The sequence below is a fragment of the Tatumella sp. JGM118 genome (genome assembly GCF_018257515.1).
In the GTDB taxonomy this organism is placed as follows: Bacteria; Pseudomonadota; Gammaproteobacteria; order Enterobacterales; family Enterobacteriaceae; genus Tatumella; species Tatumella terrea.
Genome location: NZ_JAERJR010000008.1, coordinates 57,672 through 115,342, shown reverse-complemented (window position 1 = coordinate 115,342; position 57,671 = coordinate 57,672). Strand labels below are relative to the sequence as shown.

The following is a 57,671-nucleotide window of genomic DNA, read 5'->3' as shown; positions in this document are numbered from 1 at the left end:
AGGATTATCCGCTGTCGGCGGACAATATCTTTGCGGCGGTAGAGTCCTTACACAAACAAGTGAGAGGCGCCTATGCCGTCGTTTCCATGATCATCGGTCATGGCATGGTGGCATTCCGCGATCCCAACGGTATTCGTCCGCTGGTGCTGGGTAAACGCGTGCTGCCGGATCAACGTGTTGAGTATATGGTGGCGTCCGAGAGCGTTGCGCTGGATACTTTGGGCTTCGAATTTATTCGCGATGTCGCCCCCGGTGAAGCGGTCTATATCACCGAAAAAGGGCAGCTTTCTACCCGCCAGTGTGCCGAAAATCCGAAGTGTAATCCGTGCCTGTTTGAATATGTTTACTTTGCCCGTCCGGACTCCTTCCTGGACAAAATTTCGGTCTACAGTGCCCGTGTGCGCATGGGAACAAAACTGGGCGAAAAAATTGCCCGGGAATGGGAAGACCTGGATATCGATGTGGTTATTCCTATCCCGGAAACCTCGACCGATGTGGCGCTGGAAATTGCCCGTATCCTTGATAAACCTTACCGCCAGGGGTTTGTAAAAAACCGCTATGTGGGCCGGACATTTATCATGCCAGGACAGCAGATGCGCCGCAGTGCGGTCCGTCGTAAACTGAACGCTAACCGTGCCGAATTCCGTGATAAAAACGTGCTACTGGTCGATGATTCAATTGTACGTGGCACCACCTCAGAGCAGATTATCGAAATGGCTCGTGAAGCCGGGGCGAAGAAAGTGTATCTGGCATCGGCGGCACCTGAGGTGCGCTTCCCGAATGTTTATGGGATTGACATGCCCAGTGTCACTGAGCTGATTGCTCACGGACGTGAAGTGAATGAAATTTGTCAGCTGATTAAAGCGGATGCGCTGATTTTCCAGGACCTTAAAGATCTGGTCGCCGCAGTACGGGAAGAAAACCCGGAAATCACGCAGTTCGACTGTTCGGTGTTTGATGGCATTTATGTGACCAAAGACGTGGATCAGGGCTATCTTGATTATCTGCAGTCGCTGCGTAATGACGATGCGATGGCGATAGCCCGGCAGACGGAAACCGAAAATCTGGAACTGCATAACGAAGGTTAATCACCGGCGTGACCAAAATAAAGCACAGGGCGGATTTCCGCCCTGTGCTTTTTGGGAAATCCATTCGCTCACAGAGTACTCCCGCGGTATCATAGGCGTTTTACCGGAGTGCAGGGCAGGATATGAAGAGGCTGATTGTTGGGTTATCAGGGGCCAGTGGCGTTATCTACGGTATACGTTTACTGGAAGTTTTAAAAAACGTGCCTGAGGTGGAAACCCATTTGGTCATGAGTCAGTCAGCCCGTCAGACGCTGGCACTGGAAAGTGACTATTCTGTGCGGGATGTTCAGTCACTGGCGGATGTGGTTCACGATATCCGTGATATTGGTGCCAGTATTTCTTCGGGATCCTATAAAACGGATGGCATGGCGCTGCTGCCCTGTTCAATGAAGACGCTGTCCGGCATTGTTCACAGCTACAGTGATAATCTGCTGATCCGGGCGGCAGATGTCGTCCTGAAAGAGCGGCGTAAGCTGGTGCTCGGTGTACGTGAAACCCCTCTGCATCTCGGACATCTGCGGATGATGACGACGGCTGCAGAAATGGGCGCGATTATTATGCCTCCGATGCCTGCATTTTATCACCGGCCACAAAATGTCATGGATATCGTCGATCAGACCGTCAACCGGGTGATCGATCAGTTCGATATTACCTTATCTGAAGACCTCTTTGCCCGCTGGCAGGGCAAAAGCTAAGGCCAAATGACCCTTTATAGTGCATTTTTCTTCATGAGCACCGATGCGGTGCTCATGTTTCCCTGTTCCGGTGCATAGATTTCCCTCCGGGCAGCTTGTCTTCTGCTGTATCGCCTCGCACTGTACGAAAAAAATACGATTTCCGTGATTGTCGGCGGTTCCTGCAATAGCCGCGCATTCTGGCATGAAATGTGCAAAACTACCTCTGCACACATGACAGTAATATTTATCACTATAAAAAAATTAACCAGAGGGCAATCTATGAAAAAGCGTGTTTTGGCTCTTTCGCTTGTATTGGCATTTTCCAGTGTTGGCAGCGTATTCGCTGCTATCCCGCAAACACTGCGTATCGGCACTGATCCGACATACCCGCCCTTTGAGTCCAAAAATTCTGACGGACAGATAGTGGGATTTGATATCGACCTGGCGAACAACATTTGTCAGCGTATTCATACCAAATGCGTCTTTGTGGAAGGGGATTTTGACAGTCTGATCCCATCGCTGAAAGCGCAAAAGATCGATGCCATCGTCTCAGCCCTGTCGATTACACCGAAGCGGGAAGAGCAGATTGCATTTTCAGATAAACTTTACGCCGCCAATGCCCGTCTGGTTGCGGTGAAAGGCTCTTCGCTGCAACCTACGGTGGCGTCCCTGAAAGGGAAGAGCATCGGGGTAGAACAGGGGACCACGCAGGAAACTTATGCGAATCAATACTGGCGTCCGAAAGGCGTGAACGTTGTCTCTTACGCCACGCAGGATCAGGCTTATCAGGATCTGAATGCCGGTCGTATCGATGCCGCTTTCCAGGATGAAGTTCAGGCCGGTGAAGGCTTCCTGAAGAGCCCGGTCGGTAAAGGGTATGCCTTTGCCGGTCCGGCGGTGAAAGATGAGAAAATCTTCGGTGTAGGTACCGGGATGGGACTGCCGAAGGGCAATACTGAGCTGAAAACCGCCGTGGATAAAGCCTTTGAGGCGATGCGCAAAGACGGGACTTACGATAAGCTGGCGAAGAAATATTTCGATTTTAATGTGTACGGTGGCTAATGTGTCATCCGCTACCCGCCGCCGGCGGGTAGCAGTTATCTATTTTTTGCAGGAATTTGTTGATGCTCTACGGATATACCGACGTCATTATGAAAGGCGCGCTGGTCACGATTGAACTGGCCTTAAGCTCTGTGGTGCTGGCGGTGATAATAGGGCTGATAGGTGCCGGGGCAAAGTTATCTAAAAATCGCGTGCTGACTACGATTTTTGGCGCCTATACCACCATTATCCGTGGTATCCCGGACCTGGTATTAATGCTGCTGATTTATTATGGCCTGCAGATTGCCCTGAATGAATTTACTGATCTGCTGGGGATGGCGCAGTTTGATATTGATCCTATGATGGCAGGGATCACCACTATCGGGTTTATTTACGGCGCATACTTCACTGAAACCTTTCGCGGGGCTTTCCTGTCTGTGCCTAAGGGCCAGATTGAATCCGCGACGGCTTTTGGCATGACGCCGTCTCAGGTTTTCCGGCGGATACAGTTTCCGCTGATGATGCGTTTTGCGCTACCGGCGATCGGTAATAACTGGCAGGTAATTTTAAAAGCCACGGCGCTGGTTTCCTTACTGGGTCTGGAAGATGTGATTAAGGCCACCTCACTGGCAGGTAAGAGTACCTGGCAGCCTTTCTATTTTTCTCTGGTCGCAGGTGCGATCTATCTGTTTTTTACCACGGTTTCCAATGGCGTGTTGTGGTGGCTGGAACGCCGCTATTCAGTGGGAGTGAAAAAGGCTGAATTATGATTGATATTATTCACGACTACTGGAAGTCTCTGTTATGGACCGACGGATACCATATTACCGGGGTCGCTATTACGTTATGGCTGCTGGTGCTGTCGGTGGCTATCGGCGGTGTGCTGGCCCTGTTCCTGGCTATTGCCAGAGTATCACCTAACCGTTTTATCAGTACGCCGGTCTGGCTGTTCACCTATGTTTTTCGCGGAACACCGCTGTATGTACAGTTACTGGTGTTCTATACCGGGATGTATACGCTGGAAATTGTGAAAGGTAACGAGTTACTGAATGCCTTTTTCCGCAGCGGTATGAACTGTGCGGTGCTGGCGTTTACCCTGAATACCTGTGCGTATACCACCGAACTTTTTGCCGGTGCTATCCGTTCCGTACCTCACGGGGAAATCGAAGCCGCCAGAGCCTACGGGTTTTCCACCTTCAAGCTGTACCGTTGCATTATTCTGCCAGCCGCCTTGCGTATTGCTTTACCGGCTTACAGTAATGAAGTGATCCTGATGCTACACTCCACGTCTCTGGCGTTTACTGCGACCGTGCCGGACGTGCTGAAAATCGCCAGGGATATTAATGCCGCGACCTACGAGCCTTTCACGGCCTTTGGTATTGCCGCGGTGATCTATCTGGTCATCTCTTACTGCCTGATATCGCTGTTCCGCAAAGCGGAGCGCCGCTGGCTGCCCCACGTTAAATCCTGATCCCGCTGAGTATAACTATGTCTGAATTAAAATTAAGTGTGACAGAGCTCCATAAACGTTATGGGGATCATGAAGTCCTGAAGGGTGTTTCATTACAGGCTGCGGCAGGTGATGTTATCAGTATTATCGGTTCTTCAGGCTCAGGAAAAAGTACGTTTCTGCGTTGTATTAATTTTCTGGAAAAACCAAGCGAAGGCTCTATATCGTTGAATAATGAAAATATTCATCTGGTCAGGGATAAAGATGGTCAGCTGAAAGTGGCAGATAAAGAGCAACTGCGTAAATTACGCACCCGCCTGACCATGGTATTTCAGCACTTTAACCTGTGGAGCCATATGACGGTGCTGGATAACGTGATGGAAGCGCCGGTCCAGGTACTGGGTATCAGTAAGCAGGAAGCGCGGACGCGTGCGATTAAATACCTTGATAAAGTCGGTATTGATGCCCGGGCCCGTGATAAATATCCGGTTCATCTTTCGGGGGGGCAGCAGCAGCGTGTCTCAATCGCGCGGGCACTGGCGATGGAGCCGGAAGTGTTGCTGTTTGACGAACCGACTTCGGCGCTGGATCCGGAACTGGTGGCTGAGGTATTACGTATCATGCAGCAGCTGGCAGAAGAAGGAAAAACCATGGTCGTGGTCACCCATGAAATGGAATTTGCCCGCCATGTCTCAAGCCAGGTGATTTTCCTGCATCAGGGGAAAATTGAAGAGCAGGGTTCCCCTGAGAAACTGTTCGGTAACCCGGAGAGTCCGCGCCTGCAGCAATTTTTATCCGGTGCATTGAAGTAAGCTGTACTCCCACCGGGTGCCGGCACCCGGCGGGAGAGAGATTATATTTCTGACCGTTGCCTTTCCGGCACCGTCAATTCACGAAGCCTGTCTTAATAATGTCCGCAGTCGTCTGATAACCGGTGGTTCATCTGCCTGTTCAACAGGGCTAATAACGGATGTCGTCCGCTCAGTCTGTTGCCGGACCGGATAGCTTCATTCACTGCCCTGAGATTGCCCCGGGCTTTATCGTTATCCCGGGGGAGAGAGCCTCGTTGTTTTCAGGGCGAATAACCAGTCGTTGTCACCTCCCGACCGGTACGCCACGGGGTCTTCCCGGGGTTACCTGTGCCGGCCTGTATTCGCAGAACGACGTGAAACCGGTAGTCCGGGCGATGCATCGCGGTGAAAAGTGCCAAAGAAGACGACCCGGGATGACTACCGGTGGCGAATACCGGCCACAGGCCCCGGAACGATGAGTTCGGTGTCTGCCAGAGGACGGGTCAGCCATGCCCCGGGCAGGACAATATGTGCGGTCTCTGTGCGTAATGATCGTGAATTATTGATACTAAAGTTACGGGTAAAGGTCGCCGATAGTCTTCCGGACAGACCGCGAAAGCCGTCGCTGTCACGGTATCCGCAGCCTGTAGTTCAGTATCTGAGAAAAGCACGGCTTCAGAGAAAAAATATAAAGTCATCAATGGGTAACATTTAACAATTTCTTAACTCCCATTATTATCATTGTCTGATAAAATCAGATGTTATGTGAATCTGCGAGAAAAAGGGTTACGGATGGTGGAGCAAATTCCTGAAGATGATATCGAGTGGGTCGATATTGTTGATGAAAATGATGAAGTCATCACGACGGCCAGTCGTGCACAAATGCGGGCCGAATGTCTCCGTCACCGGGCAACCTATATTGTGGTCCATAACGGTATGGGTGAGATACTGGTTCAGCGCCGTACTGAAAATAAAGATTTTATGCCGGGTAAACTCGATGCGACAGCGGGCGGCGTCGTGCAAAGCGGTGAAGACATCCTGGCATCCGCACGGCGTGAAGCCGAAGAGGAACTGGGGATCGCTGCCGTCCCTTTTGCAGAGCACGGAAAATTTTATTTTGAAGACAGTCACTGCCGTGTCTGGGGTGCGCTGTTCAGTTGTGTCTGTCATGGCCCGTTTGCCATGCAGGAAAGTGAGATCGCTGAGATTTTCTGGATGACCCCTGAAGAGATCACGGTACGTTGTGATGAGTTTACTGATGACTCTCTTAAAGCGCTGTCGTTATGGATGAGCCGTAACAGTGAGGGCCGTCGCGCCTCAAACGAGTTACAGTCCTAATCATCCGTGCTAACGCTTCCCGCAGGCAGCGGTTTCAGCCGCCTGCGGGGTCCGGTTAGTGCTGTCCTTCTGCCTGTTCTGACTGAATTGCCGTTAAGGCAATGGTATAGACAATATCGTCCACCAATGCTCCGCGTGACAGGTCGTTGACCGGTTTGCGCATTCCCTGCAACATCGGGCCGATAGAGACCAGATTCGCAGAACGCTGTACGGCTTTATAGGTAGTATTCCCGGTATTCAGATCCGGGAAGATAAACACCGTCGCCCGGCCGGCAACCGCAGAATCCGGTGCTTTAGACTTCGCAACATCTTCCATAATGGCGGCATCATATTGCAGCGGCCCGTCAATGACTAAATCAGGACGTTTTTCCTGCGCCAGACGTGTGGCTTCCCGCACTTTTTCGACATCGCTGCCGGCGCCGGAATTTCCGGTAGAGTAGGAAATCATCGCTACCCGTGGTTCAATCCCAAAGGCTTTTGCTGAATCGGCCGACTGGATAGCAATTTCCGCCAGCTGCTCTGCACTGGGATCCGGGTTAATGGCACAGTCACCGTAGACCAGCACCTGTTCCGGCAATAGCATAAAGAAGACCGAGGAGACCAGCGAGCTGTTCGGTGCTGTCTTAATCAATTGCAGTGGCGGGCGAATGGTATTCGCGGTGGTGTGTACCGCCCCGGAGACCAGTCCATCGACTTCGCCTTTTTCCAGCATCAGTGTGCCCAGCACGACGTTATCTTCCAGTTGCTCTCTGGCAACAATATCGGTCATCCCTTTGTTTTTTCGCAGTTCCACCAGGCGGCTGACATAGTTTTCACGCGCCTGTTGCGGGTCGACGATTTCGATACCCTCGCCCAGAGTCACATCCTGCAGGGCAGCAACGCGGTGTATTTCGTCCGGGTCACCCAGTAATACGCAGCGGGCGATCCCGCGTGCTGCACAGATTGCGGCGGCTTTGATTGTTCTGGGTTCATCGCCTTCAGGTAACACAATCCGCTTAGCGGCCTGACGGGCCAGTTCTGTCAGCTGATAACGGAAAGCCGGAGGAGAGAGCAGACGGTTGCTGACTGCCGCATTACTCAGTGAATCGACCCAGTCCGTGCTGATGTGACTGGCGACGTATTCCTGAATTTTCTCCACCCGCTGTCTGTCATCCACCGGGACTTCCAGATTGAAACTTTGCAGATTCAGCGACGTTTGCCAGGTGTTGGTGTTGACCGTAAAGACCGGCAGCCCGGTCTGCAGCGCCCGTGAGCAAAGTTTACTGATGCCGGGGTCGATTTCATAGCCGCCGGTCAGCAGGATAGCCCCGAGTTCCACCCCGTTCATCGCCGCCAGACATGCCGACACCAGCACATCCGGGCGGTCTGCAGAGGTGACCAGTAATGATCCCGGACGGAAAAGTTCGAGCATATGTGGCAGGCTGCGGGCACAGAAGGTGACCGACTTAATACGCCGCGTGCTGATATCTCCTTCATTGACGATCCGGGCATTCAGATGACGGCACATGTCGATCGCACGGGTCGCAATCAGCTCGAAATTCCAGGGGATCACACCCATTACCGGCAACGGACTCTGTGCCTTCAGTTCATCAATATCGATAGGGGCAATGGTGGCTTCGGTCGAATCTTCAAAAAACTCTGACAGGTCCGGACGTGTGCGGCCCTGTTCATCCAGCGGGGCATGGAGTTTATTAAAGATAACTCCTTTGATTTGCTTATTTTTTTTGCCACCGAAACTGTTCTGAATAAACTCCAGACGTTCTTTCAGTTGTGCCGGAGAATCATTACCGGGCGACATGACAAAAATAATCTCGGCGTTCAGCGTGCGGGCAATTTCAAAGTTCAGTGCGTTGGCAAACTCGTGCTTACGCACAGGGACCAGTCCTTCGACCAGTACCACTTCAGCATCCCGGGTATTGTCATGAAAGCGGGCAATAATTTCTTCCATCAAAACATCCTGCTGGTCCGCTCCCAGCAGATTTTCGACGTAAGACATATTCAGGGGTTCGGCGGCAGGTATGGCGAAGTTATGACGGACAATCGCCGTGGTATGATCTTCTGCATCAGCGTTTGAACGGGGCTGGGCGATGGGTTTAAAAATGCTAAGACGCATTCCTTTACGCTCCATCGCACGAATGACTCCCAGGCTGACACTGGTCAGGCCGACACTGGTGCCGGTCGGAATAAGCATAATTGTGCGGGACACTTGCGGCCTCTCTGCTTTTATCAGATCTGTAAAAAAAAACGCCAGGCTGTGCTGGCGGTAGACGAATTTATTCAGGCGGTAAGCCGTGCGGCATCACGGGCAATGACAAGTTCTTCATTGGTCGGGATGACCAGGACCGGGCGCGTGCCGGGCTTGTTGATAAACCCGGCCTGACCAAAACGCGCCTCCAGGTTACGGTCATGGTCGACCTCGAAGTTAAGCAGCGCCAGTTTTTGCAGGGTCAGTTCACGGACTGTAGCGGCATTTTCACCAATACCGCCGGTAAAGACCACTGCATCCAGACGGCCTTCCATCAGTGAAGTATAAGCACCGATGTATTTTGCCAGTCGATGGCAGAAGACTTCCATCGCGCGTCGGGCGTCTTCCTGATGCTGGTAATTTTCTTCCACATAGCGGAAATCGTTGGTGACCCCGGTCAGTCCCAGTAACCCGGACTCTTTGGTCAGCAGGGTATTGATCTTATCGGTGCTCATTCCCAGGCTGTCATGCAGGAAGAAAATAATCGCGGGGTCGATATCTCCGCTGCGGGTGCCCATGACCAGCCCTTCGAGGGGGGTCAGCCCCATCGATGTATCCACACTCTTTCCGCCGCGGATAGCGGTAACCGAACCGCCATTGCCCAGATGGCAGGTAATGACATTCAGGGATTCCGGCGGAGTTTCCAGCATTTTTGCCGCTTCCAGAGAAACGTAATAATGACTGGTGCCATGGGCACCGTAACGCCTCACCCCGCGCTCTGTATAGAGCTGATAGGGCAGTGCATACAGATAAGAGGATTCGGGCATGGTCTGGTGGAATGCCGTATCGAAGACAGCCACGTTTTTAGTGGCCAGGTGCGGGAAGTTCTTTAACGCTTCGGCGATACCGATAAGGTGGGCCGGATTGTGCAGCGGCGCAAAACAGGACGCATTTTTTATTTCTTCGATGACCTGGTCATCAATTAAAATTGACTGAGTCAGTCGCTCCCCGCCATGAACAATGCGGTGGCCAATTGCCACGATTTGCTCAGAGAGTTCCGGTTGCTGGCTAAGGATGTTTCCGACGATAAAATTCAGCGCTTCACTGTGCGCCGCTCCCACCCCCAGCGCCGCCTCCTGTTTACCGCTTTCCTGTTTCCATTTAATGCGGGCTTCAGGCAGGTTAAAACATTCCGCTAATCCGGAAAGATATTCATCACCATTCTCCGGATTTATGATAGCGAACTTGAGGGAAGAACTGCCGCAGTTGAGAACCAGAACTAACTTACTCGACATGGAAGCACCTATTTGTTTAAAGTGGTGATGAACAACGCGATAAGACGTTAATGTAACCCATGAAAGCTGACATGTTCATGATAAACAGCCTGCTGAATTAAAAAATTGTCCCTACTCAAAAAAATTAGTTATTTTTACTTGTTTTTTTGAGCAGGCGCCGACGCTGCCCGTCATGCTTAAAAGGTTAAAATCTATCACAAGACGTTAATAAGACCCTGTCTTATTGAAAATTATGCTAAATTTTACCCTTAATCTGTTTGGGATTAAAATTTTTTGTACGTTCGACTGCAATCTGAGGTACCGGGATGAATAATACGGGCAATGTTAACTGGTTCGGCGTGCTTAAGCGCGGACAACACTATATGAATACCTGGCCCGATGACAAGCGCCTGAGTCCGGTGTTTCCGGAGCATCGGGTCGGAAAAGCCATTCGTTTTGGCATCCGCTTTATGCCGCCCGTCGCTGTATTCACCCTGTGCTGGCAGATTGCTCTCCATGCACAAACCGGTCCCGCGGTTGCCAGTGCGCTCTTTGCCTGTAGCCTGCCGATTCAGGGGCTATGGTGGATGGGCAAACGTGCGATGAAGCCGCTGCCGCCGACATTGCTGCAATGGTATTATTCCGTACGCACTAAACTTGAGCAGGCCGGACAACCGACCGCGATCCCTGAAGGCGAGCCGACCTATCAGTCGCTGGCCGATTTACTGAAACGGGCGTTTCGTCAGCTGGATAAGACCTTCCTGGACGATCTCTGACCTGTCCGGGCCAGATATCCGGTCATCCTGAGAGTCCGCTCTTATAGGCCCTTCTTTTTGCCGCTGCAACGACATCAATGGGTTGTTCAGGGAATCATCCAATAACAGGGACAGACGCTGATGCGTTAAATGAAGCCCTGTCGATAATGGTGGTCACATTGATATTGTGACAGAGCATCGACGCTCTCTTTTTAAGCAAAAGGCTAAATTGGTCGACCGGCCCGGGGGCATTCGTTCACCGATATATCCGCCGGTTCCTGACGACCCGCCTGCGTGGATCGGTTACTGATAGTGTTCAGAAATTTTATCCAGCGTCGTGGTGCAGCTGGCACAAAATATTTCCATAAAGTCATCCACCTCCGGCATCTCTCTGCGTAATTCGCTGATGCGAGATTCCAGACCTTCTTTGACGTGGATGAATTCATCATTGTGAAAACGAAGCTCATTCAGTGCCTTGATATAGGCCGACAGGATATCAGCCGCTTTGACGATGGCTTTATAACGTGGGTCGACATTCTTCTGAATGATCAGTCCGGAGAAACGCTCGCGTAAATCTTCCGGCAGGGTCTCGATACATTCCTGCTCTGCCAGGGTCTCGAGTTGCTTAAACGCCTGTGTAAACTGCGGGTTATGATATTTCGTCTTCGAATTGATGTCCTGAAGCTTGGTTTCAGAGACTTCATGATACAGGGCAATGACTGCGGCGCGATCAGGATCCAGCGGGTTGTTATAGCGGGTATTGCCGATGACAGTCAGTAAATGGGCGATAACGGCGACCTGATGACTATGTTCGGCCACATTCTCTTTCTGTACGCAGTGCATTAACGCCCAGCGTTTAATCAGTGGCATGCGGGTGATCCAGGCCATAAACGTGCTTTGGAATTTCATTGGTCATATCCTTGGTGCAGGGAAGAGTGGCGGGGCTGGATATCGGGGGCGCTCAGCGTATGAAGTGCGCCACCCGCAGTACGGGGGTGGCCCCCCGTGACTGGCAGAAATTCAAAGGCCGGCAGATTACTGGTGATAATGCTCCAGAAAACGGCCGAACTTACTGATCGCCATTTCCAGGTCATCGACCCGGGGCAGGGTGACAATACGCACATGGTCCGGCCATGGCCAGTTAAATGCGCTGCCTTGTACCAGTAAGACTTTTTCCTGCAATAAGAAATCCAGCACCATTTTCTGATCATCGTGCAGATTAAATTTTTTCGGGTCAATGCGCGGGAACATATAAAGTGCACCCTGTGGTTTGACACAACTGACACCCGGAATTTCATTGATCATTTCCCAGGCACGTTCACGCTGCTGATACAGGCGTCCTTCAGGCACAATAAACTCGCTGATACTCTGATAACCGCCCAGTGCCGTCTGGATGGCATGCTGTGCCGGGACGTTGGCACATAAACGCATGGAAGCCAGCATCTCCAGACCTTCAATGTATCCTTTGGCATGTTTTTTCGGGCCATTCAGTACCATCCAGCCCTGACGGAACCCGGCAACACGATAAGTCTTGGACAGGCCGTTAAAAGTGACCGTCAGAAGATCCGGTGCCAGCGCAGCAATGGAGTGATGCTGTGCTTCATCATAGAGGATCTTGTCGTAGATCTCATCGGCGAAAATGATCAGATTATGCTGACGGGCGATTTCGACGATCTCCAGTAACAGCTCTTTGCTGTAGACGGCACCGGTCGGGTTATTCGGGTTAATAATGACGATGCCGCGGGTTCTTGGTGTGATTTTTGCGCGGATATCATCAAGGTCCGGAAACCAGCCTGCAGATTCATCGCAAAGGTAGTGGACGGCTTTACCACTTGAAAGGGAAACTGAAGCGGTCCAGAGCGGATAATCCGGCGCCGGAACCAGCATTTCGTCACCGGTATTCAGTAACGCCTGCATTGACTGAACGATCAGCTCAGATACGCCGTTACCGATATAAATATCTTCAACGGTTACATCACGCATACCGCGTTCCTGGTAATGCTGCATAATCGCTTTACGGGCAGAATACAGTCCTTTTGAATCGCAATAGCCCTGTGAGGTAGGAAGATGTTTAATCACATCGACCAGAATCTCATCCGGGGCTTCAAAGCCGAACGGGGCAGGGTTGCCGATGTTCAGTTTAAGGACTTTGTTACCTTCTTCTTCGAGGCGACGGGCCTCTTTGAGTACCGGACCGCGAATATCATAACAAACGTTATCAAGTTTAGCGGATTTTTCAATTTTAGTAGTCATTACAATCGCCTTGGACAGCAGAGTCCGTGTATTTGCCCGAGAGTGAAGCCTATAAATGTACGCTTCTGCTCACACTAAAAGAAGGGTTAAGATGAATTTTAGCGACTTTTCAAGTATATCAATAGTTTTAATATGATAATCGGTTGTTGAATGTTGTTTTTGTAGTGCTATTAACTGGCTTATGATGTCTGAATAGTTCTTTATGCTGTTGAAAGCTCGGGGTTTATCCGTGCAAAATTTATTGAATAAAACAAAATCACATGAAAATAATTCGATGCTGTAGAGCAAATAATTCGCAGGAACAGATTAATTATTTAAAACGGTAATCACTTTCATTTTTTGTGAAGTGATAGGAAATTTCTTAAACAGTATTCGGAATCCATCGTTAATTAATATGATTTTGTTAGATATTAATAATTTCTGAATGCCGGTTATTAAAAAATAAGAGAATTACAGTTTAAAAACAACATGATAGGATATTTTCTTATTTTGATGGGGTGTCGTCAGGAGTCACGGGGCTAATTCACCGTAAAGTGAAGTTCTCTGAATATGAAGCAGGTCAAAATTTGTGTACTTTTATCTAAAAAAAATTCCAATTCCCTGCTAAAAATGATTAAGTATAATTAACAAATTAAAAGGCAGGTTGCACCTTCTGAAATACTCCGCAAAGAGGATTTTGGCGGGCCTGCGGACATTTTTAATTTGTTTCCGGAATAACGGCCGTTTTCTGGTGTCTGAGGCCGGAGAGATCTATCAAAGTGAGTCTGTTAAAGCGAAAATATCGCAGGTTTGTCATCGGCACGACGACGAACCGCTCTTTTCGCGCAATAGTAAAAATTTTTATTTATATCCTGTCTGTTGGCAGGTTCTTTGAAGTAACACCAGGGCAGTAGTAATAAAATCCTATAAGTGACTATAAAATATGACAAATACCAATCCTCCAATAATGAATCTTGACCTGGATCTGTTAAGGACCTTTGTTGCTGTAGCGGATCTCAATACTTTTGCGGCCGCAGCTGCAGCGGTCTGTCGTACACAATCTGCAGTCAGTCAGCAAATGCAGCGACTGGAACAACTGGTGGGTAAAGAGCTTTTTGCCCGTCATGGTCGTAATAAATTGCTGACAGAGCACGGGATTCAGTTACTCGGCTATGCCCGAAAAATCCTGCGCTTTAATGATGAGGCCTGTGCATCGCTGATGTATAGCAATGTTCAGGGTATTCTTACCATCGGAGTGACAGAAGACACGGCCGAGACGCTGTTACCTTATGTCCTGAACCGGATCACCACGCTCTATCCTAAACTAACGATCGATATTCGGATCAACCCCACCGCAGAGATCTTTGCCATGCTGGAGCGGGAAGAGGTCGATCTGGTACTGGCAACGAAAGCGGTCGGCGAGGTTGTCAGTCAGGTGCTTCGTACGTCACCGACACTGTGGTTTTGTGCTGCCGATTATGCATTCCGTCACGGCGAAGCATTACCGCTGGTATTACAGGATGAGCCGAATCCGTTCCGTGAGATGGCTATCGAACATCTGGATAAAATCGGTACTCCGTGGCGTATCTCTTATGTCGCGGCATCCCTGTCAGCGGTGAAGGTGGCAGTGAAGTCCGGTCTCGGGGCAACGGCCCGGCCTGCAGAAATGATTGGCCCGGATGTCCGGGTGCTGGGCAGTGCAGAGCAATTACCTCCGTTACCGGATACGCAGTATCTATTATGCCGTAAAGACGCGCCTGAAAACGAATTACTCCAGTCGGTCTTTAATGTTCTCAAACCGTTAGCGGACCCTTCACATCCGCACGCCGGGCTGACTGACGACACGGCGGATATCGCGGAGATTGCTGAAGACATCACCGCAGAGTAAACGCCTCAGCGCTTTGTTTGTTGATGAATATCTGTTGATGCATAAAAGACCCGCCGTGTCAGACGTCGGGTCTTTTTTTTATTTCCCTCCCTCCACCGTGACCGCATCGGTGACATCTCTCCCTGCTTAATTTTTGTCCACTCAGACCGTCAGGCTGTTCCTGATCAAAAAAAAAAATCGCCCGGCACAGGAAAATAATCAAAGACCTGCCAGAATGTAGGTGTTTAGTCTGAAAATTCGCCATCCGGTACTGAATCATCTTCTGGCCAGCCATAACGGGCCGGCAGGACAATTTTCAGATAGACCCGGGTGCACTAATTGTTAATAATATGTTTTGTATGTTTCTTATTATTTAATTTAAATATGCAAAGGTTGACAAAAGGTTTACTAAGAGGGTAAAACCCCTAAAAAGCTATGGATATCAAGCCGGCTGAGCGCTTTTATTACAAGGCTTATCTCCTTTTCCTGGATTTTTGTGTGGATAGCGGGCGTGTCATATCGGGTCCTCTGAAGCACATTTCGTGAGTAAGCAAGAGTATGTCAACAGCTACGGAAGTAATTGCACATCATTGGGCATTCGTTGTGTTTGTCGTCATTGCGATAGGTTTATGCCTTTTCATGCTGGCCGGGGGCTGGTTACTGGGGGGCAGAGCAAAGGCCAGATACAAAGAGACACCTTTCGAATCGGGTATTGCGCCGGTCGGCAACACTCAACTGCGGTTGTCCGCAAAATTCTATCTTGTGGCGATGTTCTTCGTCATTTTCGATGTTGAAGCTCTGTTTCTCTATGCATGGTCTGCCTCCGTGCGGGAAAGCGGTTGGATTGGATTTGCAGAAGCGGCAATTTTTATTCTGGTATTGCTGGCGGGCCTTGTCTATCTGGCACGGATCGGTGCGCTTGACTGGGCACCGGCAAGGCGCCGGATCCCGGTGGTTACGGCCTCCCGCCAGCATCATACCCCCTCAGAAAAGCAGTAACAGCGAGGCATTGAAATGGACTATACGCTGACCCGCATAGACCCCGAAGGTAATGGCGAAAATGATCGCTATCCCCTGCAAAAACAGGAAATCGTGACGGACCCGCTTGAGCAGCATGTCCACCGCAGCGTGTACATGGGGAAACTCGAACATGCTCTGCACGATATGGTGAACTGGGGAAGAAAAAACTCTCTCTGGCCTTATAACTTCGGGCTTTCCTGTTGCTATGTCGAAATGACCACCTCTTTTACCGCCGTGCATGATGTCGCCCGTTTCGGTGCTGAAGTCATGCGTGCTTCACCGCGTCAGGCCGATTTTATGGTGATTGCCGGGACGCCGTTTACCAAAATGGCCCCGGTGATCCAGCGTTTATATGACCAGATGCTGGAGCCAAAATGGGTCATTTCTATGGGGGCCTGTGCCAACTCCGGCGGTATGTACGATATCTATTCCGTCGTTCAGGGGGTCGATAAGTTCCTGCCTGTCGATGTGTATATCCCGGGGTGTCCTCCACGTCCTGAAGCCTACATGCAGGCGCTATTACTGCTGCAGGAGTCTATCGGCAAAGAGCGCCGTCCGCTGTCCTGGGTCGTCGGGGATCAGGGCGTATATCGCGCCAATATGCCTTCCGAGCGGGAAAGAAAACGCGGTGAACGTATTGCTGTGACCAATTTACGAACCCCGGACGAAATCTGAGCCGCGGTTATTTATGGATGAATATGTATGGCGCTTTTAGAGTCATAATCCCGCCGGATACCATCCTGATGTCATCTTATTAGTGCCTGAAACAGGCCGGCCATGGTGAATATCATATGACTGATTTGAACACGCACGACTCCGTTCAGCCCTCATGGCAAACCCGCGATCATCTTGATGATCCCGTTATCGGTGAACTGCGTAATCGTTTTGGCCCGGATGCCTTTACTGTTCAGCCTACGCGGACCGGTATACCGGTGGTGTGGGTTCCCCGTGAACAACTCACGGATGTCGTCACCTTTTTGCGCAAACTCCCTGAGCCCTATGTCATGCTCTATGATCTGCACGGCGTGGATGAGCGTTTACGCACCCACCGTCAGGGGCTTCCGGCCGCAGACTTCTCGGTGTTCTATCATCTGCTATCAATAGGGCGTAACCGTGACATTATGCTGAAGGTTGCTCTTGCGGAAAATGATCTGAATTTACCGACATTGATCCCCGTCTTCCCGAATGCGAACTGGTATGAGCGTGAGACCTGGGAGATGTTCGGGATAACGTTTAACGGACACCCGCATCTGACCCGCATCATGATGCCACAGACCTGGACCGGGCATCCGCTGCGTAAGGATTATCCCGCCCGAGCCACCGAGTTTGATCCTTTTTCACTCAGTAAAGCGAAAGAAGATCTGGAGATGGAGGCACTCACCTTTAAGCCCGAAGAGTGGGGCATGAAGCGGGGAGGCCGGAATGAAGATTTTATGTTCCTGAACCTTGGCCCGAACCATCCTTCAGCGCACGGGGCGTTCCGCATCATTCTGCAGCTTGATGGCGAAGAGATCGTCGATTGCGTTCCGGACATCGGCTATCACCATCGTGGTGCCGAAAAAATGGCCGAGCGTCAATCCTGGCACAGTTATATTCCCTATACCGATCGTATCGAGTATCTGGGCGGCTGCGTTAATGAAATGCCTTATGTGCTGGCTGTCGAAAAACTGGCGGGGATTACGGTCCCGGAAAAGGTCGACGTGATCCGCGTGATGCTCTCTGAGCTGTTCAGGATCAATAGCCATCTGCTGTACATCTCCACCTTTATACAGGATGTCGGTGCGATGACACCGGTGTTCTTTGCCTTCACCGACCGGCAGAAAATTTACGATGTCGTCGAAGCCATTACCGGATTTCGTATGCATCCGGCCTGGTTTCGTATTGGCGGCGTGGCTCATGACCTGCCAAAAGGCTGGGAGCGGTTATTACGTGAATTCCTGGACTGGATGCCAAAACGTCTGAAGGAGTATGACAAAGCCGCACTGCGTAACTCCGTGCTGGTAGGGCGTTCAAAAGGGGTCGCGGCGTATAACCTGCAGGAAGCCCTGGAGTGGGGCACCACCGGTGCCGCATTGCGGGCCACCGGCCTCGATTTTGATGTCCGCAAATGGCGCCCGTATTCCGGGTATGAGAATTTCGATTTTGACATCCCCGTCGGTGATGGCATCAGCGATGCTTACAGCCGTGTCATGCTGAAAATGGAAGAGATGTGGCAGTCACTGAGGATCCTGGAGCAGTGCCTGAATAATATGCCCGCCGGCCCGTTCAAAGCCGACCACCCGCTGACGACGCCTCCGCCGAAAGAGCGCACATTGCAACATATCGAAACGCTGATCACCCATTTTCTGCAGGTTTCCTGGGGGCCGGTCATGCCGGCCAATGAATCTTTCCAGATGATTGAAGCCACCAAAGGGATCAACAGTTATTACCTGACCAGTGATGGCAGCACCATGAGCTACCGCACCCGGGTAAGAACACCGAGCTTCCCGCATTTGCAGCAAATACCGTCGGTGATCCGTGGCAGCCTGGTATCGGATTTGATTGTTTATCTGGGCAGTATTGATTTTGTTATGTCTGACGTGGATCGCTAATGATGAATGAGCACAACATAACCATTAAGACGGTTGAACCTGAACCGCTTTTTTCCCTGAGTGAGGAAGAACGTCAGGCGATAGAACAGGAAAAGCACCATTACGAAGATGCCCGTGCGGCCTCTATCGAAGCGCTGAAAATTGTTCAGAAGCAGCGGGGATGGGTTCCTGACGGGGCTATCGGGGCGATCGCCGATGTGCTGGGGATCCCGGCCAGTGACGTTGAGGGCGTGGCGACGTTTTACAGCCAGATCTACCGGCAACCGGTCGGCCGCCATGTGATCCGTTATTGTGACAGTGTCGTTTGCCATATCACTGGCTATCAGGGGATACAGGCCGCACTGGAGCAGCAACTGAACATAAAACCTGGTCAGACGACCCCCGATGGCCGCTTCACTCTGCTGCCAACCTGTTGCCTGGGGAATTGTGATAAAGGGCCGGTGATGATGGTCGATGAGCAGACCCATGTTCATCTGACGCCGGAAGCGATTGCGACATTACTGGAGCAGTACCCATGAGTGCAAAAACGATCATTCGTACGGCGGAAACACATCCGCTCACCTGGCGTATGCGGGATGACCAGCAACCTGTCTGGTTAGAGGAATACCGTAGCAAAAACGGGTATGCCGGCGCGGAAAAAGCGCTGAAAAGCCTGGCGCCGGAAGAGATCGTCGCACAGGTAAAAGATTCCGGACTGAAAGGGCGCGGGGGTGCCGGGTTCCCGACCGGGCTGAAATGGAGCCTGATGCCGAAAGATGAATCGATGAATATCCGTTATTTGCTCTGTAATGCAGATGAAATGGAGCCGGGCACCTACAAAGACCGCCTGCTGATGGAACAGATGCCTCATCAGCTGGTGGAAGGCATGCTGATCAGTGCTTTTGCGCTGAAAGCGTACCGTGGATATATCTTCCTGCGCGGTGAGTATATCGAAGCGGCAGTGCATCTGCGGCGGGCGATTGAAGAAGCCAAAGCGGCGGGGTATCTGGGTGAAAATATTCTGGGGACCGGTTTCAGTTTCGAACTTATCGTTCATACCGGCGCCGGGCGTTACATCTGTGGTGAAGAAACTGCCCTGATCAACTCCCTGGAAGGGCGGCGGGCGAACCCCCGCTCCAAGCCACCGTTCCCGGCCTCTGCCGGGGTCTGGGGGAAACCGACCTGCGTTAACAACGTCGAAACGCTCTCTAATGTGCCGGCAATCCTCGCTAACGGAGTCGACTGGTACAAAGGCATCTCCGGCAGTGAAGATGCAGGCACCAAGATGATGGGCTTCTCCGGCCGGGTTAAGTACCCGGGCGTGTGGGAGCTGCCTTTCGGGGTCACGGCGCGGGAAATCCTGGAAGATTATGCCGGAGGGATGCGGGACGGGTTGCGTTTCAAAGCCTGGCAGCCAGGCGGTGCCGGGACGGATTTTCTGACCGAAAGCCACCTGGATCTGCCGATGGAGTTTGCCAGCATCGGTAAAGCCGGCAGTCGCCTGGGCACCGCTCTGGCGATGGCGGTGGATCACGAAATTAATATGGTGTCACTGGTCCGTAACCTGGAAGAATTTTTTGCAAGGGAATCCTGTGGCTGGTGTACGCCCTGCCGGGACGGATTGCCCTGGAGTGTAAAAATTCTGCGGGCGCTGGAACAGGGCAAGGGGCAGCCGGGCGATATCGAAACGCTGCTGCAGTTGTGTCGTCAACTGGGGCCGGGGAAAACCTTTTGCGCCCACGCGCCGGGAGCGGTCGAACCGCTGCAAAGCGCCATCAAATATTTTCGTGAAGAGTTTGAAGCAGGTATTGCACCACAGGTCTTCGGGAATGTCCGCAGTATTGCGGGGATCCAACCTAACCTTTTGAAAGCACGCTGGTAACTGAGTCGCTCTTATCGCAATCGCGGTCAGAGCCGGTTGACCAACAAAAATTATAAGTACTGTGTCTAACGCTCGTGCCGGCACGAGCCTTACGGAAGCATGTTCACTATGGCTACAATCCATGTAGACGGTAAAGAATATGAAGTAAACGGGGCAGACAATCTGTTACAGGCGTGTCTGTCACTGGGGCTGGATATTCCTTATTTTTGCTGGCACCCGGCGCTGGGCAGCGTGGGTGCCTGCCGCCAGTGTGCGGTTAAGCAATATCAGAATGCCGAAGATACCCGTGGACGTCTGGTCATGTCCTGCATGACGCCCGCGGCGGACGGTACTTTCATCTCTATTGACGATGGTGAAGCAAAAGAATTTCGTGAAAGTGTGGTGGAATGGTTAATGACGAACCATCCGCACGACTGCCCCGTGTGTGAAGAGGGGGGTAACTGCCACCTTCAGGATATGACCGTGATGACCGGCCACAGCTTCCGGCGTTACCGTTTTACGAAACGGACCCATCAGAATCAGGATCTGGGGCCGTTTATCTCTCACGAAATGAACCGCTGTATAGCCTGTTATCGCTGTGTCCGTTACTACAAAGATTATGCCGGCGGTACAGATCTTGGCGTGTATGGCGCGCACGATAATGTCTATTTCGGACGCCCGCAGGACGGCACACTGGAAAGTGAGTTTTCCGGTAATCTGGTGGAAGTCTGTCCGACCGGGGTCTTTACCGATAAAACCCATTCTGAACGCTACAACCGTAAGTGGGATATGCAGTTTGCGCCAGGCATCTGTCAGCAATGCAGCGTGGGTTGTAATACCAGTCCCGGCGAGCGCTATGGGGAGTTACGGCGCATTGAAAACCGCTTTAATGGCAGTGTAAACCACTATTTTCTGTGTGACCGTGGCCGCTTTGGTTACGGATACGTCAATCTGAAAGACCGGCCTCGCCACCCCTGGCAACGCCGGGGTGACCATCTGCTGACGATGGATGCCGGACAGGCAGTGAACGCGGTAGCGGATGTGCTGCGTCAGGCCGGAAACGTGGTCGGCATCGGTTCGGCGCGGGCCAGCATCGAAAGTAATTTTGCGTTACAGCAACTGGTGGGAGCAGAAAACTTTTCCACCGGGATGGCCGGCCAGGAACATCAGAATGTGATGCAGGTGCTTCAGGTACTGCGTGAAAGCGGTATATATACGCCGTCGCTGCGGGAGATTGAAGACTATGATGCCATCCTGGTGCTCGGGGAGGATCTGACGCAGGTCGGCGCCCGTGTCGCGCTTTCGGTACGTCAGGCCGTGAAAGGTAAAGCCCGTGAAATGGCGGCAGCCCAGAAGGTGGCGGACTGGCAGATCGCGGCCATCCTGAACATTGGTCAGCATGCGAAACATCCGCTGTTTATCACCCATGTCGATGAAACCCGGCTGGATGATATTGCGGCCTGGAGTTACCGTGCCCCGGTGGCGGAGCAGGCGCGCGTCGGATTTGCGATTGCCCATGCCATCGACAGCGCAGCACCGGCCGCAGAAGGTCTTGATAGCGCGCTGGCAGGCAAACTGGATGTAGTGGTACAGGCGCTGACCGGTGCGAAGAAACCGTTGATTATTTCCGGAACCCACGCCGGGTCATCCGCCATGATTGAGGCGGCGGCAAATGTGGCGCGGGCGCTGAAAAATACCGGCGCAGAGGTCGGGCTAACCCTGCTGGTACCTGAGGCCAACAGCCTGGGTCTGGCGATGCTGGGCGGACAGCCTCTTAAGCCGGTACTGGAGAAGCTGCGCCGCGGTGAAGCCGATGCGGTCGTGATTATGGAAAATGACCTTTACCGTCATGCCCCCCGGGCGCTGGTCGATGAGGCCCTGAGTGTCTGCCGGCAGGTCGTGGTGGTAGATCACCAGCAGACGGCAACGCTGGAAAAAGCCGGCTTCGTGTTACCTGCCGCCAGCTTTGCTGAAGCTGACGGCACCCTGGTGAACAACGAGGGCCGGGCGCAACGCTTCTTCCAGGTATTTGATCCGGCTTTCTACGACAACACGGTGCTGATTTCTGAAAGCTGGCGCTGGCTGCACTCACTGAAGGCAGTGCTGGAAAGCCGTAAAACCGACTGGTCACAGCTGGATCATGTGATCGAATCCGTGATTGTGCAGCAGCCGCAACTCGCCGCTATCAGGGATGCGGCTCCCGATGCGGCTTTCCGGGTCCGCGGTCAGAAACTGGCCCGTTCGCCCCATCGCTCCAGCGGCCGTACGGCGATGCGTGCCAATATCAGTGTGCATGAACCGCGCCAGCCTCAGGACAAAGACACCATGTTCGCTTTTTCCATGGAAGGGAATAACCAGCCGGAGGCACCACGCTCGCAGGTGCCTTTCGCCTGGGCTCCGGGCTGGAACTCGCCTCAGGCCTGGAACAAGTTTCAGGATGAAGTGGGCGGACATCTGCGACACGGGGACCCGGGGGTCAGGCTGATTGAGCCTGCTGCAGGACAACTGCCCTGGTTCCCGGTACCGGCTCCGCGTGACACTGAGGGCTGGCAGGTTGCACCACTGTATCGTCTGTTCGGCAGTGACGAATTATCACAGCGTTCAGCCGTTTTCCGTGAACGCATGACCGATGCCGTCGTGGTACTCCATCCGTCAGATGCCGCCAGCCTGGGAATCAATGAAGGGGCCCGGCTGGAACTGCAATGTTGCGGAGAAACGCTGGTGTTACCGGTCCGGTTTTCTGCTCAGTTGCCCGCAGGACAGATAGGGCTGCCCTTAGGCCTGCCGGGGATCCCGCCGTACCTGTCCGGTGCAACCATTGATAAACTGCAGGAGGCAGCGCAATGAGCTGGTTTACACCTGAAGCGGAAGCGGTCATTGTCCAGGTCATTAAATCGGTGGTGATCCTGCTGGTCGTGGTGGTCTGCGGGGCTTTTATGAGTTTTGCAGAGCGCCGGTTGCTTGGTTTGTTCCAGAATCGCTACGGGCCAAACCGTGTCGGCTGGGGGGGATCACTGCAGCTTGCCGCAGACATGATTAAAATGTTCTTCAAAGAAGACTGGGTGCCGCCCTTTACCGATCGCGTCATCTTTACCCTGGCCCCGGTGATCGCCTTTGTGGCACTACTGCTGGCTTTTGCCATTATTCCGGTTGCGCCAGGCTGGATGGTGACCGACCTGAATATCGGCTTACTGTTCTTCCTGATGATGGCCGGGCTGGCGGTGTATGCGGTGCTGTTCGCCGGCTGGTCGAGTAATAATAAATACTCGCTGCTGGGGGCAATGCGTGCCTCTGCCCAGACCCTGAGTTATGAAGTTTTTCTGGGGCTTTCTCTGATGGGCGTGGTGGCGCAGGCGGGATCTTTCAATATGTCTGATATCGTCAACAGTCAGGCCCATTTGTGGAATATCATCCCGCAGTTCCTTGGCTTTATTACCTTCTGTATTGCCGGGGTGGCTGTCTGTCACCGCCATCCGTTTGACCAGCCCGAAGCCGAGCAGGAACTGGCCGATGGTTATCATATCGAATATGCCGGGATGAAGTTCGGGTTGTTCTTTGTCGGTGAATATGTGGCGATTACGACCGTCTCCGCGCTGATAGTGACGTTATTTTTCGGCGGCTGGCTTGGCCCCTGGTTACCTCCCTTCGTCTGGTTTGCCATCAAAACCGGCTTCTTCATGATGATGTTTATTCTGATCCGTGCCGCGCTGCCTCGTCCGCGCTATGACCAGGTCATGTCGTTCGGCTGGAAAGTCTGTTTGCCGTTGACGTTGTTGAATCTGCTGGCGACCGCCGCAGTGATTCTGTTCAACGCGCAGTAAGGAGTAGCACCGTGAAAATAAAAGAAATTGCGACAGGCTTTGCGACCCAGGTACGGAGTATCTGGATGATAGGGATGCACGCCTTTGCTAAACGTGAAACACAAATGTATCCGGAGGAACCGGTATATCTGCCTCCACGCTATCGGGGACGGATTGTGCTGACCCGGGATCCGGACGGCGAAGAACGCTGTGTGGCCTGTAACCTGTGCGCGGTAGCCTGTCCGGTGGGATGTATTTCCCTGCAAAAAGCGGAGATGGCTGACGGACGCTGGTATCCCGAGTTTTTTCGTATCAACTTCTCGCGTTGCATCTTTTGTGGCCTTTGCGAAGAAGCCTGTCCGACCACGGCTATCCAGTTAACGCCCGATTTCGAACTGGGTGAATTCAGGCGTCAGGATCTGGTGTACGAAAAAGAGGACTTACTGATTTCAGGACCAGGCAAATATCCGGAATATAACTTTTATCGTATGGCCGGTATGGCAATCACCGGTAAAGAGAAAGGCTCCGCCGAAAACGAAGCCAAACCTATCGACGTTAAAGGCTTATTACCCTAAGGAGTCGGGCATGGAATTCGCGTTTTACTTTTGCGGGGCGGTGGCAGTGTTAACCACACTCAGGGTGATTACTCATACGCATCCTGTGCACGCCTTACTGTATCTGATCATCTCCTTACTGGCCGTAGCCGGGGTCTTTTTCTCCCTGGGGGCTTATTTTGCCGGTGCGCTGGAAATCATCGTCTATGCCGGTGCCATTATGGTGTTGTTCGTCTTTGTGGTGATGATGCTGAATCTGGGCAAGGCTCAGCAAAAGCAGGAGCAGGAATGGCTGAAACTCTCACTGTGGATCGGTCCTGGCGTCATCGCGTTATTGTTACTGATGGCGATGATCCATGCGATCAGTACCATTAATGATCAGGGGATCGACGGAACCGTGATCGCCGCTAAAGCGGTGGGGATCAGTCTGTTTGGACCGTATGTCCTGGCCGTGGAACTGGCATCGATGCTGCTGCTGGCGGGGGTGGTCGTTGCCTACCACATCGGTCGTGAAGAACGCCGTGGTGAAGTATTAAGTAACCTTACAGATGACTCAGTACAGGCTAACAGGGAGGAACAGATATGATACCTCTGCAACACGGACTGATCCTTGCGGCAATTCTTTTTGTGCTCGGGCTGACCTCGCTGATCGTCCGGCGTAATCTGCTGTTTATGCTGATTGGTCTGGAAATCATGATCAACGCCGCCGCGCTGGCGCTGGTGGTGGCGGGAAGTTACTGGGGGCAGGCTGACGGTCAGGTGATGTATATTCTGGCGATCAGTCTCGCCGCGGCAGAAGCCAGCATCGGGCTGGCGTTATTGCTGCAATTACATCGTCGTCGTCAGACCCTGAATATCGATTCAGTGAGTGAGATGCGCGGATGAACCTTCTCTATTTAACTATTTTATTGCCACTGCTGGGTTTCCTGTTGCTGGCATTCTCCCGCGGTCGCTGGTCAGAAAATGTCTCTGCCACGGTGGGGATCGGGTCTGTCGGACTGGCAGCCCTGGTGACCCTGTATGCCGGCATCGATTTTTTTGCACACGGCCAGGCGCTTTATCAGCAACCGCTCTGGACCTGGATGCAGGTCGGGCAGTTCAATATTCAGGTCAGCCTGACGCTGGATGGACTGTCGATGACCATGTTATCGGTAGTGACCGGGGTGGGCTTTCTGATCCATATGTTTGCCTCCTGGTATATGCGCGGTGAAGAAGGGTATTCCCGTTTCTTCGCCTATACCAACCTGTTTATCGCCAGTATGGTCGTTCTGGTACTGGCGGATAACCTGATGCTGATGTATCTGGGCTGGGAAGGGGTAGGGCTGTGCTCTTATCTGCTGATTGGTTTCTATTACACCAATCCGGATAACGGTAAAGCTGCGATGAAAGCATTTATCATCACCCGCATCGGGGATGTCTTTCTCGCCATTGGCCTGTTCATCCTCTACAACCAACTGGGTACGCTGAATTTCCGTGAGATGGCCGCCCTGGCACCGGAGCAGTTTGCCGCCAATAATCACCTGCTGGCGTGGGCAACCCTGATGTTGCTGGGCGGTGCGGTCGGTAAATCGGCACAGTTACCTCTGCAAACCTGGCTTGCGGATGCGATGGCGGGGCCGACCCCGGTCTCTGCATTGATCCATGCGGCAACGATGGTCACCGCCGGTGTCTATCTGATTGCCCGTACGCATGGGTTGTTCCTGCTGACGCCGGAAATTCTGCATCTGGTCGGGATTATCGGGGCCATTACGCTGGTGCTGGCAGGATTTGCGGCACTGGTTCAGACAGATATCAAACGGGTACTCGCCTATTCGACCATGAGCCAGATAGGCTATATGTTCCTGGCCTTAGGGGTTCAGGCCTGGGATGCAGCGATTTTCCACCTGATGACTCACGCTTTTTTCAAAGCGTTGTTATTCCTCTCGTCCGGCTCCGTCATCCTGGCGTGTCATCACGAGCAGAACATTTTCAAAATGGGCGGCCTGCGTAAGCGTATCCCGTTGGTCTACACCTGCTTCCTGGTCGGGGGGGCCGCGTTATCGGCATTACCGATCATTACGGCCGGTTTCTACAGTAAAGATGAAATCCTCTATGGTGCGATGGCCAACGGCCATCACCTGCTGCTGATAGCGGGTCTGGTCGGGGCGTTCCTGACGTCGATCTATACCTTCCGGATGATTTTCATCGTCTTCCATGGCGAAGAAAAAATTAAGGCCCATGCCGGCAAAGGGATCACTCACCATTTACCGTTACTGGTACTTCTGGTGTTGTCGACCTTTATCGGGGCGCTGATCACACCGCCTCTGCGGGGTGTGTTACCGGATACCGGCACCGGGGAGGCCGGTAAAGCTGCGCTGGAAATCACCTCCGGGGTCGTTGCGGTGGCCGGTATTGTGATAGCGGCGTTGTTATGGCTGGGGCGCAGAACACTGGTCACTGCCGTGGCTGCCAGTGCGCCCGGACGCTTTCTTTCCCGCTGGTGGTTTGCTGCCTGGGGCTTTGACTGGCTCTATGACCTGGTGTTTGTCAAAAGCTTCCGGGGTATCGCCTGGCTATTGAAATCGGATCCATTCAACGCCTTGATCGATCTGCTGGGTACCACCTCGCGGGCAGCAGGCAGGGCACTTGCAGTGAGTGAGAACGGGTATCTGCGCTGGTATGTCGCCTCCATGGGCATTGGTGCAGTCGTGGTGCTGGCGTTAATGCTGGTGGTTTGAGGTGAGCGAAAAAAAGCAGGGTGCAGACACTTCTGTTTTTCGATGCTTGATAAATTTCCGCGGTGGCATGACTGCCGCGGATCACTAAAAGGGAACCTAACGCCGTGTTACTACCTTGGCTAATTATCCTCCCCTTCGTCGGCGGCTTGCTCTGCTGGCTGGCTGAACGCTTAGGCGTCAGAGCACCACGCTGGATAGCGTTGCTGACCATGGGGTTAACGCTGGTCCTTTCCTTGTTACTCTGGTCACAGGGAGGGTATTCATTCACTCAGGCTGCGGGCATTCCGCAGTGGCAATCGTCTTTCTCTGTTCCCTGGATCCCTGCGTTCGGCATCAGCGTTCATCTGGCGATCGATGGCCTGTCGTTGCTGATGGTCGTGCTGACCGGTCTGCTGGGGGTGATGGCCGTTCTCTGTTCCTGGAACGAAATTCAGAAGTATCAGGGGTTCTTTCATCTGAACCTGATGTGGATCCTGGGCGGGGTGATCGGCGTTTTCCTGTCCGTTGATCTGTTCCTGTTCTTCTTCTTCTGGGAACTGATGCTGGTCCCGATGTACTTTCTGATAGCCCTCTGGGGACACAAAGCCTCGGACGGTAAAACACGGATTTCGGCAGCCACCAAGTTCTTTATTTATACCCAGGCATCCGGGCTTATCATGCTGATCGCTATCCTCGGACTGGTGATGGTGCATTACCAGGCGACAGGCGTCTGGACCTTTGACTATGAACAATTGCTGCATACGCCGATGTCTTCGACGGTGCAGTACTTGCTGATGCTGGGTTTCTTTATCGCTTTTGCGGTGAAAATGCCGGTTGTCCCCTTACATGGCTGGTTGCCGGATGCGCACAGTCAGGCTCCGACCGCAGGCTCGGTTGATCTGGCCGGTATTTTGCTGAAGACCGCAGCCTATGGTCTGTTGCGCTTCAGCCTGCCGTTATTTCCGCAGGCATCCGCAGAGTTTGCTCCGATCGCCATGGGGCTGGGACTGCTGGGGATTTTCTACGGGGCCTGGATGGCGTTCTCCCAAACGGATATCAAGCGCCTGATCGCCTACAGTTCGGTTTCACATATGGGTTTTGTGATGATTGCCATCTATACCGGCAGTCAGCTGGCCTTTCAGGGCGCTGTCGTACAGATGATTGCCCATGGTCTCTCTTCTGCGGCGCTGTTTATTCTCTGTGGTCAGCTTTACGAGCGACTGCATACCCGCGATATGCGTCTGATGGGCGGATTGTGGTCGCGTATCAAATGGTTACCGGGGCTTTCACTGTTCTTTGCGGCAGCGAACCTTGGCATGCCGGGCACCGGAAACTTTGTCGGCGAATTTATGATCCTGACCGGCGGTTTCCGCACGGTACCGGCCATCATTGTGATTGCGACGTTCGGACTGGTATTTGCTTCGGTGTACTCTCTAATCATGATACAGCGGGCATATTATGGTGCGCCTCAATCCCCGGCACCGCTGCGGGGGTTGTCTGTGCGTGAGTTTACGATGATTCTGGTACTGGTGGTGCTGCTGGTTCTGTTGGGGGTTTACCCGCAACCGATTCTGGATACCTCAAATGCTGCGATGAGTAATATTCAGCACTGGTTTACCGTTTCAACTTCTATGACAAGGCCGTGATCCGCCATGACAATTACTACTGAACAATTGATTGCACTGCTCCCCCTGTTAATCACCGGATTAACCGTGGTGGTCGTGATGCTGTCTATTGCGTGGCGACGTAATCACTTTGTGAACGCTACGCTGACAGTCATTGGTCTTAATATCGCGCTGGTGTCTCTGTGGTTCAGCGGCCATAGCGGAGGAGCAGACGTTACCTCTCTGTTACGGGTGGATGGCTACTCGGTATTTTACAGTGCGCTGGTTATTCTGTCCGGGCTTGCGACCTGCACCTTCGCTTACCCCTGGCTGAAGTCTTTCAAAGACCACTGTGACGAGTTCTATCTGCTGGTCGCCATCGCCGTACTGGGGGGCATCGTACTGGCGAGTGCTGACCATCTGGCCTCACTGTTTATCGGTGTCGAGCTGCTTTCGTTGCCTCTGTTCGGTCTGGCAGGTTATGCCTTTCGCCACAAAGGCTCACTGGAAGCGGCGATCAAATATACCTTGCTGTCTGCCGCGGCTTCATCCTTCCTGCTGTTCGGTATTGCGCTGGTCTATGCCGGATGCGGGGAACTGACTTTTGCAGGACTGAGCCAAAGCATGACGGGAACAGCACTGACATCACCTCTGATGCTGACCGGATTCGGAATGATCGTGATCGGTGTCGGGTTTAAACTGTCGCTGTTTCCATTCCATCTCTGGACACCGGATGTGTATCAGGGGGCGCCGGCGCCGGTATCCGCCTTCCTTGCCACCGGCAGTAAAATCGCTATTTTCGCTGTGGTGATGCGTCTGTTCCTGGACGTTCCGGTCAGCCAGAGCGAGGGAATGCGAACGGCGCTGGCCGTTATTGCTTTCGCCTCTATTCTGGCGGGCAACCTGATGGCACTGTCCCAGAGTAATATTAAACGGATGCTCGGCTACTCCTCTATCGCTCATATGGGCTATTTGATGGTGGCGCTGACGGCGGCGGCTTCGCATGAGTTATCGATCGAAACGGCCGGGGTGTATCTGGCGGGCTATCTGTTCAGCAGCCTCGGTGCCTTCGGCGTCGTCAGCCTGATGTCGGGCGCAGGCAATGAGGACGATACCGGTTCACTCTACTCTTACCGTGGATTGTTCTGGCACCGTCCGGTGCTTGCCGGGGTGATGGCAATGATGATGCTCTCCCTGGCAGGGATCCCTGCCACGCTCGGTTTTATCGGTAAGTTTTATGTGCTGGCTTCCGGTGTGCATGCCGGTTTGTGGTGGTTAACCGCCGCCGTGGTTGCCGGAAGTGCCATCGGGCTTTTCTATTATTTGCGTGTCACCGTCAGTCTGTTCCTGAGCGCACCAGGCTTACATCATCGGGATACGACTAACAGTTGGGGATATACTGCCGGCGGTATTGTCGTTCTGATCTCGGCAGTGCTGGTGTTATTACTGGGCGTTTACCCGCAACCGTTAATCTCGCTGGTCAGGCTGGCGCAGCCCTTACTGTAACCGGCTTACTTTGCGGTAACTGATTAAAAGGCCATGGGTTCCATGGCCTTTTTTATATCCGGAGGTGCCGGATAAAATGCTATCGGTCCTGACCCCGAACCCTGACCCCGAACCCTGACCCCGAACCCGAAACCCAAACCCAAACCCAAACCCAAACCCAAACCTGACCCCGAAACCCAAACCCAAACCTGACCCCGAAACCCAAACCTGAACCTAAATTTGAACCTGAACCTGAACCTGAACCTAAACCCCTCAGCGATGAAGGATGAACAGATGAACCCGAAACCCGGATGATGATTTTTCTGGTTCCGTATTTCTTGCCTGAATCTGTACCGTTACCTGGTCTGGCGTGGGTGTTATCTTTTACCCGCCAGTGTATCTGTCTGAGGTTTTCCCGATGTCCGGTAAATTGCGGGATGTGGCTCGATGACAAGGTGGTTATCCGGGAGAGGGCCAGGGCGTGCCCCGGGCGGGTCGTTTATTTCAGGTACTGCAAACGCAGTATCTGTTGCATACGCCTTACCGCGTAACGACTCTCTGCCGGTATCGGTATCGGTATTATGTGGTCTGGCGGACAGTGCGTTAACCGGTATTTTCCGGAGCTGTGGTTTACTGCTACAGTCATCAGCAGACAGATGCGGAGCGGGACGGTTGATTACCCGGATAATGAAACCCGCCGTAAAACAGGGAAAAAACATGCAGCCAATGATCTGGAAAGATTACCACCATACTGAATTACCGGTCGCAGAGTGTTATCAGATGCTGGCATTGCGTAATCAGGTCTTTATTGTTGAGCAACAATGCCTTTATCAGGATATCGATGGCGAGGATCTGCGGGGGGATAACCGTCATTTACTCGGGGTGCGTGACGGTGTGCTGGTGGCTTATGCACGGATCCTGGTGACAGAAGAGGCTCCGCAGGAAGTCAGCATCGGGCGGGTCATTGTCGCTCCGGCGGCACGCGGGCAGGGGCTTGCTTATCTGTTGCTCGACAAACTGCTGGAAAGTTGCAGACTTCACTTTACTGCGCTGCCGGTACACTTATCCGCTCAGGCACATTTGCAGGCATTTTATGCCGGCAGGGGATTTGTGGCAGAAGGGGAGATTTATCAGGAAGACGGGATTGATCACATCATAATGAGGTTAAAAAGATAACGGAGCCCGCAGGCTCCGTCGGTGATGATCAGCCAGCGCTCATCTGGCGATCATCCACATATTTCCGCTGATCGGCTGCCGGCGGAACATACTGATACATCCAGGTTTCGCTAAGAGTCTCACCTTTCGTACGCAGGAACAGACGCATATTCACCGGTGCCGTTGAATCACTGTCCGGATACCAGTCAAACAGGATCCGGTACGCGTTCAGAGGTTCAACATACAGTATTTCAACCTGTTTAAAGGTTCCGGAGGAAACGGTGATCACCGGTTCAATACCTTTCGGGGCTGCGGCTTTCAGGTCTCCGCCCACAAAGTCGATAGCAAAGCGACGGCACCAGACTTCCGGAAAGTGTTCACCCGGTGCCCAGCCTTCAGGGAAGCCGCCGATACCTGTGCGCGTCGCACCGACACGGGCGAGAGAGCTTTCCACCGGTGGCAGGCTGCTCCAGTAGAGTTTGTACTCAAAACTGAGAGTATTGCCGGCTTTCACCGGGGTCTGCGGTTGCCAGAAACAGACAATGTTATCCAGTGTTTCGCCCGTCGTCGGGATCTCCATCAGATTGATGGCCCCTTTCCCCCATTGACCGACAGGCTCTACCCACAGGCTTGGCCGTTTGTCATACCAGCCAATAACGTCCTGGTAATCAGAGAAGTCATGATCAAGCTGTAACAGACCAAAACCACGAGGGTTTTCGTCGCTGAAGCTGTTAAAGGTCAGACGTTGCGGGTTATTCAGCGGCCGGGCAATCCATTCACCTTTACCTGTCCACATGGCCAGGCGATCTGAGTCGTGAATTTGCGGGTGATAAGTATTACACATCCGGCGATCGTTGGTACCGCAGCTGAACATACTGGTCATCGGAGCAATACCCAGTTGTTCTATATCTTTACGCGCATACAGACTGTTTTCCACGGTCATGACGACCCGGTCTTTATCGCAGTCAATGGTGAATTTGAACGCACCGGTCAGACTGGCTCCGTCCAGCAGCGCATACACTACAAAAGTGGTGTCCTGAGGTTTGGGTGTCTCAAACCAGAACGCGGTGAAGTCAGGAAATTCTTCATGGTTAGTGAAGGTATCAATGGCGACGCCACGAGCGGATAAACCGTACTGATAGGTATCATCGACCGCCCGGAAATAGCTGGCGCCGAGAAAAGAAACGATATCTCTGCGGGCCAGTTCCGGTTTTTTGAAGACACGGAATCCGGCAAAACCGAGATCGGTCTTGCCGGTCAGCTGTCCGACGTCGACATGAGCATCATTGTAATTAAACAGTTCAGGACGGAAATGTACTTCTCTGGCTTCATGTGTTGCGGAATCGACAGAGAACATCCGGATACGGCGTTTGAAGCCCATTCCGACATGGAAGAACTGCACATCCAGCTCACGATCGGGGACGTTGTTCCACAGAGAATGACTGGCATCATACTGTATGGCGTTGTAGTCCTGGGGGGTAAGGTTAGCCAGGGTTTCTGGCAACGGACCCGGCGCGCCAGCCCAGGGTTTTTTAGCCAGCGCTGAAGCCTGTTGCTTCAGCTGACTGAAATCGAATTTTCTGGCGGTACCATCAGCGATACCATCGGCCGCCCAGGCCTGGTTTGCCAGCAGTGAAGATAAACCTGTCATAGAACCAAGAGCCGAGACAGCCATCGTGCCTTTAATAAACTTTCTGCGATTCATGCCGGAAACATATCCTCTGTTGTTAAAGTGTAGAGTGGCTGTGGGAAGCGTTCTCCGGTCACTGTGCCGGTAAACGCCATTCCTATATTACGACAGAGCACCCTCGCTAAAATTCACTGTTAAGAAATTTATCAGATTAATCAGTGAAGCGATGCTTTTTCGTGATCATGGAACAGAAATTTTATTCTAATTGTCGCGGAGTGTTAGCAGAAAATTCCGGGTGAGACGTTCAGGGTGGACAGTGGGCCGGGTCTTTATGATTATTTTTGCCTGTCATTGTCAGGCCAATAGCTGAAAAGTGTCGCCGGTGGTATTTTAAGTAACAGACGCTTTTTTATTTTTCCGGTCAGAGGGTTAACATATGTCCGGCCGGTGCCCGCCCTTAATACAGGAGCTGCACGTGAAGATAGAGATGTTATCAACCGGTGATGAAGTCCTCTACGGACAGATTACAGATACTAATGCCAGCTGGCTGGCAGAAACCCTGTTTTCACAAGGACTGGTGATGACACACCGTTCCACCGTCGGGGACTCTCTGGACTCTCTGGTTGAGGAACTGACACAACGCAGCCAGGTGGCGGATATCCTGATTGTGAACGGTGGTCTGGGGCCGACCAGCGATGACTTAAGTGCCCTGGCCGCAGCGATGGCCTGTGGCGTACCACTGGAAATGAATCAGCAATGGCTGGCACATATTGAAGATTTCTTTAGTCAGCGCGGGCAGCCAATGGCGCCGCAGAATCGCAAACAGGCCGAAATTCCGCAATCGGCGGAACTGATTGATAACCGCGCAGGGACTGCCTGCGGTTTCAGCGTCATGCTCAATGGATGCCGGATATTCTTTACTCCCGGAGTCCCTTTTGAGTTTAAGATCATGGTAACCGAACAGATCCTGCCACGCCTGAAAAAACAGTTCAGCCTGCCGGAACCTCCCCTTTGTCTGCGTATGACCACCTTCGGCCGCGGTGAAAGCTCACTGGCCGCGATGCTGGAAGATTATCCGCTTCCGGATGGGGTGACTATCGGCTACCGGGCGGCCATGCCGGTGGTTGAAATCAAACTGACGGGACCGCAACGTCTGAAAGCGCCGATGGAGGCCTTATGGCAACAGATCCGCGAAGCTCTCAATGAGTGGATCCTGTTCGAAGGAACGCAAGGCCTGCCTGCGCAACTGGCGACTCTGCTTGCACAGCGCGGACTCTCTCTTGCCGTCAGTGAAATGTATACGGCCGGATTAGTATACTGGCAACTGGCCGGTGCAGCTGTCCCGCTCAGGGGAGGAGAGTTACCGGTTTCTGTACCTGAAACATTGGCTCAGCTGGGTGAGCGTGCCGCAGCACTGGCCCGGAAGTCAGGGGCTGAACTGGCACTGGTGATCGGCGGACTGGATAATGAAACGCTGGGCGTCGCATTGATGACCCCGGAAGGGATTCAGGCTGAACGATTAACCTTTAACAGTCGCCGTCATTCGCTTGCCATGCGTCAGGAACTGATCAGTACTGTGGCAATGAACAGGCTGCAACGCTGGCTACAGAGGAAATCAGCCCCGCTATCTTATAGCTGGCTGGAAGTCAGTGAACGGTTCCCCCGGACGCCGGATACTGACCCGGAGCCGGGGCAGTGATCGCCGTCCGTACAATATCCCGCCGGTTAAAGAGGGCAGGCTGACTGCCCGCCATAGTGCGGGGTATTTCACCGGGAAACACAACACGGATGGGACCGATTTTCAGGTTTCCGATCACTCTGCCGGTGAAAACTCAGCAGGAGCTGACGATCCGGGGAAAGGATGTACATGATCCGGGGAAAACATAAGACGGATGAGACCGATTTTCAGGGTTTCCGGTCACTCTGCCGGTGAAAACTCAGCAGGAGCTGACGATCCGGGGAAAGGATGTACATGATACGGGGAAAACATAAGACGGGTGGGATCTATTTTCAGGTTTCCGGTCACTCTGCCGGTGAAGACTCTGCATTGAACTGACAGGCAGGGACGCATCTATCAGACCACAACGACAGACGCCGGGGAAGCGAAACATTATCTCCGCCCCGGCGACAGAATTACAGCTCCAGCTCGATATCGCCGACCGGCTGACAGCAGCAGGGCAGGATCTCTCCCTGCTGGATAAACGCCAGCGGCTGGCTGCGATAACAGACCTGACCTTTGCACAGCTTAACCCGGCAGGAACCGCAATAACCTTCACGGCACTGATACTCCACCGCCAGCTGGTGCGCTTCGAGCGCACACAGCAGATTAGGGTGTTCACTCTCCACACATTCCAGCTGCTGGCCGGAATGGGTGAGCGTTACGGTAGCAGATTTGCCGCTCATGGTTACAGCTGGAAGTCGTTGAAATCGTCGGCCCCGACTTCAGAATCAATCTGACCTACTAAATACGAGCTGACTTCCACTTCCTGTGGGGCAACCTGGACGTTGTCGGAGACCAGCCATGAATTAATCCATGGGATCGGGTTGGAACGGGTCTGGAACGGCAGATCCAGTCCGACGGCATGCATACGAATATTAGTAATATATTCGATATACTGGCACAGAATATCTTTGTTCAGGCCGATCATTGAACCATCACGGAACAGGTATTCTGCCCACTCTTTCTCCTGGATAGCCGCCTTTTTAAACAGTTCATAACACTGTTGCTGGCATTCCGCGGCAATTTCTTTCATTTCCGGGTCATCTTCACCGCTACGCATCAGGTTCAGCATATGCTGGGTACCGGTCAGATGCAGTGCTTCATCGCGGGCAATCAGACGGATGATTTTGGCATTACCTTCCATCAGCTCACGTTCAGCAAAGGCAAATGAGCAGGCGAAGCTGACATAAAAGCGGATAGCTTCCAGCGCGTTGACGCTCATCAGACACAGGTAGAGTTGCTTTTTCAGGTTACGCAGGCTGACCACAACCTCTTTACCCGCCACCTGATGAGTTCCTTCACCCAGTAAGTGCCAGTAATTGGTCATCTGGATCAGGTCATCATAGTAACCGGTGATGTCTTCCGCACGTTTCAGGATCTGTTCGTTGGTGACGATATCGTCGAACACCAGCGCCGGATCATTAACGATATTACGGATGATATGGGTGTAAGAGCGGGAGTGGATCGTCTCTGAAAATGACCAGGTTTCAATCCAGGTTTCCAGTTCCGGAATCGACACCAGCGGCAGTAAGGCCACGTTCGGGCTACGTCCCTGGATAGAATCCAGCAAGGTCTGATATTTCAGGTTGCTGATAAAAATGTGTTTTTCGTGTTCCGGCAACGACTGATAGTCGATTCGATCACGGGCAACATCCACTTCTTCAGGACGCCAGAAAAAGGACAGTTGCTTTTCGATCAGTTTTTCAAAAATATCATATTTTTGCTGGTCATAACGGGCAACGTTGACCGACTGACCGAAAAACATCGGTTCTTTTAACTGATCGTTTTTGTTTTGTGAAAATGTAGTGTAGGCCATCAGGAAACATCCGATTCATACAGGCTGACGTTTCAGCGGTTAACTAAAGCCAGGGGCAAACAGCAAGCCCCTGGCGGAAAGGGTTAAATCTTGCAGGCGCCGCCTTCACAACCATCGTCGGCGGGCGCAAGATCGTCCTGAGAATCCTCTGCACCATCACGGGTGTTCTGGTAATAGAGGGTTTTTACGCCAAATTTATAAGCGGTCAGCAGGTCTTTCAGCAGCTGCTTCATCGGCACCTTACCGTTAGGGAAACGGGTAGGGTCGTAGTTGGTATTTGCAGAGATCGACTGGTCGACAAATTTCTGCATCAGCCCGACCAGTTGCAGGTAACCGTCATTCGAAGGCATATCCCACAGCAGTTCGTACTGATCTTTCAACGCATCATAATCCGGAACGACCTGACGCAGGATCCCGTCTTTCGAGGCCTTGATACTGACATGACCACGAGGAGGTTCAATGCCATTAGTCGCGTTTGAAATCTGTGAAGATGTCTCAGAAGGCATCAGGGCAGATAACGTCGAGTTACGCAGACCGTGTTCTTTAATCGAGGATCTCAGTGCTTCCCAGTCCAGGTGCAGTGGTTCATCACTGATCCCATCCAGATCCGCTTTATAGGTATCAATCGGTAGTACGCCGGCGGCATAGGTGGTTTCGCTGAACCACGGGCAGGCGCCTTGCTCTTTCGCCAGTTCGTTCGAGGCTTTCAACAGATAGTACTGGATCGCTTCAAACGTTTTATGAGTCAGGTTATTGGCACTGCCATCAGAATAGCGTTTACCGTGTTTCGCCAGGTAGTAGGCAAAGTTAATCACACCGATACCCAGGGTACGGCGTCCCATGGCACCACGCTCGGCGGCAGGGATAGGGTAATCCTGATAATCCAGCAGGGCATCGAGTGCCCGTACCGCCAGAACGGAAAGTTCTTCCAGTTCACTGAGGTCGCTGATAGCCCCCAGGTTAAAGGCTGACAAGGTACAGAGCGCGATTTCACCGTTTTCGTCATTGACGTCGTTTAACGGACGGGTCGGCAGGGCAATTTCCAGGCACAGGTTAGACTGACGCACTGGCGCGATAGCCGGGTCAAACGGGCTGTGGGTATTACAATGGTCGACGTTCTGGATGTAGATACGTCCGGTCGAAGCACGTTCCTGCATCATCAGTGAGAACAGTTCCACCGCTTTAATACGCTGTTTACGGATGCTGCTGTCCTGCTCGTACTGCGTATACAGACGTTCAAATTCCGCCTGATCAGCAAAGAAGGCATCGTACAGACCAGGGACATCCGACGGGCTGAACAGGGTGATATCTTCACCTTTCAGCAGGCGCTGATACATGAGTTTGTTCAGCTGAACGCCATAGTCCATATGACGGACACGGTTACCCTCAACACCACGGTTATTCTTCAGGACCAGCAGGCTTTCAACTTCCAGATGCCATAACGGGTAGAAGAGTGTCGCTGCACCGCCACGCACACCGCCCTGAGAACAGGATTTTACGGCGGTCTGGAAATGCTTGTAGAACGGGATACATCCGGTATGGAAAGCTTCGCCACCACGGATCGGGCTGCCCAGTGCACGAATACGGCCCGCGTTAATACCGATACCGGCGCGCTGTGACACATATTTGACAATGGCACTGGAGGTGGCATTGATGGAATCCAGGCTGTCACCGCACTCAATCAGTACACAGGAGCTGAACTGACGGGTAGGGGTACGCACACCCGCCATGATAGGTGTCGGCAGAGAAATCTTGAAGGTGGAAACCGCATCATAGAAGCGCTTGATGTAGTCAAGACGCGTATCACGCGGATAGGCAGAAAACAGACACGCTGCAACCAGCATATAAAGGAACTGGGCGCTTTCATAGATGTCACCGTTAACACGGTTCTGAACCAGATACTTTCCTTCCAGCTGTTTAACCGCGGCATAAGAGAAGTTCATATCCCGCCAGTGATCGATAAAGCCGTCCATCAGGGCAAACTCTTCTTCACTATAATCTTCCAGCAGGTGAGCGTCGTATTTCCCGCGTTCGACCATTGACCGGACATGGGTCAGTAAGGCCGGTGGCTCAAACTGGCCGTAAGCCTTTTTACGCAGATGGAAAATAGCCAGCCGGGCAGCCAGATACTGGTAATCCGGTGCTTCACGCGAAATCAAGTCTGCTGCAGCTTTGATGATGGTTTCATGAATGTCGGAGGTTTTGATTCCGTCATAAAACTGGATGTGGGAGCGCAGCTCGACCTGAGAGACCGAGACATTCTGAAGACCTTCCGCTGCCCAATCGAGTACCCGGTGTATTTTATCGAGGTTGATTCGTTCCTGGCTTCCATCGCGTTTCGTGACGAGCAGACTTTGATTCATGTCGCGTTTACCTATCTATGCATGAGTATCAGTGAGTTATATATTTCGGGCACTTATGCACAGATTCTTCTTTGTGAATAAAACTGTGGATAAGCACTACATGTAGGGGGTGTTCAGAAAATATATAACAAGATAGGGTTTATTTTAGTGAGATCCTGCGACTTAACAAGCGAAAAAAATGATAGTAAAACGGGTTGTATTTTTCTGATTTTTTCGAAGCCCGCATGGTTCAAGGCATAAGATGATGTCAACGTTTTAGAGAAAAAATTTCTTTTTGCGATCGGTCGCCGGTTTTTCGTTCACAGCAGGGGTGCCGGGGAAAGTCCTGCTGTATAGCAGGGTGAAAAAAGAGACTAAAACCGGATTATTTTCCGGCAGGAAAATTTTGTCGGCCTGCCGGAAAAAATAAAAGTATAACACTCCACAGAAAAGGCAGGGTTATACCGGGCGGCTCGTATGGACCATATAATTGACATCAACGCCGTGGCCAAGGCGGAACCTGTTGGTCAGCGGATTATAATGAAGACCCGTCATCCCTTCTTCGCGCAGTGACGTTTCATCGACCCAGTTAAGTAATTCGGCCGGACGAATGAATTTTTTCACATCATGGGTACCGCGCGGCACCATACGTAACACATATTCCGCTCCAAATACGGCCATCAGCCAGGCCTTAGGGTTACGGTTAATGGTTGAGAAAAACACCTGGCCGCCCGGCTTAACCAGTTTTGCACAGGCATGGATAACAGACTGCGGGTCCGGAACGTGTTCCAGCATCTCCATGCAGGTCACCACATCGTACTGCCCGGCAAACTCCGCGGCATGTTCTTCAACGGTTTGCTGAACATAGTGGACGGTCACCCCGGTTTCCAGGGCATGCAGCCGGGCAACTTCTAACGGTTCGGCCCCCATGTCCAGCCCGGTGACATTGGCACCTTCGCGGGCCATGCTTTCGGCAAGAATGCCGCCGCCGCAACCGACATCCAGAACTTTTTTACCAAACAGGCCCTGGCTGTTCTGACTGATATAGCCCAGTCGCAGCGGGTTAATACGGTGCAGAGGTTTGAACTCACCTTCCAAATCCCACCAGCGGGAAGCGACGGCTTCAAATTTCGCAATTTCCTGGTGGTCGACATTCTGTGGTTTTTCCTGAGAAGGCATATTCATATCACTACTCCTGACAAAATTTTCCCGAGTATAAACGCTTACAGCGCTTGCGGCATCCCCCGTCTGCGCCCCGGGGTAACTAATATGACGCTGACGTTCACCGCAGGGCTGGTTTGTGATATGATTTGCGGCCTTAACAGTCGGCAATATCTAGAGGGATATCGGCTCCATGAGCGACTTAGCAAGAGAAATCACACCGGTTAATATCGAGGAAGAATTAAAAAATTCTTATCTTGATTATGCCATGTCGGTCATCGTTGGCCGTGCATTACCTGACGTCCGCGACGGACTTAAGCCTGTACACCGTCGTGTACTGTTCGCCATGAGCGAACTGGGTAATGACTGGAATAAAGCCTACAAAAAATCTGCCCGTGTTGTCGGGGATGTGATAGGTAAATATCACCCGCACGGTGATTCCGCCGTTTATGACACCATTGTCCGTATGGCTCAGCCTTTCTCACTGCGCTATATGCTGGTGGACGGGCAGGGTAACTTTGGTTCTATCGATGGCGACTCCGCAGCCGCCATGCGTTATACCGAAGTCCGTATGGCGAAAATTGCCCATGAACTGCTGGCAGACCTGGACAAAGAAACCGTTGATTTTGTACCTAACTATGATGGTACAGAACAGATCCCTGAAGTTCTGCCGACGAAAGTGCCTAATTTGCTGGTTAACGGTTCCTCCGGGATTGCGGTGGGGATGGCAACCAACATTCCTCCGCATAACCTGAATGAAGTGATTAACGGTTGTCTGGCCTATATTGATGATAATGAGATCACCGTTGAAGGCCTGATGGAACACATTCCGGGCCCGGACTTCCCGACGGCAGCTATCATCAATGGCCGTCGCGGTATCGAAGAGGCCTACCGCACCGGACGTGGCAAAATTTATATCCGCGGGCGGGGACAAGTCGAAACTGACGCCAAAACCGGCCGCGAAACGATTATCGTGCACGAAATCCCTTATCAGGTGAACAAAGCCCGCCTGATTGAAAAGATCGCAGAACTGGTTAAAGAGAAGCGAATCGAAGGGATCAGCGCGCTGCGTGACGAATCGGATAAAGACGGTATGCGTATCGTCATTGAGATTAAGCGTGATGCCGTCGGTGAAGTGGTATTAAACAACCTCTATTCACTGACGCAGTTACAGGTGTCTTTCGGTATCAATATGGTTGCTCTGCACCAGGGCCAGCCAAAAATTATGCCGCTGAAAGATATCCTGGAAGCCTTCGTGCGTCACCGCCGTGAGGTGGTGACCCGCCGGACCATCTTTGAGCTTCGCAAAGCCCGTGACCGTGCCCATATCCTGGAAGGTCTGGCGGTAGCACTGGCAAATATTGACCCGATTATCGAGTTAATTCGTCGTGCACCTTCGCCGGCAGAAGCCAAAGCTGGCCTGGTATCCACTCCGTGGCAACTGGGTAACGTCGCAGCAATGCTTGAAAAAGCCGGAGATGATGCTGCACGTCCGGAATGGCTGGCACCGGAATTCGGTATCCGTGACGGTGCGTACTACCTGACCGAACAGCAGGCGCAAGCGATTCTGGACCTCCGTCTGCAGAAGCTGACCGGAATGGAACACGAGAAACTGCTGGATGAATACAAGCAGCTGCTGGACGAAATTGCCGCACTGATCTTTATTCTGCAGGACTCTGACCGTCTGATGGAAGTGATCCGTGAAGAACTGATGGCTGTCCGTGAACAATTTGGTGATAAGCGTCGTACCGAAATCACGGCAAACAGCGCGGATATTAATCTCGAAGACCTGATTAATCAGGAAGATGTGGTGGTTACGCTTTCACATCAGGGCTATGTGAAATATCAGCCTCTGACCGATTATGAAGCGCAGCGTCGTGGCGGTAAGGGCAAATCAGCGGCAAGGATCAAAGAAGAAGACTTTATTGATCGCCTGCTGGTCGCCAATACCCATGACACCATCCTCTGTTTCTCAAGCCGTGGTCGCCTCTACTGGATGAAAGTTTACCAGTTACCGGAAGCCAGCCGCGGGGCCCGTGGCCGGCCGATCGTTAACCTGCTGCCACTGGAAGCGAACGAGCGTATTACTGCCATTCTGCCGGTACGTGAGTACTCAGAAGGACTGAACATCTTTATGGCGACCGCCAGCGGCACCGTGAAGAAAACCGCGCTCACCGAATTCAGCCGTCCGCGTAGCGCCGGGATCATCGCCGTCAACCTGCGTGATGACGATGAATTGATCGGTGTGGCACTGACTGACGGTAATGATGAAGCGATGCTGTTCTCGGCGGCCGGTAAGGTCGTCCGCTTCTCGGAACAGGCCGTCAGACCGATGGGCCGTACAGCGTCAGGTGTTCGTGGTATCCGGCTGGCCGAAAATGACCGGGTGGTATCACTGATCATTCCTCGTGAAGAGGGCGCGATCCTGACAGTGACGCAGAACGGTTACGGTAAACGTACTGCCAACAGTGAGTACCCGACCAAGTCCCGTGCGACTCAGGGGGTTATCTCTATCAAGGTGACAGAGCGTAACGGTCCGGTGATCGGAGCGGTACAGGTGGTCGACAGTGATCAGATTATGATGATCACCGATGCCGGGACTCTGGTACGTACCCGTGTTTCTGAAGTCAGTGTGGTTGGCCGTAATACTCAGGGTGTCATCCTTATCCGTACGGCGGAAGATGAAAATGTCGTGGGTCTGCAACGTGTTGCTGAACCGGTCGAAGAAGATGAACTGGATGCGATCGACGGTACGGTCGCGGAAGGGGAAGACGAGATCGTTCAGGAAGCCGAACCGGATGACGATGCGGCACCGGAAGACCAGCAATAAGTCCGGCCTTCAGGTTACTCCGGAGAGACACCGCTTAGCGGTGTCTCTTTTTTTTACCCATTCTCCACCGCTGACAATCACGACAACACGGCCCGGGTTGTGATAATCTTACTCCCTTCAGGGATGACTTTGGCGTTACAGTGATGACGTGCAGGGCACCTTTCCGTCATTGAATTATTCCAGGCTTACTGCAGTGAGTATCCTTTGAAATATCTCGTCTCTTTTCGTACCACATTACGTGTTTCCCGTTATCTTTTCCGGGTTCTGGCGCTGTTGCTCTGGTTACTCGGCGGGCTGCTGAGTGCCTTTTATTTGCTTAATGTGTTACATGAGAAAGAGTCCGATATCCGGGAACAACTGTCCGGCAATTTCAGCCAGGCGGCATGGTATGTTGCGCATACTAATGAAGCGATGCGCGAACTTAAGTACATTACCGAAGGCCAGCTTAATGAGACGCCTGACGGGAATACCTTCACTCTCAGTAGCGGGAATAAAGACTTCTCGCCTCAGTACTCCCCGTTGTTCAGTGATGATGATTGCAGCACGACCAGTGCTTCCTGGCGCTCGACCTTATCCATGATGGGGGGATTTATTCATTACTGGGAAAGCCAGTATGTTTCTTCGTATGAGATGAGCCGGATTTTTCTGCTGAATAATGGCAGCAATTGTCTGGCAACCTTCTCTTTCGGTAACAGTGATGTCAGCGGGGATTACAGCAACCGCTCGCTGCAGGAAAATGTATTACGCTTTCATAACAGTAGCCTCAATGAGCAGCGCAATCCTGTGTACTGGATCACCGCCGGCAACCAGCCGGGGGTCGGGGCGTTTTATATGATGATGCCGGTGTATACCGGAAATCAGCCGGTAGCGCTGTTGAGCTTTGAGCAAAATCTCCGTCTGGATGAACTGACGACGCCGGGCAGTATTCCTGTCGTGACGTCGATTATTAACAGCGATAACCAACTGCTGCTGTCCACGGATAAAGACGCGACCAGCAGTAGCTTCGAATGGCTGCCGGACGATAAACTCTGGTTCGGCTACAGCGAAGGGTACCGTCAGTTGATCCTCAAGCGGTCGCTGACGTCCAGTCCGTTCAGTATTGTCTATTCATTGTCGACCGGATTGCTGTTTAACCAGATGAAGCTGATGATCATCAATGCGGTGTTACTTAATATCTTCAGTGCATTATTACTGATGGTGCTGGCGATGATTTTTGAGCGGCGCATGCTCTATCCGGCGGAGGAGAATGCTATTCGTCTGGAAGAACATGAGCAATTTAACCGCAAGATTGTCGCTTCGGCGCCGGTCGGTATCTGTATTTTGCGCACCAGTGATGGCAGCAACGTCCTGAGTAATGAACTTGCCCATAACTACCTGAGCCTGCTGACCGCAGAGGATAAAGTGCGGCTGACGGATATTATCAGTGGTCAGCAGGTTAATTTTGTCGATGTGCTGACCGGCTCGAATACCAACCTGCAAATCAGTTTTGTTCACAGCCGTTACCGTAATGAAGATGTGGCGATTTGCGTACTGGTGGATGTCAGCGCCAGGATCAAGATGGAGCAGTCGCTGCAGGAAGTGGCCGATGCCGCAGAACAGGCCAGCCAGTCAAAATCGATGTTCCTGGCCACGGTCAGTCATGAGTTACGCACCCCGCTGTATGGCATTATCGGCAACCTGGACTTACTGAAGACCCGTGAACTGCCAAGAAATACGGAAGCGCTGGTCAGTGCCATGAATAACTCTTCAGACCTGTTGCTGAAAATTATTAACGATATTCTCGATTTCTCGAAGATTGAGTCTGAACAGCTGAAAACCGAACCTTGTCTGTTCTCACCGCACGAGATGGTCGGGCATATCATTTCTAACTATCTGTCGCTGGTCGTAAAAAAGCGGCTGACCCTCTATTGTATGATCGAGCATGACGTACCGACCTCTCTGTTTGCAGACCCGATGCGGCTGCAACAGGTTGTCTCGAATCTGCTGAGTAATGCGATAAAATTCACTCATACAGGCTGCATTATCCTGCATCTGTATCAGCATGAGGGATACCTGGCTTTCCGGCTGCGTGATACCGGGGTCGGTATTCCGACACGCGATGTATTACGGTTATTTGATCCGTTCTTTCAGGTCGGGACGGGCGTACAGCGGAACTTTCAGGGAACCGGGCTGGGGCTGGCCATCTGCGAAAAACTGGTCAGTATGATGGATGGCGATATTGCGGTGGAATCTGAACCGGGGATGGGCAGCCAGTTTACGGTACGCATTCCTGTCTATCAGGGCCAGTGGCAGCCCGCAGCCACGGATCTCTCCGGCCGGCGGGTCTGTATTGATCTGAAAAATCCCCTGTATGCCGATTATCTCAGCCGGAATCTGCAGGCACTTTCGGTCATCGTCAGCCGGGATCGGACACAACTGACCCCACAGGATATTTACATTACCGACGGTGATGACGTCAGCGGACTGGTATGCCGGGCGCGGATCTGCTTCAGCAGTGAACACACCGGATTCCCGATGGAAATTCAGCCAGGTACCTGGGTTACGACGACGTCTATGCCCCATGAGTTACCGGATCTGCTGCGGCGCATTTTCCGTCCGGCCATTGAGAACAAATATCCGGCCATAGCGCCGGAAGATAAACCGCAAGCCGCGTGCCACGATGATATTCTGATTCTGGTGGTTGACGATCATCCTATCAACCGGATGCTTCTATCCGGTCAGTTACACACCATCGGTTATCAGGTTAAAACAGCCCAGGATGGCGTGGATGCATTAAATGTCCTGCAGCGAATTGACGCGGATATCATCCTGACGGATGTGAATATGCCGAATATGGACGGCTATCTCCTTACCCGGACGTTACGTGAGTCCGGCTGGACTCGTCCGGTGATTGGCGTTACGGCGAATGCGCTGGCCGATGAGAAACAAAATTGTCTGGAAGCCGGTATGGACGCCTGTCTCTCCAAACCCGTGACTCTGCAGGAACTTGGGTCTACGCTGGCAGCGTATGTGGAACGCATCCGGCGGGAACGGGTATCGGCAGACTAAGCCAGCGCTGTGCGCGTGCGACAGCAGCAGATTATCGCAGAAACTGCGCGCGGCGTTGGCCGGGCAGGCTGTCAGCGGTATCCATGCTTAGCGGAAGAGTAAGACAGGATCCGGTGGATAGGGTGATGTTATCCGTCCGGAGCCCTGCCACGATAGCAGGGCACCGGATACCGGTTATTCTTTAGGCAAGCTGCTGCTCACCGAAGAAAGGTAGTTCAGCAGGGCAATATCGTTGTCGACACCCAGCTTCATCATGGCAGATTTTTTCTGACTACTGATGGTTTTGATGCTGCGGTTTAGTTTACGGGCGATCTCGGTCACCAGGAAACCTTCGGCAAACAGGCGCAATACTTCACTCTCTTTCGGGGACAGACGTTTGTCACCGTAACCGCCGGCACTGATTTTTTCCAGTAATTTAGCCACTGACTCAGGGGTGTATTTCTTCCCTTTCTGCAGGGCGGCCAGTGCCTTAGGCAGGTCCGTCGGTGCACCCTGTTTCAGTACAATCCCTTCAATATCCAGGTCCAGTACCGAGCTCAGGATGGCAGGGTTATTATTCATCGTCAGGACGATGATAGCCAAATCAGGGTAATGACGTTTGATATATTTGATCAGCGTGATCCCGTCGCCGTACTTATCGCCAGGCATCGACAGGTCGGTGATCAGTACATTGGCTTCGAGCTTAGACAGGCTATTGATCAGTGCTGTGGAGTCTTCAAACTCACCGACGACATTAACCCACTCGATCTGTTCGAGTGATTTACGGATCCCGAACAAGACTATCGGGTGATCATCGGCAATAATTACGTTTAAGTTATTCATCTTTTTATTTACCTTGCTGCAATAGTTTGTTGACGTAGTCGTCAATGTCCCTGGCAGCTTCTTTAATGTTTAAATCATCGCACTTTTCAATGAAAAGCTCTAACTGCTCACACTGTGCTTTTCCGGCCTCGAGACCCAGCATCGCGAAAACGCCTTTAAGCCGGTGTGCTGTCAGAGCGAGTGCGGCATAATCTTTATCAGCAAGTTCAAGAGATAATTTAGTGACGTCATCGGGTACAGTATCCTTAAATATCTGAAAATATCCGGGTTCCTCTAACACTGAATTCCCGGTAGTTTCAGGAGCATCCTCCATCTCATCCTCGGTCAGTTGTTTTTCAATCAATGAAAGCAGAGCTTCCAGAAATGCCTGATTCAGATTGTAATTCGCACGGTACTGCTGCGGGGTAATGGCTGAATATCCTGGCTCCGTCCCCGTAATCAGCACTGCCCATCCCGAGAGCCTGGCCGGCACATCAGTGATCAGGAAGTCATAGTCCTGGACTGAAACCCGCTCGTCGGCAATCACACATTTTGCCCCCCAGTACTCCAGCTGACGGCTAACGATTTTATAGATATCATCAACCACCACATCGACCAATACTGTAATTCCGTCCAGTATTTTCTCATCCTGCTCCGTCTCCTGTGCCTGTACCGGCAATGAGAGAGTGACACTGTAATGGGTGCCCAGATCTGTCTTAGAGACCATATCCAGCTTTCCGTTCAATGCCTGACAGAACTGACGACAGAAAAACAGGTCCATGCTGTTCGACTTTTCGTCGTTCAGTGTGCTGACATCGCCGCTGAACGGAAAATGTGCGTTCTCAAGCTCTGTCTTATTCAGACCCTGACCAGTATCTACAATATTTACCATTAGTCGATCAGTTTGTTCCGGGCTTGCACTGATTCGGACAGAAATTTTGCCCCAGCGGGTGGTTCCGAAGGAATACCACAGCAATGTCATCAGGATTTTTCTGACAATGCTGCTGTCACCGCGCCGAATCTCATCAGCGGGGCGAAGATTATTCACAATAATGTCCAGGCCACGCGGGTTCAACGCAGGGAGGAGTTCGGTCACGATTTCATCCAGCATTTTCTGCAGGCTGAACGGCTGTTCATCTGCGGACCAGCGATGATTTTCCAGCTCATTGAGCAGAATAATATTGTCCGTGAGACGTAACAGGTGGTCACTGTAATCAGCCAGCGGCTGCCAGTCAGCAAGGGCGACAGAGTCCTGCAGTTCAGAAAGATGGTGGCGCAGACGTGTCACCGGCTGACGGAACGTGCGGCCGATATTTTCCAGCAACTGGCGACGGATAAGATGATTTTTATCCAGCACCTTCTGTGCATGCTGTAGTTTTTTATTAATCAGAATTTCGCGATCCTGATTACTGATAATAAAGAAACGATATTGAGGCGAGCAGCGGCTCTGCTGATGCCTGACTTCATAGACTTCATTATTAATCGTTACCTGCAGCACACCCTGAACATTTTCTGACAACGAGACTATCTTCTGCAGATTCAGGTGCGGGATCAGTTGGGCAGCTTTCTCGTTACTGACGACCTCACGATGCGCATTAAAATCATAGATAACAAAGCCAACCGGCAGGCTATCGACCATCTCTTTGTTCAGGATGCGCAGCAACTCCAGTTCGGGATTACTGTTATCTTCCTGTGGTGTCTGATAACGCCGTAGCAGAAAGCTGGCGGTCAGAGACAGTACAAGCAACAGCAGGCATAAACAAAGGGTCAGGGCAAACTCGTGAATCGCCTGATTGACCAGCATCAGAATTGAAACCTGATACGAGATCAGCATTGATGATGAAGAAAGCGGTGCCAGCAATTCAACCGATGCAGTTGCCAGATTCACTCTGTCTGCTGTGGGCATATCCGGACTGCCGGAGTCGGTATCATGAAACATCATCCGGTCCGGCCTGAGATTGCCGGTTAGTAAATCGTTAATGGGCAGATCAAAGGCCAGCACCGTGGCCAGATGGCCTGGCTGGTTAAACGTCGTTCTCAACGTAAAATAGTAGTCATCGCTGTCTGCTGTGTGGCGTAACTCAGAGAAACTTTCACGTTCATCCAGGGTATTGGCTTGCTGAAGCATTTCAGCTCTGCGGGTCGAGACCAGTCCGGTAATACTTTCACCGTTATAGCGGACCATCATATCTTTCAGAGGCAGAGTCGAGACCATCGTCATACTGTTATCCTGGCCATTCAGGTAGTACATGGACCAGACATTCTTTTTGATGCCCCACAGGGTATTCAGGAAGTCAGAAATATTATCGGCGGTTGCCAGTGTATTGCTGCCATGAGAACCAAAGATCAGCGCCTGCGTCTTGCCCTGTTCAGTTACCGGGGCATAAATGTCCGGCCGCAGACGGATCTCCTGCAAGCCGCTGGAGGAAGTGTCGTCATCATCGCTGTCCGCCGTGCTGTTCTGATTCTGATAGATCTGCCAGGTAGCAAACCGGTAGGTATCGACACGTAATTGCAGGGACCGCGAGAAATTGCCCAGCAGGGCCTGCTGATGGTGTAACTGGGCCCCCAGACTGTCATAAATGATGCTCAGGAAAATAACGACCACGATGATGTTGAACAACATCATGAGCTTGAACAGCGGTCTTGAGAGCAACTGGCTATTTTTTCCGGGCATAACGATCTGAACCTGAGGTCAAAGAGAACTTACAAACGAAGAGGGATCCACACAGTCAGGCTGTGTACCACCAGCCATTATCCGGGCCGTATTTTCACCGCCGGGCGTCACTGCTTTCCTGGCAGAAGACAGTTTAACCGGCTAAAAGTATCGTCAAAAAATGCGGAAGTAAAGGCAGAGTGAGAAATAAACCCCCGCTTAACCCGTCGTGTGGCGAACGTCTTGCAGAGAAATGTCCCGCCGGACATATTTTTGTTATTTCAAGGCCAGGGCGGGGATCTGATTTACCCTTCAGTAATAAAATAACTGTTTATATTTAGCCGAATCCTTTCAGTCGCTACTGTCCCGGAGGATGTTTTTGTTAATTCCTGTTTATAGATAATTTTTATTTCACTGATGAAATGAAGGGCGCGAAGATAACAGACTCTGTTTATGAAGGCGTGATGGCCAGGGATGGCAGGGCAACAGGGGAAATATTAAAAAAAACCGGGCTCGTGGCCCGGTGGGAATTATAAAATACTCATTCGGGGGAATGAAGATAATAATGAAATAAATGATGATAGCAGAGCCAAGTATATCTCTCCGCCTTACACTTTATTTACCTTTCAGTGCGGTAAAGTTTAACCTTTTGAGTTTTGTGAACCCTTACAAATTTCTTTTGCAATAAGTGCCTTATTGATTGGGTATCGTGATTTTTAGTTGATTTGACCAATAGTGCGGATTAAAAGAGAATAATGAAATTAAGAAAGTTCCCGGTAGAAATACTTTGTCGTTAATTTCAAAGAAATTGAAACTATTTAGGCTGTTTAGTATCATTTCGTTGATAGAAAGGCAGCTTTCCTGATTTAACATGACGTTACGTGTAGTTTTTGACATTTTTATACATTGACCTGAGCCGTCGCTGACGCCTGAAGGTCCCTTTGAGGGTGATAACATGAAATTAAGCGTTCTTTCATTACTGGTTCCTGTACTTCTTGCTGCGGGCTCCGCCAGTGCCGCTGAAATTTACAATAAAGACGGTAACCAGTTAGATCTGTACGGTAAAGTGGATGGCCTGCACTATTTTTCCGGTAATAACGGTCAGGACGGCGACCAGTCGTACGTGCGTTTAGGCTTTAAGGGTGCCACGCAAATCTCTGATCAGTTATCCGGCTATGGCCAGTGGGAATATCAGATGGCTGCGAATAACGCCGAATCTCAAGGTGCTGCAGATAATTTTACCCGTGTCGGCTTTGCCGGGTTGAAATTCGATAACGACGGCTCCTTAGATTATGGTCGTAATTATGGCGTTATTTACGACGTATCCGGCTGGACCGATGTGTTACCTGAGTTTGGCGGAGACACGTACGGTGCCGATAACTTTATGTTCCAGCGCTCCAGTGGATTATTAACCTATCGTAATACGGATTTCTGGGGCCTGATTAACGGTCTGAATGTGGCTGTCCAGTATCAGGGTAAAAACGGCAGTGCGACCGAAACCGCAAATGGTCGTGATGTCTTAGGCCAGAACGGTGATGGCTGGGGTATGAGCGCGACCTATGATCTGGGTCAGGGTGTATCACTGGGTGGTGCGATGTTCTCATCTAACCGTACCGACGAGCAGAATAACTACTCCGTTGATGGCAACCATATTCTGGGTAACGGCGACAAAGCTCAGGCGTATACCGGTGGCGTAAAATATGATGCCAACAATGTCTATCTGGCGGCTATGTACACCCGTTCTTATAACGCAACCCGTTTCGGTTCCAGCAGCTCCACCGCGTATGGTTATGCGAATAAGGCGGATAACTGGGAATTAGTGGCACAGTATCAGTTTGACTTTGGTCTGCGTCCGTCGCTGGCTTATGTGACTTCACGCGGCAGTGATATCGGTAAATACGGTTCACAGGATCTGAAAAAATACATTGATGTCGGTACTACATATTACTTTAATAAAAATATGTCGACCTATGTTGACTATCAGATTAATCTGATGAAAGACAACGACTTCACCGATAGCGCGGGTATCAATACCGATAATATCGTTGGTGTGGGTCTGGTCTACCAGTTCTGATCGACGGCGGGGAATAACGTGATGTTATTCCCCGCATAATTTCCGGCAAAAATACCCGCAGAACGCCTCACTGGCGTTCTTCAGCCTTTGAACGGCAGGCGTGATCCGTGGCTCCTGCAAACAGCTCCTGAGAGTTTCCCCCCGAATAGTTACCTTCCAGCGCGGCTCCTGCCTGAGTGAGTACGCCGGAGGCGACCCATTCTGCCCATAACGCTTTTATCTTACGGGTGAACACCGGATTCATTTTCATCTGCACCTCCGCTCATTAACACCGGACCTGCAATCGACGCTGCAATAACTATGCCAGCGCGTAGCACGGATATTCACGGGCAGCGCCGTCAGTTTTGCTAATATACTGCCTCTGTATGGTGCAGTGAGCCCCTGTCGGTGGCGCAAAGACGGGCAGAGGCGAACACGCTGCACACCTGTTTATTTATTTCGGGTAATCATTGATGAAAGCATTTTCAGGTGCGGGCTTACTGTTCGCAGCAGCCCTGACCCTCGCCGGTTGTGATAATTCACCGGCAGTGTCGGCACAAAACAGCGTCCTGTCAGGTAAGACGATGGGGACCGTCTGGCGTGTTACGGTTGCCGGGGTGCCGGCGACCCGGTTGCCACAGTTGCAGGAGGCCATCAGCCGCCAGCTCAGTCAGGACGATCAGGAGCTTTCTACCTGGAAGCCGGACTCTGCGTTATCCCGTTTTAATCAGTACCGGGGAACGGCACCGTGGCCGGTCAGTGAAGGGATGGCAGATATTGTGACAATGGCCCTGCGCATCGGACAAAAAACCGACGGCGCCATGGATATTACCGTCGGGCCGCTGGTGAACCTGTGGGGGTTTGGTCCGGTTGCCGCCCCCGAACACACCCCGGACCCGCAAGCCATAGAGAGTGCTAAGGCTCTCACCGGGCTGCAACACCTGAAAGTGATCCAGACTTCACAGGGGCAGGCCTTGCAGAAAGATCTGCCGGGATTGTATGTTGACCTGTCGACCATGGGGGAAGGGTACGCGACCGATCATCTGGCCCGGCTGATGGAATCTGAAGGTGTTACCAATTACCTGGTCTCGGTGGGAGGCGCCTTGCTGTCACGGGGCCAGAGTGCCGGAGGACGTCCGTGGCGTGTAGCTATCCAGCAACCGACAGACCAGGAGGATGTGGCGCAGGCCGTGGTCGATCTTCAGGGACATGGGATCAGTACGTCCGGAGATTACCGCAATTACTATGAACTGGACGGTAAACGTATCTCCCATATTATCGATCCGGTGACCGGCCGGCCGATTGAGCATAAACTGGCCTCAGCCACCGTTATCGCCACTACGGCGATGGAAGCCGATGGCTGGGACACCGGGCTGATGGTACTTGGCACGGAAAAAGCGAAGGCACTGGCCATCAAACAGCACCTGGCCGTTTTTCTGATTATCCGTGAAGGGAACAAATTTGTGACCTGGAGCTCACCCTTATTTAAATCTTTCCTGGTTTCACAGGATCATTAACCGGGAGATGTGACCTGATGCTGGATCTGTTTGAAGGTGAAGCGCCCTGGCAGGAGGTGCTGGCAGAAGATGCAGTGATCCTGCGCCGTTATGCCAGAGAGGACGATCAATGGTTATTTCGCCACATTATGCAGGTGGCTTCGTTACGTCCGTTTCAGCATCGGATCACTCCGGGCGGGTTCCGGATGTCGGTGGCCATGACTCACTGCGGTTCACGCGGCGGTTATCCGGAAAACCCGCCGGTGCCGCCGGTCAGTCTTCCGGCAGAACTGCAGCAGTTTGCTGTCAGAACTGCCGGCAGCGCCGGCTTCAGCGGCTTTTTACCGGACTCATGTCTGATGAACCGGTATGCCCCTGGCAGTAAACTCACGCTGCATCAGGATAAAGATGAAAAAGATTTACGTCAGCCTATCGTCTCTGTGTCTCTCGGATTACCGGCAGTGTTTCAGTTCGGCGGGTTTGATCGGGCGGATGCTCTGCAGCGGGTACTGCTGGAACATGGCGATGTCGTCGTCTGGGGCGGACGCTCCCGGTTACGTTTCCACGGTATCGCTCCGGTGAAACCAGGTTCCCACCCGCTGACCGGGGCGTATCGCTACAACATGACTTTTCGTTGTGCCGGATAACGGGTCAGCCGGCCACTATCCAGCTAAACACCTGCGCCTCTGTACGCAGAAATCTCGCCGGGAATTCCCGGCCCTGAGGCAGTTCTTCCCCCAGTCTCTCTCTCAGACGCAGAGACGCCTGGCCGGTGTCCGGGTCAAAGGCTGTAATTTCTGCCTGCATAAAATCAATATACTGGCGAACGACCGGCCACAGGGCTTTATACAGGCTCTCTTTCAGAGAAAAAAGCACCGTCACGGCCACAGTCCAGGGCAGTGCACAGGCTGTCAGCAGCAATTTTTCCTGTTCATTCATCAGTAAGTGGGTAATTTCATCGGCAGTTTGAGGGCTGACCCAGCTTTCCACATCACACCCTGCCAGCCGGCCCTGGTGATCAGCCAGTAAAAAAGCCGTTCCGGCACTATGGGATAAAGAACCGTTAAATCCTGCGGGCCAGCAGGGAGAACGATCTGCATTATTGGTGAGCACAAAGTCAGGGATGCCGTAGCGGGCAAAAACAGTACCCGCCAGCCACCGGCTGGCAAGGTATTCGGCCTGACGTTTCGGTGAAGCGAGGCGGACAGCCTGCGGACAAGGGATCGAATATTGCCCGAAATCCCGGGGGTGATAATGAGCGAGATCGAATGTCACACTGGCCAGCAGGGGGGAAGTCCCGCTAATTACCCCCTGTATCAGGAACTGTCCTGCGGGCAGGGAGAGCGGCTGGCCGGGGAGGGCATTATCTGCGGGGGAAATCATGTCCACGATGCTGAAGACCGGGCCGGAAACGACAGACGGCTAAGCACGCGGATCTGCCTGCGTTTGTGCCTGCTGGATCATTTGCTGTAACCGGAACTGTTGTTCTCCCTGTGCATTAAAATTATCTGCAGATAACCAGCGCTGAAAGGCCATTTTCAGTGCCGGCCAGTCACTGTCGATAACCGAAAACCAGGCCGTATCGCGGGAACGTCCTTTGTACACTACCGCCTGACGAAAAATGCCTTCAAACTGAAAACCTAACCGTGACGCCGCATTACGGGAGGGGGCATTCAGACTGTCACACTTCCACTCATAACGACGATAGCTGAGTTCAGAAAATACATACTGCATCAGCAGAAACTGGGCTTCGGTGGATAAAAGGGTCCGCTGTAAGGAGGGTGAAAACATCACATTCCCCACTTCAGTGACCCCGTTTCTGACATCTGTCCGCATCAGTGAAAGCAGGCCAACGGCCTTTTCAGACCGCAGGTCAACGACGGCGAAAAAGAGCGGGTCACGGCTCGCAACTGCCGTACGGATAAAAGCACTGAAACTCTGCGGGTCATCGAAAGGACCGACGGACAGGTAGGTCCAGAAGGATGGACTACCGTTTGCCGGATGAAATGCCTGATAAAGGGAGTCGGTATGCTGTGTGGCATTTAGCGGTTCAAGACGGCAGTATTGCCCGGTCAGCGTGACCGGCTCAGGGAAAGTACGCGCCTGCCAGTTTTCCAGCGCGGGGCCTGTCGGCTGCCCGAAAATATTCAGATTCTGTTCCATGCATGTTCCCGGTTTTTCGTCATTCTGATTTAACATAGCCGCCGGTGTGCAAGAGTGCAATCGTTTCATGTCACCACAGGGATCCCTCGTTCAGCAGACAGATAACGGCCGAAAAATGTTAAGCTGCCCTCCGGGAACCGTCTGCGGATGGACGGTATCAGAGCTTACCGGAATCCTTGTTATGACTCTTGAAGATATGCGTATTTTTATCATGGTGGTGAATACCGGTAGTTTTACGGCAGCCGCTGAACGACTGATGCTTTCCAAACAGTTCGTCAGTCGCCGGGTCGCTGCATTAGAAACCCGGCTGGCGACACGTTTGCTGATCCGGAATACCCGACGCTTATCGGTCACTGATGTCGGACAGGTCTTCTTTCGCCATGCCAGCCGGATCCTTGATGAAGTCAGACAAACAGAAGAAGCGATCTCCCTGCGCCAGACCCGGCTGATGGGCAGTTTTAAGATAAGCCTGCCCCATATTTTTGGTCTGCGTCATGTCGCGCCGTTACTTTCCCGGTTTCAGCAGCAACACCCGGAGGTGACTCTGGCTATCGAAGTGAATGACCGGTTCGTTGACCTGGTGGGTGAAGGGGTCGATTTAGCCTTCAGAATTGGTGCTCTGGCAGATTCAGGTCTGATCGCGCGTCAACTGGACGTTCTGCCGATGGTTCTTTGTGCCAGTCCTTCTTACCTGCAGTCGGCCGGTGTTCCGCAGCATCCGGATGACCTGCTGAAGCATCCCTGTCTGCGCTATGGCCGTGAGGGACAACAGGGCTGGGAACTGACCGTTGCCGGACAACGTTATCCTGTCGCTGTCGGTGGTCCGGTAACCAGTAATAACGGGGAAGTGATCCGTGAGTCCGCCGAAGCCAGTTTGGGGATCGCGCTGCTACCGCATTTTGTGGTCGGCGAAGCTATCCGGCAGGGAAGACTGATCAGCATTCTTACGGATTTTACCCCACCGGGATTAACGCTGAATGCACTGTACCCTCAGCATCGCCAGCACAACCCGGTGATCCGCGCATTACTGACTTTTATCAGCGAGCAGCTTTTCCCCCTGCAGTCAGAGACAGAGGGCTCCTGATAGCCTCCTGCTACGACAAAATGGCCTTAGCCAATGGCCGTCCTGCAAATAATCAGGCAAAGTTTTGCTGTATTTGTTCAAAAAAAATGAACGATCTCCGGCTGTCTCACTGACAGAGTGTGCCGCTATCAGGGGATTCCTGTCTCAACCGATCGGGATTAATTTTATCATTAAAACATAATGTTAAATGAATATTTTCACTGTGCGATGACAGAAAAATGTTGTCTGCTGCAAAAATCAGAACGCTTCCATGAGGGATTGTCCACTGCAGGGGGACAGTCTGTCTTTTATGACGGATATTGATACTCAATTTAGTTGATGTACTATGACGACATTCCGCTGGCAAGGCAGAGGAATGAAATAATTTCCGGCTCATAAAGCGTCTGAGTGAGAGGGAAGATCAGGCCGGGTGAGTTACCCTGTGGCAGATCACCGATACAGGGTAACTTACGTTTCGCTGGCATAATCGTTCAGGTCACGGGTGCGGTTTAAAGCTGAAAGCGTGATTAACCGATAGTTTCCGCTACCACCGGGTACCGGACACTGTCATAAAAATATTATTAATCAGAATATTGATGCTTATATGCAGACTTTCCATACCGGTCAGTCGGGGAATAAGCACTTTTGAGGCGAGGGTCATACTATGCAATATCTGTCATTAGAAAAATACCGTAACGGTCTGCTGTTATTAGTCCGTATTCTGTTAATGGTTCTGTTTGTACTGTTCGGCTGGGAAAAACTGATCGGTTTTTCAGGCACGATTGGCTATATGGCTTCTGTCGGTGCGCCGTTACCTTCAGTGGCTGCAGCGGTTGCCGTTATCGTTGAGCTGGGCTTTGGTATCCTGATTATTGCCGGTTTCTATACCCGCCCGCTGGCGATTGTGCTGGCTGTTTATACGGTGATCACTGGTCTGATGGGCCATCAGTACTGGCATATGACCGGTATGGAGCAATATATGGCGATGATTAACTTCTATAAAAATATCAGTATTGCGGGGGGCTTCCTGGCGCTGGCGCTGACCGGTCCCGGCAAATATTCCATCGACCGCAAATAAACTAACTCAATGACTGAAACACCGGCCCCGGCCGGTGTTTTTTGTATTATGGCTTTGTCATTTTCCCTGGTATCACAGTCAGGCCGCTGAACAGCGCAGCCCCTATGCCGGCAATTTTCCTGTTCAGTACGTCCATTTTTGCATCATTATCTGTGATATAGATGACCAGGATATGTGACGGTTTCCCGGCTGGCCCCGTTACCGCGATGATGCCGCGTGAGCCATGTTCACCGGCTCCCGATTTATCCGCAATAAACCAGCCCGCCGGAAGTACCTTGCGCAGAAGGGGCAGGTGAGGGCGGCTAGTAGTCGCTGACCAGCCACATATCAGATTCTTCGAACATCTCTTCCAGCATACGGTTCAGCTTTTC

At 52.1% G+C, this 57,671-nt stretch carries 47 protein-coding genes and 1 pseudogene (2 of these 48 cut by a window edge); 31 read left to right on the top strand and 17 right to left on the bottom strand.

The features are described 5' to 3' along the window. From purF to yfcD, 7 genes are all read left to right on the top strand, one after another. Positions 1–1,088, top strand: partial view of an amidophosphoribosyltransferase gene (gene purF, locus JK223_RS09910; protein WP_212714015.1) — the 3' portion only. The gene continues 430 nt to the left of window position 1, outside the view; the window shows 1,088 of its 1,518 coding nt (coding positions 431–1,518); its start codon lies off the left edge, out of view; its stop codon occupies positions 1,086–1,088. A 122-nt stretch (positions 1,089–1,210) separates the two neighbouring features. Beyond that, positions 1,211–1,783, top strand: a complete 573-nt coding sequence (locus JK223_RS09905) for a UbiX family flavin prenyltransferase (protein ID WP_212714014.1) — start codon at positions 1,211–1,213, stop codon at positions 1,781–1,783. Positions 1,784–2,044: 261 nt separating this feature from the next. Continuing rightward, entirely contained in the window at positions 2,045–2,827 is a 783-nt protein-coding gene (locus tag JK223_RS09900; RefSeq protein WP_212714013.1) for a lysine/arginine/ornithine ABC transporter substrate-binding protein, read from the top strand. A 62-nt stretch (positions 2,828–2,889) separates the two neighbouring features. Continuing rightward, complete coding sequence (locus JK223_RS09895; RefSeq protein WP_212714012.1) at positions 2,890–3,576, top strand: histidine ABC transporter permease HisQ; 687 nt, start codon at positions 2,890–2,892, stop codon at positions 3,574–3,576. Beyond that, on the top strand, positions 3,573–4,277 hold the full coding sequence (locus JK223_RS09890) for an ABC transporter permease (RefSeq protein ID WP_212714011.1): 705 nt from the start codon (positions 3,573–3,575) through the stop codon (positions 4,275–4,277). The genes JK223_RS09895 and JK223_RS09890 overlap by 4 nt, the downstream gene beginning before the upstream one ends. A 17-nt stretch (positions 4,278–4,294) precedes the next feature. After that, a complete protein-coding gene (gene hisP, locus JK223_RS09885) occupies positions 4,295–5,068 on the top strand; it encodes a histidine ABC transporter ATP-binding protein HisP (RefSeq protein ID WP_212714010.1) in 774 nt (257 codons plus the stop codon). 771 nt (positions 5,069–5,839) lie between these two features. After that, positions 5,840–6,385 carry an NUDIX hydrolase YfcD gene (yfcD, locus tag JK223_RS09880; RefSeq protein WP_212714009.1) on the top strand — a complete coding sequence of 182 codons (546 nt, stop codon included), beginning with the start codon at positions 5,840–5,842 and terminating at the stop codon, positions 6,383–6,385. A gap of 55 nt (positions 6,386–6,440) precedes the next feature. On the opposite strand, the gene pta is transcribed toward yfcD, so the two are convergent. Next, positions 6,441–8,576, bottom strand: coding sequence for a phosphate acetyltransferase (pta, locus tag JK223_RS09875; protein WP_212714054.1), 2,136 nt, complete (start codon positions 8,574–8,576; stop codon positions 6,441–6,443). A gap of 86 nt (positions 8,577–8,662) precedes the next feature. Then, complete coding sequence (locus JK223_RS09870; protein WP_212714008.1) at positions 8,663–9,865, bottom strand: acetate kinase; 1,203 nt, start codon at positions 9,863–9,865, stop codon at positions 8,663–8,665. 305 nt (positions 9,866–10,170) lie between these two features. Between JK223_RS09870 and yfbV the strand changes: the two genes are divergently transcribed. After that, entirely contained in the window at positions 10,171–10,620 is a 450-nt protein-coding gene (gene yfbV, locus JK223_RS09865; protein WP_212714007.1) for a terminus macrodomain insulation protein YfbV, read from the top strand. 282 nt (positions 10,621–10,902) lie between these two features. On the opposite strand, the gene yfbR is transcribed toward yfbV, so the two are convergent. Beyond that, positions 10,903–11,508: a 5'-deoxynucleotidase gene (gene yfbR, locus JK223_RS09860; RefSeq protein WP_025903331.1), complete on the bottom strand. Its 606-nt coding sequence runs from the start codon at positions 11,506–11,508 to the stop codon at positions 10,903–10,905. Positions 11,509–11,634: 126 nt separating this feature from the next. Further along, a complete protein-coding gene (locus JK223_RS09855; RefSeq protein WP_212714006.1) occupies positions 11,635–12,852 on the bottom strand; it encodes a pyridoxal phosphate-dependent aminotransferase in 1,218 nt (405 codons plus the stop codon). 922 nt (positions 12,853–13,774) lie between these two features. Here JK223_RS09855 and JK223_RS09850 point away from each other — a divergent pair. The 15 genes from JK223_RS09850 (at position 13,775) to JK223_RS09780 (ending at position 31,464) form a co-directional block, all read left to right on the top strand. Further along, entirely contained in the window at positions 13,775–14,719 is a 945-nt protein-coding gene (locus tag JK223_RS09850) for a LysR family transcriptional regulator (RefSeq protein WP_212714005.1), read from the top strand. Positions 14,720–15,256: 537 nt separating this feature from the next. After that, positions 15,257–15,697: an NADH-quinone oxidoreductase subunit A gene (locus JK223_RS09845; protein ID WP_212714004.1), complete on the top strand. Its 441-nt coding sequence runs from the start codon at positions 15,257–15,259 to the stop codon at positions 15,695–15,697. A 15-nt stretch (positions 15,698–15,712) separates the two neighbouring features. Continuing rightward, positions 15,713–16,393: an NADH-quinone oxidoreductase subunit B family protein gene (locus JK223_RS09840; protein ID WP_212714003.1), complete on the top strand. Its 681-nt coding sequence runs from the start codon at positions 15,713–15,715 to the stop codon at positions 16,391–16,393. Between the two features lie 116 nt (positions 16,394–16,509). Continuing rightward, entirely contained in the window at positions 16,510–18,309 is a 1,800-nt protein-coding gene (nuoC, locus tag JK223_RS09835; RefSeq protein ID WP_212714002.1) for an NADH-quinone oxidoreductase subunit C/D, read from the top strand. A gap of 2 nt (positions 18,310–18,311) precedes the next feature. Then, complete coding sequence (nuoE, locus tag JK223_RS09830) at positions 18,312–18,827, top strand: NADH-quinone oxidoreductase subunit NuoE (RefSeq protein ID WP_212714053.1); 516 nt, start codon at positions 18,312–18,314, stop codon at positions 18,825–18,827. Beyond that, entirely contained in the window at positions 18,824–20,170 is a 1,347-nt protein-coding gene (nuoF, locus tag JK223_RS09825; protein WP_212714001.1) for an NADH-quinone oxidoreductase subunit NuoF, read from the top strand. The genes nuoE and nuoF overlap by 4 nt, the downstream gene beginning before the upstream one ends. Before the next feature lie 108 nt (positions 20,171–20,278). Then, a complete protein-coding gene (gene nuoG, locus JK223_RS09820; RefSeq protein WP_212714000.1) occupies positions 20,279–22,996 on the top strand; it encodes an NADH-quinone oxidoreductase subunit NuoG in 2,718 nt (905 codons plus the stop codon). After that, complete coding sequence (nuoH, locus tag JK223_RS09815; protein WP_212713999.1) at positions 22,993–23,970, top strand: NADH-quinone oxidoreductase subunit NuoH; 978 nt, start codon at positions 22,993–22,995, stop codon at positions 23,968–23,970. The genes nuoG and nuoH overlap by 4 nt, the downstream gene beginning before the upstream one ends. 11 nt (positions 23,971–23,981) lie before the next feature. Next, the gene (nuoI, locus tag JK223_RS09810; RefSeq protein ID WP_025903341.1) at positions 23,982–24,524 is read left to right on the top strand and encodes an NADH-quinone oxidoreductase subunit NuoI; all 543 of its coding nucleotides are present in this window, start codon (positions 23,982–23,984) and stop codon (positions 24,522–24,524) included. A gap of 10 nt (positions 24,525–24,534) precedes the next feature. Beyond that, positions 24,535–25,089 carry an NADH-quinone oxidoreductase subunit J gene (nuoJ, locus tag JK223_RS09805; protein WP_212713998.1) on the top strand — a complete coding sequence of 185 codons (555 nt, stop codon included), beginning with the start codon at positions 24,535–24,537 and terminating at the stop codon, positions 25,087–25,089. Further along, entirely contained in the window at positions 25,086–25,388 is a 303-nt protein-coding gene (nuoK, locus tag JK223_RS09800) for an NADH-quinone oxidoreductase subunit NuoK (RefSeq protein ID WP_029989503.1), read from the top strand. Before nuoJ ends, nuoK begins: the two co-directional genes overlap by 4 nt. Beyond that, positions 25,385–27,220, top strand: coding sequence for an NADH-quinone oxidoreductase subunit L (nuoL, locus tag JK223_RS09795; protein ID WP_212713997.1), 1,836 nt, complete (start codon positions 25,385–25,387; stop codon positions 27,218–27,220). Before nuoK ends, nuoL begins: the two co-directional genes overlap by 4 nt. A gap of 104 nt (positions 27,221–27,324) precedes the next feature. Next, a complete protein-coding gene (nuoM, locus tag JK223_RS09790; RefSeq protein WP_212713996.1) occupies positions 27,325–28,845 on the top strand; it encodes an NADH-quinone oxidoreductase subunit M in 1,521 nt (506 codons plus the stop codon). 6 nt (positions 28,846–28,851) lie between these two features. Continuing rightward, positions 28,852–30,309, top strand: a complete 1,458-nt coding sequence (nuoN, locus tag JK223_RS09785; RefSeq protein WP_212713995.1) for an NADH-quinone oxidoreductase subunit NuoN — start codon at positions 28,852–28,854, stop codon at positions 30,307–30,309. A 705-nt stretch (positions 30,310–31,014) separates the two neighbouring features. Next, on the top strand, positions 31,015–31,464 hold the full coding sequence (locus tag JK223_RS09780) for a GNAT family N-acetyltransferase (protein WP_212714052.1): 450 nt from the start codon (positions 31,015–31,017) through the stop codon (positions 31,462–31,464). A 28-nt stretch (positions 31,465–31,492) separates the two neighbouring features. Here JK223_RS09780 and JK223_RS09775 read toward each other — a convergent pair whose 3' ends face one another. Next, positions 31,493–33,148, bottom strand: a complete 1,656-nt coding sequence (locus tag JK223_RS09775; protein WP_212713994.1) for a glucan biosynthesis protein D — start codon at positions 33,146–33,148, stop codon at positions 31,493–31,495. A 412-nt stretch (positions 33,149–33,560) separates the two neighbouring features. Here JK223_RS09775 and JK223_RS09770 point away from each other — a divergent pair, with 412 nt between their 5' ends. Then, positions 33,561–34,772 (top strand): nicotinamide mononucleotide deamidase-related protein YfaY, encoded by a 1,212-nt coding sequence (locus JK223_RS09770; RefSeq protein WP_212714051.1) that lies wholly within the window; start codon positions 33,561–33,563, stop codon positions 34,770–34,772. Between the two features lie 434 nt (positions 34,773–35,206). Here JK223_RS09770 and yfaE read toward each other — a convergent pair whose 3' ends face one another. From yfaE to ubiG, 4 genes are all read right to left on the bottom strand, one after another. Beyond that, positions 35,207–35,476 (bottom strand): class I ribonucleotide reductase maintenance protein YfaE, encoded by a 270-nt coding sequence (yfaE, locus tag JK223_RS09765; protein WP_212713993.1) that lies wholly within the window; start codon positions 35,474–35,476, stop codon positions 35,207–35,209. A gap of 2 nt (positions 35,477–35,478) precedes the next feature. Next, entirely contained in the window at positions 35,479–36,609 is a 1,131-nt protein-coding gene (gene nrdB / locus JK223_RS09760) for a class Ia ribonucleoside-diphosphate reductase subunit beta (protein ID WP_212713992.1), read from the bottom strand. An 83-nt stretch (positions 36,610–36,692) separates the two neighbouring features. Further along, a complete protein-coding gene (gene nrdA / locus JK223_RS09755; RefSeq protein ID WP_212713991.1) occupies positions 36,693–38,972 on the bottom strand; it encodes a class 1a ribonucleoside-diphosphate reductase subunit alpha in 2,280 nt (759 codons plus the stop codon). A 438-nt stretch (positions 38,973–39,410) separates the two neighbouring features. Beyond that, entirely contained in the window at positions 39,411–40,136 is a 726-nt protein-coding gene (ubiG, locus tag JK223_RS09750) for a bifunctional 2-polyprenyl-6-hydroxyphenol methylase/3-demethylubiquinol 3-O-methyltransferase UbiG (protein WP_212713990.1), read from the bottom strand. 169 nt (positions 40,137–40,305) lie between these two features. On the opposite strand from ubiG, the gene gyrA reads away from it, so the two are divergent. Both gyrA and rcsC read left to right on the top strand, forming a co-directional pair. Beyond that, positions 40,306–42,942 carry a DNA topoisomerase (ATP-hydrolyzing) subunit A gene (gene gyrA / locus JK223_RS09745; RefSeq protein ID WP_212713989.1) on the top strand — a complete coding sequence of 879 codons (2,637 nt, stop codon included), beginning with the start codon at positions 40,306–40,308 and terminating at the stop codon, positions 42,940–42,942. 204 nt (positions 42,943–43,146) lie between these two features. After that, positions 43,147–45,990 (top strand): two-component system sensor histidine kinase RcsC, encoded by a 2,844-nt coding sequence (gene rcsC / locus JK223_RS09740; RefSeq protein ID WP_212713988.1) that lies wholly within the window; start codon positions 43,147–43,149, stop codon positions 45,988–45,990. A gap of 174 nt (positions 45,991–46,164) precedes the next feature. On the opposite strand, the gene rcsB is transcribed toward rcsC, so the two are convergent. Then, positions 46,165–46,812 (bottom strand): response regulator transcription factor RcsB, encoded by a 648-nt coding sequence (gene rcsB, locus JK223_RS09735; RefSeq protein WP_025903355.1) that lies wholly within the window; start codon positions 46,810–46,812, stop codon positions 46,165–46,167. A 4-nt stretch (positions 46,813–46,816) separates the two neighbouring features. Next, positions 46,817–49,468 carry a phosphotransferase RcsD gene (gene rcsD / locus JK223_RS09730; protein WP_212713987.1) on the bottom strand — a complete coding sequence of 884 codons (2,652 nt, stop codon included), beginning with the start codon at positions 49,466–49,468 and terminating at the stop codon, positions 46,817–46,819. 934 nt (positions 49,469–50,402) lie between these two features. On the opposite strand from rcsD, the gene ompC reads away from it, so the two are divergent. After that, positions 50,403–51,521: a porin OmpC gene (gene ompC, locus JK223_RS09725; protein WP_212713986.1), complete on the top strand. Its 1,119-nt coding sequence runs from the start codon at positions 50,403–50,405 to the stop codon at positions 51,519–51,521. Between the two features lie 67 nt (positions 51,522–51,588). Here ompC and JK223_RS09720 read toward each other — a convergent pair whose 3' ends face one another. Next, a complete protein-coding gene (locus JK223_RS09720; RefSeq protein ID WP_212713985.1) occupies positions 51,589–51,771 on the bottom strand; it encodes a hypothetical protein in 183 nt (60 codons plus the stop codon). Positions 51,772–51,973: 202 nt separating this feature from the next. On the opposite strand from JK223_RS09720, the gene apbE reads away from it, so the two are divergent. Together apbE and JK223_RS09710 are read left to right on the top strand one after the other, a co-directional pair. After that, positions 51,974–53,017 (top strand): FAD:protein FMN transferase ApbE, encoded by a 1,044-nt coding sequence (gene apbE, locus JK223_RS09715; RefSeq protein ID WP_212713984.1) that lies wholly within the window; start codon positions 51,974–51,976, stop codon positions 53,015–53,017. 17 nt (positions 53,018–53,034) lie between these two features. Further along, positions 53,035–53,643 carry an alpha-ketoglutarate-dependent dioxygenase AlkB gene (locus tag JK223_RS09710; protein WP_212713983.1) on the top strand — a complete coding sequence of 203 codons (609 nt, stop codon included), beginning with the start codon at positions 53,035–53,037 and terminating at the stop codon, positions 53,641–53,643. A 4-nt stretch (positions 53,644–53,647) separates the two neighbouring features. Here JK223_RS09710 and JK223_RS09705 read toward each other — a convergent pair whose 3' ends face one another. Both JK223_RS09705 and JK223_RS09700 read right to left on the bottom strand, forming a co-directional pair. Continuing rightward, positions 53,648–54,379 (bottom strand): 4'-phosphopantetheinyl transferase, encoded by a 732-nt coding sequence (locus tag JK223_RS09705; protein WP_212713982.1) that lies wholly within the window; start codon positions 54,377–54,379, stop codon positions 53,648–53,650. A 39-nt stretch (positions 54,380–54,418) separates the two neighbouring features. Next, positions 54,419–55,159 carry a GNAT family N-acetyltransferase gene (locus JK223_RS09700; protein WP_212713981.1) on the bottom strand — a complete coding sequence of 247 codons (741 nt, stop codon included), beginning with the start codon at positions 55,157–55,159 and terminating at the stop codon, positions 54,419–54,421. Between the two features lie 181 nt (positions 55,160–55,340). On the opposite strand from JK223_RS09700, the gene JK223_RS09695 reads away from it, so the two are divergent. Next, a complete protein-coding gene (locus JK223_RS09695) occupies positions 55,341–56,243 on the top strand; it encodes a LysR family transcriptional regulator (protein ID WP_212713980.1) in 903 nt (300 codons plus the stop codon). A gap of 323 nt (positions 56,244–56,566) precedes the next feature. Here the strand turns inward: JK223_RS09695 and JK223_RS09690 are convergent, their stop codons facing one another. Beyond that, positions 56,567–56,707, bottom strand: a complete 141-nt coding sequence (locus JK223_RS09690; protein WP_212713979.1) for a hypothetical protein — start codon at positions 56,705–56,707, stop codon at positions 56,567–56,569. Positions 56,708–56,886: 179 nt separating this feature from the next. Here JK223_RS09690 and JK223_RS09685 point away from each other — a divergent pair, with 179 nt between their 5' ends. Continuing rightward, a complete protein-coding gene (locus JK223_RS09685; RefSeq protein WP_212713978.1) occupies positions 56,887–57,300 on the top strand; it encodes a DoxX family protein in 414 nt (137 codons plus the stop codon). A 46-nt stretch (positions 57,301–57,346) separates the two neighbouring features. Here JK223_RS09685 and JK223_RS09680 read toward each other — a convergent pair. Both JK223_RS09680 and JK223_RS09675 read right to left on the bottom strand, forming a co-directional pair. Next, a pseudogene (locus JK223_RS09680) lies at positions 57,347–57,589 on the bottom strand (hypothetical protein); the annotation flags it as partial. 13 nt (positions 57,590–57,602) lie between these two features. Then, a protein-coding gene (locus JK223_RS09675; protein ID WP_025903367.1) for a DinI family protein crosses the window boundary here: on the bottom strand, positions 57,603–57,671 show its 3' end. The gene runs 174 nt beyond the window's last position; 69 of the gene's 243 nt are visible here — the last part of the coding sequence; the start codon falls outside the window, past its right edge; the stop codon is at positions 57,603–57,605.

Excerpts from the sequence above, each read along its gene's own strand:
- JK223_RS09905 (WP_212714014.1), top strand. The coding sequence starts at position 1,211 with ATGAAGAGGCTGATTGTTGGGTTATCAGGGGCCAGTGGCGTTATCTAC.
- JK223_RS09900 (WP_212714013.1), top strand. The coding sequence starts at position 2,045 with ATGAAAAAGCGTGTTTTGGCTCTTTCGCTTGTATTGGCATTTTCCAGT.
- JK223_RS09895 (WP_212714012.1), top strand. The coding sequence starts at position 2,890 with ATGCTCTACGGATATACCGACGTCATTATGAAAGGCGCGCTGGTCACG.
- JK223_RS09890 (WP_212714011.1), top strand. The coding sequence starts at position 3,573 with ATGATTGATATTATTCACGACTACTGGAAGTCTCTGTTATGGACCGAC.
- hisP (WP_212714010.1), top strand. The coding sequence starts at position 4,295 with ATGTCTGAATTAAAATTAAGTGTGACAGAGCTCCATAAACGTTATGGG.
- yfcD (WP_212714009.1), top strand. The coding sequence starts at position 5,840 with ATGGTGGAGCAAATTCCTGAAGATGATATCGAGTGGGTCGATATTGTT.
- pta (WP_212714054.1), bottom strand. The coding sequence starts at position 8,576 with ATGCTTATTCCGACCGGCACCAGTGTCGGCCTGACCAGTGTCAGCCTG.
- JK223_RS09870 (WP_212714008.1), bottom strand. The coding sequence starts at position 9,865 with ATGTCGAGTAAGTTAGTTCTGGTTCTCAACTGCGGCAGTTCTTCCCTC.
- yfbV (WP_212714007.1), top strand. The coding sequence starts at position 10,171 with ATGAATAATACGGGCAATGTTAACTGGTTCGGCGTGCTTAAGCGCGGA.
- yfbR (WP_025903331.1), bottom strand. The coding sequence starts at position 11,508 with ATGAAATTCCAAAGCACGTTTATGGCCTGGATCACCCGCATGCCACTG.
- JK223_RS09855 (WP_212714006.1), bottom strand. The coding sequence starts at position 12,852 with ATGACTACTAAAATTGAAAAATCCGCTAAACTTGATAACGTTTGTTAT.
- JK223_RS09850 (WP_212714005.1), top strand. The coding sequence starts at position 13,775 with ATGACAAATACCAATCCTCCAATAATGAATCTTGACCTGGATCTGTTA.
- JK223_RS09845 (WP_212714004.1), top strand. The coding sequence starts at position 15,257 with ATGTCAACAGCTACGGAAGTAATTGCACATCATTGGGCATTCGTTGTG.
- JK223_RS09840 (WP_212714003.1), top strand. The coding sequence starts at position 15,713 with ATGGACTATACGCTGACCCGCATAGACCCCGAAGGTAATGGCGAAAAT.
- nuoC (WP_212714002.1), top strand. The coding sequence starts at position 16,510 with ATGACTGATTTGAACACGCACGACTCCGTTCAGCCCTCATGGCAAACC.
- nuoE (WP_212714053.1), top strand. The coding sequence starts at position 18,312 with ATGAATGAGCACAACATAACCATTAAGACGGTTGAACCTGAACCGCTT.
- nuoF (WP_212714001.1), top strand. The coding sequence starts at position 18,824 with ATGAGTGCAAAAACGATCATTCGTACGGCGGAAACACATCCGCTCACC.
- nuoG (WP_212714000.1), top strand. The coding sequence starts at position 20,279 with ATGGCTACAATCCATGTAGACGGTAAAGAATATGAAGTAAACGGGGCA.
- nuoH (WP_212713999.1), top strand. The coding sequence starts at position 22,993 with ATGAGCTGGTTTACACCTGAAGCGGAAGCGGTCATTGTCCAGGTCATT.
- nuoJ (WP_212713998.1), top strand. The coding sequence starts at position 24,535 with ATGGAATTCGCGTTTTACTTTTGCGGGGCGGTGGCAGTGTTAACCACA.
- nuoK (WP_029989503.1), top strand. The coding sequence starts at position 25,086 with ATGATACCTCTGCAACACGGACTGATCCTTGCGGCAATTCTTTTTGTG.
- nuoL (WP_212713997.1), top strand. The coding sequence starts at position 25,385 with ATGAACCTTCTCTATTTAACTATTTTATTGCCACTGCTGGGTTTCCTG.
- nuoN (WP_212713995.1), top strand. The coding sequence starts at position 28,852 with ATGACAATTACTACTGAACAATTGATTGCACTGCTCCCCCTGTTAATC.
- JK223_RS09780 (WP_212714052.1), top strand. The coding sequence starts at position 31,015 with ATGATCTGGAAAGATTACCACCATACTGAATTACCGGTCGCAGAGTGT.
- JK223_RS09775 (WP_212713994.1), bottom strand. The coding sequence starts at position 33,148 with ATGAATCGCAGAAAGTTTATTAAAGGCACGATGGCTGTCTCGGCTCTT.
- JK223_RS09770 (WP_212714051.1), top strand. The coding sequence starts at position 33,561 with ATGTTATCAACCGGTGATGAAGTCCTCTACGGACAGATTACAGATACT.
- yfaE (WP_212713993.1), bottom strand. The coding sequence starts at position 35,476 with ATGAGCGGCAAATCTGCTACCGTAACGCTCACCCATTCCGGCCAGCAG.
- nrdB (WP_212713992.1), bottom strand. The coding sequence starts at position 36,609 with ATGGCCTACACTACATTTTCACAAAACAAAAACGATCAGTTAAAAGAA.
- nrdA (WP_212713991.1), bottom strand. The coding sequence starts at position 38,972 with ATGAATCAAAGTCTGCTCGTCACGAAACGCGATGGAAGCCAGGAACGA.
- ubiG (WP_212713990.1), bottom strand. The coding sequence starts at position 40,136 with ATGAATATGCCTTCTCAGGAAAAACCACAGAATGTCGACCACCAGGAA.
- gyrA (WP_212713989.1), top strand. The coding sequence starts at position 40,306 with ATGAGCGACTTAGCAAGAGAAATCACACCGGTTAATATCGAGGAAGAA.
- rcsB (WP_025903355.1), bottom strand. The coding sequence starts at position 46,812 with ATGAATAACTTAAACGTAATTATTGCCGATGATCACCCGATAGTCTTG.
- rcsD (WP_212713987.1), bottom strand. The coding sequence starts at position 49,468 with ATGCCCGGAAAAAATAGCCAGTTGCTCTCAAGACCGCTGTTCAAGCTC.
- ompC (WP_212713986.1), top strand. The coding sequence starts at position 50,403 with ATGAAATTAAGCGTTCTTTCATTACTGGTTCCTGTACTTCTTGCTGCG.
- JK223_RS09720 (WP_212713985.1), bottom strand. The coding sequence starts at position 51,771 with ATGAAAATGAATCCGGTGTTCACCCGTAAGATAAAAGCGTTATGGGCA.
- apbE (WP_212713984.1), top strand. The coding sequence starts at position 51,974 with ATGAAAGCATTTTCAGGTGCGGGCTTACTGTTCGCAGCAGCCCTGACC.
- JK223_RS09710 (WP_212713983.1), top strand. The coding sequence starts at position 53,035 with ATGCTGGATCTGTTTGAAGGTGAAGCGCCCTGGCAGGAGGTGCTGGCA.
- JK223_RS09705 (WP_212713982.1), bottom strand. The coding sequence starts at position 54,379 with ATGATTTCCCCCGCAGATAATGCCCTCCCCGGCCAGCCGCTCTCCCTG.
- JK223_RS09700 (WP_212713981.1), bottom strand. The coding sequence starts at position 55,159 with ATGGAACAGAATCTGAATATTTTCGGGCAGCCGACAGGCCCCGCGCTG.
- JK223_RS09695 (WP_212713980.1), top strand. The coding sequence starts at position 55,341 with ATGACTCTTGAAGATATGCGTATTTTTATCATGGTGGTGAATACCGGT.
- JK223_RS09690 (WP_212713979.1), bottom strand. The coding sequence starts at position 56,707 with ATGCCAGCGAAACGTAAGTTACCCTGTATCGGTGATCTGCCACAGGGT.
- JK223_RS09685 (WP_212713978.1), top strand. The coding sequence starts at position 56,887 with ATGCAATATCTGTCATTAGAAAAATACCGTAACGGTCTGCTGTTATTA.